Here is a 57,671-nt window from a genome sequence, read left to right on the forward strand (position 1 = left end):
TGCGCAAATAGGGATGACCGTAGCAGCCGAGGTGATCCCGGCGCAATTGGTCGCACATGATGAACAGAACGTTTCGCGTCGCTGCCATGGCAAGATCGTGAGAGGTTTTTCGGCACACGGCCAATGAACCGACATGCTAGGCATCGCGCCGACGTTTGACCTAATCAAACATGTGTGCGACTGCACAAATCGTAGCGCACGACGGCGCCTGCGGCCTGAGCACGCCGATATAATTGAAACCGCTCCCGTTCCTGCCCACCATCATGCCGCGTCGATCGCCGTCCCCGTCAGCGCCTGCCGCGCCGCTGCTGAAAAATCCCGAGCATATCGAAGACTTTCTGCTGTACCGGATGCATAACCTGACACGTCTGGCGGTGCGCGGCGTCGGGCTGATGTTCCAGCGCGAGGTCGGCATCAGCCGGCGCGACTGGCGGATACTGGCCTTCGTCGGCAAGACGCCGCAAGTGAGCCTGAGCGACCTCGCTGCGTTGGCCAAGCTCGACATGGTGGTGACCAGCCGCTGCGTGGCGACGCTGGTCGAAGCCGGGTTGATCGCCAAGGTCCGCCTGAGTGCCAACAAGCGCATCACGGCGCTGACCCTGACCGAAGCGGGGCGCGACGCCTACGAACGCGCACGCCTTGGGGGACAGCGATACAACCGGGAATTCACCGCATGCCTGAGCGACCAGGAGGCGGAGTTGTTCGAGCGACTGCTGGTAAAGCTCGAGCGGCAGGCCAGGACATTGACACAGCGCGAGATCGAAAAAAGCGGCGGTGCGCCGGGCGACGGCAGCAATTAGGAGACCCCGGACGAGACTCGTCGAGATTTTGCTTGAAACCGCCGGATCATTTATTTAATATGTTAAGTAAATAACCGGCGCGCTTCGATCCGTGCCGCAGCCATTTCTGGAGAGAGATATGCGACAAGCCCGGATAGCCGTGGGAGCGACTCCGCCGAGGCAAGTCGGCGTGGCGGCCGGCTCGCTGCTGCCGTTCGACGCGCACGGCACCTACGCCGAGGGCACCTTCACGTGGCTGCCGCCAGTGACCGGCACCGTGTACGCAACGCTGCTGAACTTTCGTGGCGCTCTCCACGCGCTGGGCGAGAGCGTGCACGCCGCGCCGTATCTGGCGCCGCCCAACGCCCCCATTCTTTATTTGAAGCCGGTCAATACGCACGCCGGGCATGGTGCCGCCGTCGCGCTGCCGCCCGGCGAAGATGCGCTGCGGGTCGGCGCGTCGCTGGCGATCGTGTTCGGGCGCCAGGCCACGCGTGTCGACGCGCGCGATGCGCTCGACTACGTTGCCGGGTACACCGTGGCGGCCGACATCAGCGTGCCGCACGACAGCTATTATCGTCCGGCGGTGCGGCAGCAATGCCGCGACGGCTATTGCCCGCTCGGGCCATGGATCGTCGCCGCGGCCGACGTGCCGAATCCGGATGCGCTGGCCATCACGGTAAGGGTCAACGGCCAGATACGCCAGCAAAACCACACATCGAACCTGATCCGGCCGGTGGCGCAACTGATCGCCGAGGTCACCGCCTTCATGTCGTTGCGGGCCGGCGACGTACTGCTGGTGGGCGCGCCCGAGGGTGCACCGCTGGCGCACGCGGGAGATCGCATCGAGATCGATATCGAAGGCGTCGGGGTGCTCGCGCACAGCGTCGTGGCTGCCGCACAAGGAGACGAGTAAGCGATGAAGACCGCACGCGTGGCCTATGACGGCCTGATCCATCTGGCCCATCCTGCGCAGGCCGGCTCGCTGCGCCTGGCGGACGGCCGCCAGGTCGCCGAGACCGAGGTGACCTGGTTGCCGCCGATCGAGCCGCGCACCACCTTCGCGCTCGGGCTGAACTATGCGGATCACGCAAAGGAGCTCGCCTTCAAGGCGCCAGAGGAGCCTCTGGTGTTCCTAAAGGGTCCCGGGACATTCATCGGACACCGCGCTCGCACCGTGCGCCCCGACGGCGTGAAGTACATGCATTACGAATGCGAACTGGCGGTGGTGATCGGAAAAACCGCGCGCGGCGTCAGGGCGCGCGACGCCTACGAGTACGTGCGCGGCTATACGGTGGCCAACGACTATGCGATTCGTGACTATCTAGAAAACTATTACCGGCCGAACCTGCGAGTGAAAAATCGCGACACCTGCACACCGCTCGGGCCCTGGCTGACCGATCGCGACGACATCGCCGACCCGATGAATCTGACGCTGCGCACCACGGTCAACGGCAAGCTCACGCAAGAGGGCTCGACACGCGACATGATTTTCAGCATTCCGTGGCTGATCGAATATTTCAGCGGCTTCATGACACTCGATGCCGGCGACATGATTCTGACCGGCACGCCCCAGGGCCTCGCGGACACCCGGCCCGGTGACGAAATCGTCACCGAAATCGAGGGCGTCGGGCGCCTGGTGAATACCATCGTCGCCGAACACGACTATTACGGCGCACGCTGAACGCGCCGCCGCATCTGGAGAAACGGACCATGATCAAGCATTGGATCAACGGCAAGCAGGTCGACAGCCGCGAGACGTTCATCACGCTCAACCCCGCGACCGGCGAGGAAATCGCCGCGGTCGCCGCGGGCGGCGAAGCCGAAGTCGAGGCGGCGGTGGCCGCGGCCAAGGCAGCGTTCCCCGGGTGGGCCAATACGCCGGCCAAGGAGCGAGCGCGCATCATGCGCCGGCTGGGCGAGCTGATCCAGGAGAATGTGCCGCGCCTGGCCGCGCTGGAGACCCAGGATACCGGTCTGCCGATCTCGCAGACCGCCAGGCAGCTGATTCCACGCGCCTCGGAAAATTTCAATTTCTTCGCCGAAGTTTGCGTGCAGATGAACGGCCGCACCTACCCGGTCGACGACGCCATGCTCAATTACACCCTCTATCAGCCGGTGGGCGTGTGTGCGCTGATCTCGCCCTGGAACGTGCCGTTCATGACAGCCACCTGGAAAGTCGCGCCGTGCCTGGCACTGGGCAATACCGCTGTATTGAAGATGTCGGAGCTCTCGCCGCTCACCGCCGATCAGCTCGGCCTGCTGGCGCTCGAGGCCGGCGTGCCGCCCGGTGTGCTGAACGTGGTACAGGGCTTTGGCGCCACCGCCGGCGACGCGCTGGTGCGGCATCCGGACGTGCGCGCGGTGTCGTTTACCGGGGGCACCGCCACCGGTCAGCGCATTATCGAACGGGCCGGCCTGAAGAAATTTTCGATGGAGCTCGGCGGCAAGTCGCCGGTGCTGATTTTCGACGATGCCGACCTCGAGCGGGCGCTCGATGCGGCCCTGTTCACGATCTTCTCGATCAACGGCGAGCGCTGCACCGCCGGGTCGCGCATCTTCGTGCAGGAAACCGTCTACGACGATTTCGTGCGCCGCTTCGCCGAGCGCGCCGACCGCCTGACGGTGGGCGATCCGACCGACGAGCGGACTCACGTAGGCGCCATGATCACACGCCAGCACTGGGACAAGGTCACCGGCTACATCCGCCTGGGCGAGCAGGAGGGCGCCTCGATCGTGGCCGGCGGCCCCGAGCGGCCGGCCGGCCTGCCCGCGCATCTGCAGAACGGCAATTTCGTGCGGCCCACGGTGCTTGCCAACGTCGAGAACCGCATGCGGGTGGCGCAGGAGGAAATCTTCGGCCCGGTCGCGTGCCTGATCCCGTTCAAGGACGAAGCCGACGGTCTGGCGCAAGCCAACGACGTCAAATATGGGTTGGCTTCGTACGTATGGACCCAGGACGTCGGCAAGGTCCATCGCCTGGCACGCGGCATCGAGGCCGGCATGGTGTTCGTCAACAGCCAGAATGTGCGCGACTTGCGCCAGCCGTTCGGCGGCGTCAAGGCATCGGGTACCGGCCGCGAAGGGGGAGAATACAGCTTCGAGGTATTCGCCGAAATCAAGAATGTGTGCATTTCGATGGGCAGCCATCCGATTCCCAAGTGGGGCGTTTGAGGCCGGCGAACCAGTCCGGCCAGGCAGGTGAAAGTCAAAGGAGAGAGACGCGAGATGGGTAAATTGTCGCTGGCGGCCAAAGTCACGCACGTGCCGTCGATGTATCTGTCCGAGCTGCCCGGCAAGCATCATGGCTGCCGCGAGGCAGCCATCGCCGGGCACCGCGAGATCGGCCGGCGTTGCCGTGAGCTTGGCGTCGACACGATCGTGGTGGCGGACGTGCACTGGCTGGTCAACGCGGGTTATCACGTCAATTGCAACAGCCGCTTCAAAGGCACATACACCAGCAACGAGCTGCCGCATTTCATCAAGGACATGGCCTACGAGTATCCGGGCAACCCGGCACTCGGTCGGCTCATCGCGCAGACCGCGAGCGCGCGGGGAGTATTCACGCGCGCGCATGAGATCGACAGCCTCGAGCTCGAATACGGCACGCTCGTGCCGATGCGCTATATGAACGGCGACCAGCATTTCAAGGTGGTGTCGATCGCCGGCTGGTGCGCATGGCACCAGCTCGACGAGAGCCGCCGGTTTGGCGCCGCGCTCAAGGAGGCGATCGAGCAAAGCGATGCCAACGTGGCGTTTCTCGCCAGCGGCTCGCTGTCGCACCGCTTCAACGACAACAACAGCCCGGAAGAGGCGATTCACGAGATCAGCCGCGAGTTCTTCCGCCAGGTCGACCTGCGCGTGGTCGAACTGTGGAAGCAGGGCGATTGGGCCACCTTCTGCAAAATGCTGCCCGAATACAACGAGCATTGCATCGGCGAAGGCGGCATGCACGACACGGCGATGCTGCTGGGGCTGCTCGGCTGGGACGCCTACGACAAGCCGGTGGAAATCGTCACCGATTACTTCGCCAGCTCGGGCACCGGACAGATCAATGCGATCTTCCCGGTGTCCTGATCCATTTCAATCCGCTGGAGGTTTGCGATGCCCCACGTCATCGTCGAATACACCGACAACATCCGCGGCGAGGCCCACGTGCCGGCGCTGCTCAAGACCATCAACGAGACCCTGATCGCGCAAGGCGACGTGTTTCCGATCGGCGGCATACGCTCGCGCGCGATCGAACTGCACGACTACCGCATGGCCGATGGCGACCCCGGGGCCGACTATGCGTTCGTGCACGTCACGCTCAAGATCGCCGGCGGGCGCGACGAAGCGGTCAAGAAACGGGCCTGCGACGCGCTGTTCGACGCCATCAAGCAGCATTTTGCGGCGCTGTATGCGCGGCGCTACCTGGCGTTGTCTCTCGAGCTGGTGGAGTTCAGCGAAGGCGGCAGCTATAAGCACAACAATGTGCATTCACGCTTCAGGAAGGATTGATACCGATGCTTAGCCGAGACACCATCGAGCAGATCGCCGCGCGCCTGCACGAGGCCGAGCAAAAGCGCGTGCAGATCCGTCAGATTTCGCTCGATTATCCCGAGATCACGATCGAGGACGCCTACGCGATTCAGCATGCGTGGGTATCGATGAAGCTGGCCGTGGGGCGCACCGTCAAGGGGCACAAGATCGGCCTGACCTCGCGCGCGATGCAGATGTCCTCGCAGATCGACGAGCCCGATTACGGCACCCTGCTCGACGATATGTTCTTTGCCGAAGGCGGCGACGTGCCGGCCGCGCGCTTCATCGTGCCGCGCGTCGAGGTGGAGCTGGCGTTCGTGCTGGGCAAGCCGCTCGCGGGCCCGAATTGCACGCTGTTCGATGTCTATGACGCGCTCGACTATGTGATTCCGGCGCTGGAGATCATCGATGCGCGCAGCCAATCGATCGATCCCGACACGCGGCGCCCACGCAAGGTCTTCGATACGATCTCGGACAATGCAGCCAATGCCGGCGTGGTGTTGGGCGGGCGGCCGATCAAGCCGTTCGATGTCGATCTGCGCTGGGTCTGCGCAATCCTGTCGCGCAACGGCGTGATCGAGGAAACCGGCGTGGCCGCGGGTGTCCTGAATCATCCTGCCAACGGGGTCGTGTGGTTGGCCAACCGGCTCGCGCGGTTCGACGTCTCACTTGCTGCCGGCGAGGTCGTCCTGAGCGGTTCGTTCACCCGGCCGGTGCTGGCGCGCGCCGGCGATACGTTCCACGCCGATTATGGTCCGATGGGCTCGATTGCCTGTCATTTCGCTTGAGGAGCAAGCCATGGAATTTCCGCGCAACACATTCAGGCAGGCGCTGTTGGCCGGCGAACAGCAGATCGGTCTATGGCTCGGCCTGGCCAGTGCCTACACGGCCGAGCTGCTGGCCGGCGCCGGCTTCGACTGGCTGCTGATCGACGGCGAGCATGCCCCCAACAACGTGCCGTCGATACTTGCCCAGTTGCAGGCGGTGGCACCATACCCGGTGCGCCCGGTGGTGCGCGCGGCGTGGAACGATGCGGTGCAGATCAAGCAGTTGCTCGACATCGGCGCCCAGAACCTGCTGGTGCCGATGGTGCAGGACGCCAACCAGGCCGCGGCGGCAGTGGCGGCCACCCGCTACCCGCCGCAGGGCATCCGCGGGGTCGCGAGCTCGATCGTTCGCGCTTCGCGCTGGAATCGGGTACCGGATTACATCCATCGGGCCAACGACGAAATGTGCGTGCTGGTGCAGGTCGAGACACGCGCGGCGCTGGCCAATATCGAGGCAATTGCCGCGGTGGATGGCGTCGACGGGATATTCATCGGGCCGGCCGATCTCGCGGCCGATTTCGGCCACCTCGGCAACCCGGGCCACCCCGACGTGCAGCGCGCGATCGACGACGGCCTGAGGCGCATTCGCGCGGCAGGCAAGGCGGCCGGCATACTGAGCAGCGACGAAAAACAGGCTCGCCACTATATGGCGCAGGGCAGCACCTTCACGGCGGTCGGCGTCGATGCGGCAGTGCTGGCACGCAGCGCGCAGGCGCTCGCGGCGCAATTCAAGGACGGCGCGAGCGCAGCGGCTGCCGACCGGCGCGATAAAGCGTATTAGTAGCTGGGCCCGGCGTTATCGCCCCGCCTGATCGAGCGCGCTGTTCAGGGTGGCGAGCGACTGCGCGCCGCTCATGCGCGCGCCGTTGGCGAAGATGATGGTCGGCGTGGCGCTGACATCGAGCCGGCCACCGAGCGCCAGATTGCTGTCGAGCGCGCCGGCGTTGCACGACGCCTGGGGTTGCGGCTTGCGCTGCTTGAGCATCCAGTCCGTCCAGGCGGCGTCGCGATTGGGCGAGCACCAGATGTCGCGCGACATCGGCTTCGAGTTGGGCGTCAGCACCGGGAACAGGAAGGTGTAGATCGTCACATTGTCGACGTGTTGCAGGGTCTGCTCGAGGCGCTTGCAAAAAGGGCAGTACGGATCGGCGAAGATCGCCATCTTGCGGCTGCCGTTACCCTTGACGGTCTTGATCGCGTCGGCCAGCGGCAGGCTCGCGAAGTCGGTCTTCCGGGCGGCCTGCAGGCTGGCCTCGGTCAGGTTCTTGCGTCCCTGGGTCTGAATGAGCTGGCCCACCAGCATGTATTTCCCGGCACGATCGGCGTAGATGATTTTGTGATCGACATAAACTTCGTAAATGCCGGGCAGCGGCGTCGCCGAGACCTTCGACACGCTCAGGCCGTCGCCCAGGTTCTGGTCCAGCGCGGCCTGCATGGCTGCCACCGTCGGCGGCGTCTCGGCCCAGGCCGGGGCAAGCGCGCCGAGCAGCGCGGCGCACAGCAAGGTGCGGCTTACGACAAATGATTTCATGGGGATTATCTGGCGTGCAGTGATTGATACAGCATGTAAAGGGCGACCAGGACGATCATCCCGGCAAAAATGCGGTTCAGCGCGCCGCGCTTGTTGGCGAGATGCCCGGCCGCACGAGCGCCGAGCCATCCGCCGATGACGCCGCCGGCGACGAACTCGATCGCGATCGTCCAGTCGACCTGGCTGGTCAGCGCGTAATTGATCGCCGTAGTCAGTCCGAACGACCCCACCGCGAACAGCGACGTACCGATCGCTTCGGCGATCGGCATCGGTCCGGCGAACATCAGGCCCGGGACGATCAGAAAGCCGCCACCGATGCCAAAGAACCCCGACAGGCCGCCCGCGCCGAGCCCGGTGCCCCACAGCCGCGGGTGAGCGCCGGGGCTGAGGGTCTGGCCGGGAGCATGCGCCGCCTTGGGCCGCAGCATCAGGAAGGCCACGAAGCACATCAACAGGGCGAAATAGATCAGCAGGCTATGACCGTCGACCAATTTGCCGATCGACGAACCGATGGCCGCGCCGATCACGCCGCTGGCCGCGAACGAAAACGCTGCACGCCAACGCACGCGGCCGGCACGGGCATGCGGAATCAGATTGATATAGGCGTTGGTCGCCACCGCCAGTGCCGACGTGCCGATCACCAGATGAGGGTCTTTCAACCCCACCACATAAAGAATGAGCGGCACTGCGAGAATCGAGCCGCCGCCGCCGACCAGGCCCAGCGAAAAACTGACGAAACCGCCGCACAACGCGGCCACCACGCCTTGGGTCAGCGAGGGCATTGCAAAAATATCCATGATTTCATTGCTCGAAAAGCGCTTGGCCCAATGCGTGCGGGAAACCCTGCGGCGGGGAACCAACGATAGTTGCGGTATTGAATCCGACGCTTGCCGGCGAGATTGCCGGCTGCGGGCTTCATATTACTAGATGAAATAAGCATATATCTATGAGTAATATGGTACGTAAAAGTGCCCGCCTTGTCAAAGCGAAGCACAGCCCTCGTACACGCTCATGCGTGGCGAAGCGGAGGTTGACAGGAGAGAGCGGCCGCACCGGGCCGAGCGAGCCATGAATTAAAGTCGAACTTTAATTCATGGCTTTAAATCTTTGTTTTATTTATATTTATGCAGCAGAACTCATTCGCTGCCCAGGACATGGCCGTTGACGGTGCGGCCGTACATCGAATACTTGGAGTCGTGATACTTGAGGCGCGTGGCCTCGACCGACCCAGTGAAACGCGGATCCTGCGGCCGTTCATGACTATCCATGAAAGTCGCCACGTCCCACGCTTGCTGATCGGTCAGCGAACCGCCCAGGCCCAGCGGCATATTGGCCTTGATGAAGTTCGCCGCGTTCTGGATCGAATGCATGCCAGCACCCCAGTTGAACGAGCGCGCGCCCCACAGCGGCGGGAACACCACCTTGCCGCCACTCGACTGTCCTTGCCCGTCCGGGCCGTGGCATAGCGCGCAGTGCTGCGCAAAAACCTCGCTGCCGCGCGCGTAGCTCGGGGTAAGCGCAGGCGCGGACAGTTTCGGATATCCACGTCCGGCCACCGGCCCGCCGACCGGTGCGCCAGTGGACAGCCAATACGCATAGCTCTCGAGGGCCACCAGCACCGGATCGCCCAGCGGCGGCGCCTTGCCGTTCATGCTGAAGCGGAAGCAGCCTTGCATGCGTTCGGCGAAAGTATTCACGTGGCCGTTTTTGCTGCGATAGGCCGGATAGGAGATATACGCGGCCCACAACGGGCTTGAATTCGGCCGCCGGCCGGCATCGAGGTGGCAACTGGCGCAATTGAGCGAATTGCCGACGAACTGGCCGGCCAAGGTGCCTGTATGGAGAAAAATCTGCTCGCCCAGCTTGACCGACTTGCCGAATTCGCCTTTGGGCATCGCGCTCTCGGGCGGCGGCGTGAACTGGACCGGCGCGGGGCCAGCGGCATTGGCGCCGGACAGACCACCGATGGCGAGCAGCAGGCCAAGCAGGGAGGCGCTGAGCAACGAGTGAGTACGCTTCATTGTCCACCTCCATGTACGTTCGCTTGCGTCGTCACCGGGTGGCCCAAGCCGCCGTAATAGGTCGACACGGCGGTGATATCGGCCTCGGACAGCTTGCCCGCGACCATATGCATCAAGCCCAGGGGCCCCGGCGGGCGGGTACCTGCCTGGAACGCATGCAGCTGGCCTGCGATGTAGGCCGTTGGCTGGCCTGACAGCGGCGGGAATGCCGCGCCCACGCCGATGCCGCCCGGACCGTGGCACTGCGCGCAGGCGGGCAGGCCGGCCAGCCAGCGTCCTCGATTGGCCAGCCAGGCACCGGCATCGGTCGGCTCGATGGCCGCATCATTAATCGGCGGCACGGCAACCGGTGCGGGCAATTGACTGAAATAAGCCGCCACCGCGATACGCTCGCGCGGCGTCAGCGCCTTGGCGAAGGGCTGCATGATCGGATTCTGGCGCTGCCCGCTGGCAAATGCGTCGAGCTGGCCCACCAGATACGCGACGCTGAGCCCCGCCAGACGAGGAAAGCCCGCCGCCGCGTTTCCTTGCCCCGCCGTGCCGTGGCAACTGACGCAAGCCGATACGCCCTGATTGGTGCCATGCGTGGCAATGGTCTGGCCCAGTGCCACCGGCGCTGCTGCCGCCGCGGACGTAGCGGACGTCGCGGCTGGCATCCCGGGTGTTTGTGCCCGTGCCTGATGCACAATGATGAAAGTACCCGTCAGTGCCGTGGCCAGCAGCCACCATGGGTGTTCGCCTCGGCGTCGTGCCGAGGCCCTTCGGACTCGCTCCATATTCGCCCCCTCTAATAATTGTCAGTGTCTGCTGCCGTGCCGGCCGCAGCGATTGATGGTGCGTGTTGATGCTGCCGGTCGGACGTCACGATTGCGATCATAGCGCGTGTCGGATCGCCCGCACAGCCCGTGCCGCGGTGCCCGCGGCCCTTGTATGTTTAGACCAGACCAGCGCGGTACAGTCTGATCACCGCTGAGGTGACCGGACCGGAGCGTGCAGCCTGGTAGGCCCTGGAGTCGGCGAGCGTGCTCGCCAGCTCGTGACTGAGTCGATTGCGCACGGACCCCGTGCTGGTCTTCCTGACGCCCGAACGGTTAGTCGAGCGGTTTGCTGCCTGCTCGCATGCACAAGGAAGGGATATGAAGACCATGTCTGGATCATCCGTGATGGTGGGCATCGACGTTGCAAGCGCCCATGTCGATGTGGCTTGCGTGGGAGCGGTCTTGCCGCCCGAACTGGCGCATCTCAGCAACGATGCCGAGGGGCATTCGGCCCTGGCTGACGCCTTGGCGAAGCTGCAGCCCGGGCTGGTGCTGATGGAGGCCACCGGAGGCTACGAGGCGGCGTTGGCCTGCGCGCTGCAAGCGGCGGGAATGCGCGTGGCGGTGATCAACCCGCGTATGGCGCGGGACTTCGCCCGCGCGATGCAGCGCCTGGCCAAGACCGACCGCATCGACGCGGCCACCCTGGCCGAGTTCGCCAGCGTGCTGGCCCAGCGCCCTGACTGCGAGCGCTTCGTGCGCCCGCTGAGCGAGCCCGAGCAACAGGATCTGGCGGCCCTGGTCACCCGCAGGCGCCAGCTCGTGGCCATGCAACTGTCCGAGCGCCAGCGCCTGCGGCTGGCTCGCCCGGTCACGCGCCCGAGCATCGATGCCATGTTGGAGGCCATCGGGCGCCAGCTCGACGACGTCGACGCCGAGATGGTGAGCCATGTCGAACAGCATCATGCCGTGATGGCCAAGCTGTTGCAAAGCGTGGCCGGCATCGGCCGCATCGCCGCAGCGACCCTGATCGCCGAGCTGCCCGAGCTGGGCAGGCTCAACCGGCGCCAGATCTGCGCGCTGGTCGGCGTGGCGCCCTACGCCAACGACTCGGGCTCCAGCCGAGGCCGACGACGCATCACGGGAGGGCGCTTCGAGGTGCGCCGCGCCCTGTACATGGCCACGCTCACTGCAACGCGGTTCAACCCCGCCATCCGTGCCTTCTACGAGCGCCTGGTGGCCGCGGGCAAGCTCAAGAAGGTGGCCTTGATCGCCTGCATGCGCAAGCTGATCACCCACCTCAATGCCATCACCCGGGACCACTTGAACGCTCAAAATCAACCCCTCACTGCTTGACTTTCAACACGGTTACTCAGCCCTGCGGGCGCGCGGCCGCCGCCGGCTGCCCGCAGGCCAGATTGGCGGGCACGGCGATATCCATCATCTTGGGCGTCGGCAAATTGAGGTTATTCATCAGTGCGATGTATTCGCTCTCGGTCTTGCCCGCCAGACGCGGATTGAAGCGTTTTTCCTCGCCGATGCTCGAGGCCGTCCAGCCTTTGTAATCGTGACCTGGGTAGAGGGTCGTGTCGTCGGGCAGGCGAAACAGCTTATTGGCGATCGAATCCCACGAACGGGCCGGGTCGCCGCCCTGAAAATCCGTGCGTCCGGTGCCGCGAATCAGCAGCGCATCACCGGTGAAGACCGCGCGCGGCGCAACCGGCCCTAGCACGAAACTGAACGACTCGTCGGTGTGCCCGGGCGTGTACAACGCGCACAGTTCGATGCCGTCCACGCACAGGATTTCCCCGTCGCCCACACGCCGCGACACGCATTCCGCTCGGGAGCGCTCGCCCATGATCGTGGTGCATTGGGTCGCGTCGCGCAGATCGCCGAGCGCGGTCACGTGATCGGCATGGGTGTGGGTGTCGATCGCATGCACCAGCCGCAGCTCGAGTTGTTCGATCAGCGTCGTGTAGTCGGCCAGGCGTTCCTTCACCGGGTCGATGAGCAGCGCTTCGCCGCCGGGCCTGGAGGCGAGCAGATAGGTATATGTGCTCGATGTCGCGTCGAAAAACTGGCGAAAAATCATGGGGATGTCGGCCTATGACGTCAATATTACTTATTGGAATAAACATATACCTATAAGTAATATGCTATAAGCCGGCAACTTTCCTGTCAATGCGGTCTTGCACTATGAATGCGGCGCCTGACCCAACATCACTAGTACACGATGGAGCTGGCCGTCGTCGACCAGCGCGACGCTGTGGGTATTCGAGGGCAGGGGCACGCCGTCCAGTTCGACCCGCGCGACGCCTTTGGACACGCCCTGGGGGTTATCGACTGTTATCAGGTAGTGCGTCGCGCCATGTCGGTAGTCGAGCCGGAAGCTGCGCCAGTCGCGAGGGATGCAAGGATCGACGGTCAAGTTCTCGCCATGCTTTTGCAGGCCCAGGACCGATTCGAGTCCGCCGCGATAAAGCCACCCGGCCGAACCGGTATACCAGGTCCAGCCACCGCGCCTGACGTGCGCCGGCGCGGCATAAATATCGCCCGCCACCACATACGGCTCGACCTTATAGGCGTGCACGCCGGCACGGGTCGAGGCATGATTGACGGGATTGAGCATCTTGAGCAAATCACCCGCCCGATCCCCGTCGCCCAGCATTGCATAGGCGATCATGCACCACGCCGCGGCATGCGTATATTGGCCGCCGTTCTCGCGCACGCCGGGCAGGTAGCCTTTGATGTATCCGGGATCATACGGCGTTTTATCGAACGGCGGCGCGAGCAGCAGCACCAGATCATCGCCCGGCCTAATCAAATACTGCTCGACCGACGCCATCGCGCGCCGTTGCCGCGCGAGCTCGGCCGCGCCCGATATCACGCTCCAGCTTTGCGCCAGCGAATCGATCCGGCACTCCGCATTGGCCGAACTGCCCAGCGGCGTGCCGTCGTCGAAATAGGCGCGCCGATACCAGGCGCCATCCCAGGCGTCTTTTTTCAACGCGGCGCGCAAGGCGGCGGCGTGCTTGTGCCAGCGCTCGACGCAGGCATGCTCGCCGCGCGCGGCGGCGAGCACGGAAAATTTCGCGATGGTCGAGTACAGGAACCAGCCAAGCCACACGCTTTCCCCCTTGCCCGCCTGGCCCACGCGGTTCATGCCGTCGTTCCAGTCGCCGCCGCCCATCAACGGCAGCCCATGCGCTCCATTGGCCAGGCTGCAATCGATCGCGCGCACGCAATGCTCGAACAGCGTCCCGGTCTGGGCCGAGACCTTCGGCGCGTAATAGGCGTCTTCGTGCTCGGCCGGCACCGCAGGGCCTTCGAGGAATGGCAGCCCTTCATCCAGGACAGCCGCGTCGGCAGTTACCGACACGTATTGCGCGACCACATACGGTAACCAGAGGCGGTCATCGGAGATATGGGTACGCACACCGCGCCCCTGCTGCGGATGCCACCAATGCTGCACGTCGCCCTCGACAAACTGCCGGGCAGCCGCATCCAGCAGATGAGCGCGCGCGAGATCCGGCCGCGCCATATTCAGCGCCATGCAGTCTTGCAGTTGATCCCGGAATCCATAAGCGCCGCTGGCTTGGTAAAAGGCTGCGCGCGCCCACATCCGGCACGCCAGCACCTGATAGAGCAGCCAGCCGTTGAGCATCAGATCGGTGGCGCGATCCGGGGTTTCGACCTGCACCTTGGTCAAGATGCGGTCCCACTGCGCATTTACTTCGGCGAGCACTTCCGTCGGGTCGAGCGCGCGGTAGCGGCCGATCAGTTGCCGGGCTGCCGGCCGGTCGGCGGTCTGGCCGAGCAGGAAAGTCAGCTGCACGCGTTGGCCGGGCGCGAGTTCAACCGCGGTCTGAAGCGCGCTGCATGGATCGAATCCGGCGCCGGTGCGGTTGCTCAGGCCGGCTGAGCCAGCCAATGCCGCCGGTTGCTCGAGCGTGCCGTTGCGGCCGATGAATTCGGTGCGATCACCCGTCCACGACGTTTTGCGGCCGACCCAGTCGACGAAGGCAATGCGCTTGCCGAACCCGGCATTCCAGGGGTTGGCGGCAAACATCGCGCCGGTCTGCGCATCCATTTCCGTCACGATGAACGGAGCGCTGGCGGCCCTGGATGTGCCCAACACCCACTCGGCATAACCCGTCACCGAGAGTTTGCGCGGGCGGGAAGACAGGCTCTCCAGCGTCAGGACCGAAATCTTGACCGGATCGCTCCAGCTCACGAATTGCAGCAATTCGCTCATCACGCCGTGCGAGCTGTGCTGAAAACGGCTATAGCCATGGCCGTGACGGGCGATGTAGCGGGTGTTTTCGATTCGTATCGGCAGTGCAGTGGGCGCCCAAAGCTCCCCCGTTTCGTCATCGCGCAAATAAAACACCTCGCCCGGCGTATCGCAAACCGGATCGTTGGACCAAGGCGTTAGCTGGTTCGCCTGGCTGTTCTCCGACCACGTGTAGCCGGCACCGGACTCGGAGACTTGAAAGCCGAAAGCCGGATTCGCAATTACGTTGATCCAGGGCGCCGGCGTACGCTGATCCGGCCCCAGCACGGTGACATACTCGCGGCCCTGGCTGGCGAAGCCGCCCAGGCCATTGAAAAACTCCAGCGTCGGCACGGCCGGCAGCGCCGTTTGCGCGAATGCCCGGGGCGTCAGCGGCGCCGGCAAGGGCGGTGGGGCGACCGGCTTGGATTCCGCGCGGCGCAGGCGCAACACCTGCTCCTCCAGGCTGCCTTGCTGGATGCCCAGCACCACCGCGCGCGCCGCGCACAACAGCAGATCCCGTTCGGAAGCCTCGATCAAGTCGGCGCGCAGCACGAAAATGCCGCCACCCCTGCCCCCCGGGGCGGGCGTCGCCTGGCAGCCGCTCACCATATTTTCCAGCGACGTTTGCAAATCCTGGACATAAGAGGCTTTTCTCTCGTTCAGGATAACCAGATCGACCGCCAGGCCCTTGCCATGCCAATATTCGTGCGCGCGCAGCAACTGCCGGACAATTTCACGATCTTCCTGATCGTCGGTGCGCACCAGCACAATCGGCAGATCTCCCGAAATGCTATAGCGCCACAGGGCCGTGGCATTGAGCGTATTACGCTTGAGTACCTCGCTGCTGGGTCGCATGACGGGGTCGGAATAGAGCACCCGATTGGCGAGGTACTGAAAGGTATGCGCTTCCTCCGCCGTGATCCCGAGATGGTGCAGGCGCACCTGGCCCTGCGTCCACGCCAGGGTCGAGATGCGCTCGAAACTCGCCGCATCGCGGTATTTGTCCGCCAGATCGATGATCTCACCGCGGGTTGGCGCGACCATGGTGGCGAACAGGATATCCGCCGTGGCGCCAGCCGCGACCTGCACGCGAGTGCGCAGGCTCAGCACCGGATCGAGCACCGATCCCACGGTATTGGAGAGCGGCCGGCCGTCCATGATCGCGACCGGATCGCGTATTGGGTGGCCGCGCCCGAGAAAGCGGGCACGATCGGTCTCATAGCCGACGTTTTCGCTGCGCGAGCCGCCGGCCAGGATGTGCGCGGCCCATACCGGGGCGTCGGTAGCGCTGTGCGGTCGTCGCATGGCCAGCAGACCGTGCACTTCCGGCAAGTATTCGGTATGGATGAAAAGATTCGAAAAGGCCGGGTGCGTCGCGTCGGCCGCCATGGGCGCGAGCACGACCTCCGCATAGGAAGTCAGTTCGATTTCCACGGCTTGCGCGCCCGAATTGGTAAGCGTGAGACGGCGGATCTCGGCGTTGTCTTCCGGCGAAACAATGATTTCCAGACAGGTCGAAAGGGTCCCGTCGTGGCGCACGAAGCGGGCTCGATCCTCCGAGAAAACCACCTCGTAGCGATCGGGTTCCAGGCCGAGCGGCTGATAGGTTGCAGACCACACGTCGCCGCTCGCGGTATCGCGCAGGAAAATATAGCTTCCCCAAGCGTCGCAAGTGACATCCTCGCGCCAGCGCGTCACGGCCAGACCATCCCAGACGCTATACCCCGAGCCCGCGGTGGTCACCATCACGGCATAGCGCCCGTTCGACAGCAGATGAGTCGACGGCACGGCTTGCCGGGCCGAGTGAAAGCGGCGGGAAACAGGCCTGATGATCTCTTTGGCCAGTACCGCATCGGCGATATCCGGGCGAACTTGAGCTTTTCCGACTTCACGTGGACGCGGTTCCTGCAGCAGCAGATCGGCGGCGCGAACGATCGGTTGACGATGAAAGCGGCGGCGCATGACATCGTCGAACAGCACGTTGCCAAGCGCCACCAGGGACATTCCCTGGTGGTGGGTCATATAGGTGCGCACGGGCGCCACGCTGCGGTTTTCGGGCAGGCGCGACGGCGTGAAATCGATCGCATCGTAGTAACCGAAGATGCCGCGCCCGCCGGCTGCATCGAGTTGCTTGAAGTTGGCGACGGCCGCGCGCGTATCGTACATGGCGGCGAGCAGGGTAGCGTACGGCGCAATCACCAGGTGCTGTGCCAAGCCGCGTTTCAATCCCAGTTCCGGGATGCCGAAGTCGGCATACTGATACGTCAAGGCGCGATCGCGGACGTTATAGGCCGACTCGGAAACGCCCCACGGCAGGTGTCGCTCGCGCCCGTATGCGATTTGCCGCTTGACGGCCAGATGACAGGTTTCATCCAGCAGGCTGTATGACGGCGTGAACATCACCAGCGAGGGCATCAGGTACTCGAACATCGAGCCTGACCAGGACATCAGGACCGCGCCGCTGCCCTGTGGCGTCATCGGACGTCCCAGGCGGAACCAATGGGTGGCCGCGACGTCGCCCTTGGCGATGGCGATAAAGCTGGCCAGGCGGGACTCCGAAGCGAGCAAATCGTAGTAGCTGTTGTCCAGCACTCCTTCCTTGATGCGATAACCCACCGAGAACAGGCGGCGTTCGGGATCGAAAAGAAAGCCGAATTCCATTTCCTCGCATAGACGCCTTGCAGTCGCAGCCAGGGCTTCGAGCCGACCGGCCAGCCCGGCGCAGGCATTTCCGATCGGATGCAAGGCGTCACGGGCGACAGCGGCGGCATCGCCAAAGCCGTGTCCGGTGGCGGGGCCGGCCGACAATGCCGTACTGAGCGAATGGCAAAAATCAGGAGTCGCGGCGATCGAGATGCCGGGCTGCAATGCGCCCTCGCGACGCGGCAAAGGCGTGGCGTATTCGATTGCCTGCACAAGCGAGGTCGGCACGCATAACGGCAGGTCGCGACGATGGCTGGCGACATCGGCGCGGATCGATTGCGCCCAGGCCAGCACCTCGCTGTGCTGCGCGTCGCCTCGCTCCGCGGCAAAAGTCTGCGCCAGATCGAGCAGCGTCGCCGCCCGCTCTTCGAGCCCATGCCATCGGCCGGACCAGTCGACGTCGTTCATTGGCGCCTCAAGCAGCCACTGTTCGAAATCATCGAGCCCTTCGTTGAGCTGACGCAAGTTGACCGTCAAGGTACGGCGGTCGTCTCGCTCGGCCTGGATCGCTTCGCGCAGCAGCCATACGGTATCCCGGACTCCCGCCAACTGTGCTGCGCAAAACACCGGCTGCTGCGCCATTTCGAGGCAGCCGCTGGCAAGCGCGAGCAAGTGGCCAGCCAGATTACCGCTGTCGACCGACGAAATATATTGCGGATTGAGCGGGCTTAGCGTGCAGGTGTCATACCAATTGAAAAAATGTCCGCGAAAACGCTGCAGGGCCTGCATCGTCCCCAGCGTCGTCTCGAGCCTTTCCACCATTTCCGTGATGCCCAGCCAGCCAAAATCGCGCGCTGAAAGCGTCGACAGCAGATAAAGCCCGAAATTGGTTGGGGAACTTCGGTGCGCGACAATCGGCGCCGGGTCTTCCTGGAAATTATCGGGCGGCAGTCCGTGATCCTGCTCGGTGACAAAAGTGGCAAAAAATCGCCAGATGCGGCGCCCGGCCATGCGCATCGCCACCACGTCGGCGGCCTTGCCGGGGTAGGGCGGGGCAGTCTTCGGCGGCGCGCTGATCCATTGAGAAAAAAATGGCGAGATCCCCCACAGCACGAGAAACGGCGCGGCCAATCGCAGGTTGTCGGGATTAAGGTAGGCCACCACGGCGGCACACAGCACGGCAATGAAGATGGCGCCGCGCAAAGACCAGGTGAAACTGCCCAGCGAAATGCCCGCGCGCAATTTCGCCTGCGCGGCGGTCACCCATTCGAGCAGCAGGCGGCGGCTGACCAGCAAACGGAACAGCGTGCGGCCGACGGCATCGAGCGCCAGCCAGGCGTGGTTCGCCAGCAACGTGACGGCAATCAGCAGGTGGCTGCCACCATAAGCCACGTCTTTGCCCACGGCACGCAGATGGCTGCGGATCGATATGCCACTGCGCGGCGGTATCAAGCCCTGGCACAGCGACAACAGCGCCGGCAGGGCAAGTGCGAGCAGCACGTAACCGCTCCACAGGCCGACGGGTACTCGCGGCAGCACCCAACTTGCCAGTAACGTGAAGATCATGGCTGGCGCGGATAGCGAGCGACGCAAGTTGTCGATCATTTTCCAGCGGCCGATGGCGGGAATCGATTCGCCGGTGAGGCCTGCAATCCATGGCAGCAACTGCCAATCGCCTCTTATCCATCGGTGCGAGCGGGTTGCCGCGACTTGAGAGTGGGAAGGAAAATCTTCGAATAATTCAATGTCCGTCACCAAGCCGCAGCGCACGAAGACACTTTCCAATAAATCGTGACTGAGCACGGTATTTTCGGGAATGCGGCCGGCCAACCCGCTCTCGAAAGCGTCGACGTCATAGATGCCTTTGCCGGTATAACTGCCTTCGCCGAATAGATCCTGGTAGACGTTCGAGACTGCGCCGGCGTAGGGATCGATACCGCACGGCCCGGAGAAAATGCATTGGAAAATGGACCTTTCCTGAGCCGTGGGGAGCGTCGGAGTGATGCGCGGCTGCAAAATGCCGTACCCTTCGACGACCCGGCGCGAGCGCGGATCGATCCTCGGCTGGTTCAAAGGATGCGCCGCGGTACCGACCAATTGGCGCACGGCGTCGATCGGCAGCCGCGTATCGCTATCGAGCGTCAGCACATAACGTACGCCGGCGGGTGCACGCGGCGGCGGGCCACCCACGGGCAGGAACGAGGTATCTGTCGCTCCGCGCAAAAGGCGGTTGAATTCGTGCAACTTGCCGCGCTTTCGCTCCCAGGCAATCCATTTGCGCTGGGCCTGGTTCCACAAGCGCCTGCGGTGGAACAGGAAGAAGCGCGGGGTGCCGTCGAGCGCGGCGCCATATTGTGCATTGAGCGTCGCGATTTTCTCCGCCGCGGCGTTCAACAGCGCCCAATCGCCGTCGCGATATTCGGTGTCTGCATCGGCCCAGTCCGACAGCAGCGCGAAAAGTATGTCGCCCTTGGCGTTGGCAAGGTAATGCACTTCCAGTTGTTCTATTTGCGCCTCGATTGCCGCTTGCGACGTGAGCAGCGTCGGCACCACGACAAAAGTCCGCAGTTCCGGCGGGATACCTTGCTTCAGCGCCAAACGCGCCAGATGATGCGGCGCGACCAGCCCGGTGATAGCTTTGTTGATCAGCGTAACCGCCATGTCCGAGGCCGGGAAAAACCCCAGCAAGCCCAGTAGAAGCGCCCCTGCCAGACCCACGCCGGCATTGATGCTGGGCCATAGCGGCAGGCACAACAGCACCGCGCTGAGCAGCAGGATCGTACCGATATACGCTGCCGTGGCGCGTGAGGTGTAGGCGCGCAGCAAATGCTGCTTCCACGTCGGGCGAAAACCGACTTCGCGCTCGAAGGCAGGGCGACCGCTGGAAATGAGGTAATAACCGGGGTCGGCGATGCGCCCGTCGGATAGGTTGCCCCGCTCGGCGTTGCCCGCCGCCTTGGCCACCGCCGCGCGGGCGATTTCGAGTTCGGTATGCCGCGATTGTTCGGCCAGCACCTCGATGGCGTGGCGATACCGGTCGCGGGTCGTGAAATCCATGCTCGGATAGACTGGATGGCGGCGCAGGCATTCGTCGACCAGGCTGACGTCCTCGACGAGCGGGCGCCAGTCGAACGCGTACATGTCGCGCATGCTGGTGATGAGGTTGCGCACGGTCATATTGGCGGCCGCTTGTTCAGCGTGCTCGGCCTGCACGACATCGTCAAACGATTGCGCCTGGCGCGCCAATTGCTGATTCAGTCTTTGCAGCGAGATATCCTGGTAGCGCAGGCGCTGAATCAATTGCACCACGAAAGCCGATCCGAACGGTTCGGCAATCAGCTTGTTCATCGCCGTATCGATGGCCTGCGGCGTTTGAGCGCGAAGCGCCAGCAAATGGTCGGCGATTTCGTCGGCTTTCTGACGCCCCGTTTGCGCGCCAATGACATGCACGCTTAACCGGCGCAGATTCTCGATCATCACGCACTGCAGGGTCAGCGGAATGGCCCACAATTCAGCAATGGTCAGCGGCTCGATGCGTTGATAGGCGCGCAGAAAGCGTCGCAGCAAGACAGCATCGAAGCGGCTATCGGTATGCGCGACGAACGCCCAGATCACGCCATAAATGCGAGGCTTGCCATGGAGCGGGCCATCCGAAAGCATCGGCAACACCCAATAGGAGCGCTGCGCCTGCCCCAAGCGAGTTTCCTTGAACAGCCCTTCGATCACGCGGAAATTGTCGAGCAGCCACTCGGCCGCCGGCGTGATCGAGCGGCGCTGCAGCGTTGCCTGAGATATCGCGCGATAGCATTTGAGCAAGACGCGTTCATTGTCGGCCGCGCGTGCGGCCAACGCTCGTCCGTTGCCGCGGCGGGCGGAGACGACCTGCGCCGCGGCCAAGCTGGCCGCGTGTTGCTCGAGCCGTTCCGTGCTGAAAAGTTCGGCGCGAATCGGCGGCTCGCGCGGGCCGAGATCGCCGACGGTACGCTTAGGGCCAACGAAGCCCGGAAAGCGCGGCAGGAGCCACATAGTGATACCTCTTAGGTCGCTGGATTGGGTCGGTGACGCCCGTCTTGCCGGCCGGTTGCGTTCGCGACCCATGCACGGGACCGGTCAGGCTATTCGACAAGAAGCGAACGAGGCCTACTGGCGGCTGGCGAGAGCGTGACGCGGCGGTACTTGATCCGCCGCTTGTCGCGGCACCGCAGGTACTCGCTTGAAACGAGGTGTCGCGGAGGCGTGCCGCCATGCTCATGCCGAGTGCCGACCGCAACCACAAGGTCGGTACGAAAGCGGCGTCACACATGAAAGTGTCACAGAATTGCGCCTTTCGGTATGTACGGCAGCGTACAGAGCGCTACCGCCTGGCCGTGGCAGTTTCGCGTCTATTAATCCGTGCCAGTTCGTGAGGCACTTGACTTGGCGTGGTTCTCGCTGGCCGCGTGAGCGCGGCGCGGCATACATCGCCAGAAAGCGCTGAGCTATGTTCGCCACCGAACCGACAACGGCCGGTCGCGTGGTTATGTTGACGGTGACGGCAAGCGAGCCGGGCATCTATGTAGACCATGATGGTCGTGCGCTTTGCTTGCCAAACCATTGGCGGAAAAAATGAACAGACGGAACGGCAAGGTGATTGTGGTATTGGCGACGAGCGTGTTGGTGCTGGCCTTATCTGCGTGCCAGAAACCGGAGGGTCCGGCGCAGCGCGCCGGTAAGGCCGTCGATAGCGCGGCATCAAATGCCGGACAGCAGATCGAGAACGCGGGCGACAACATCAAAAACGCGGCAAAAAAAGACAGCAAGTAGCGTGCCCACCGGCATATGCAACCAGCCCGTCTGGCGGCGCGGATCGCGATCTGCTGGTCACCCGGTAAAGGTTCGGGAAATCTAAAATCTTGGATACGGTCATGATCAGATTCGCCAAATTTCTGGATAGCCTGATGCTGCTCTACCTAGGTGTTGGAACAGCTCTGTCCGCACGCTCGATCGGCATGGACGCCGATCAGCACACACTGGTCAGTGTGCTGGGTATTTTATTGGGCGTCGCGGTTATGATGTTGTTCGTATTGCCTTATTATTTTTCACTTACATCTTTAAGCACCTGCACGGCGCGTCGGGTACGACTGGTTCGTTGGATGCACGGGGTGCTCGTCTTGTTAGCGTTTTTCGGTATGCTGATAGCCATCAGCCGTGATGTCGACTCGCGTCGAGTGTTCCTTCTACTGGCGACAGTCATCATCGTTTCTGTTGTCAATTTGTTGGCGCTCGCGGACCTGGCAGCGGTGGTCCGGCGCATTCGCTGGCCCTGAAAATTCCACTATATGATGCGGCATCCCCCGATCTGCCTGGCATTTTCGCAGGAAAATCGAAGACATGACAAAACCGAGTGGCAATAAAACCACGTGTGATCGGCTATGGTGGCCAAATAATAGGGCGCTTACGATTCGAAACGACGCGCACGGCGTCATTTCCTTCGGAGCAATCGTCAAGTCTGGTGTATGCGGGTCGGTCGACATGATCAGGCGGCCAGCGCTTGAGGAGCCGGCGTGCTTTCAATCACCGGTGTTCCGTCCTTGAAGGGGATGCCCTTCATGAGCGGGTCGATCTTGTCGGCGCCGCGAATTTTCTTCCACGACCTCTCAGCCGCTTCGATCCAGCTTGAACGCCATGCTAAGGAACGTCGCACCAGACAGACAGTTACGCGTGCGGCTCGTACGATGGCACACCGTCGCGAACGTCGATTCAATCGGATTCGTGGTCCGCAGTGCTGCCAATGTTCGGCAGGAAAGTCGTAGAACGCGAGCAGCGCGTCGCGGTCTTTCACGAGCTTCTCAACCGCCTTTGGATACCTGGCTGCGTTGGTGTCGACAAACTGGTTGAACGCGACGATCGCGTCAGCGCGTGTCGCTGCATTCCAGATTTCCCCGAGCGCCGCCTTGACCTTGCCATGCTGCGATTTGGGCATGACGTTGAGGATGTTTCCGATTCTATGAAACCAGCAGCGCTGGTGACGAACCTGCGGAAACACTTCCTCGAGCGCGGCCATAGCCCCATCGCGCCGTCACCGACAGCCAGCAACGGCGGCGCCTGCAGACCGCGTGCTTTCAGGTCAAGCAGCAGCTCGACCCACGACGCTTTCGAGTCGCGATAGCCGTCGCTGAGCGCCACGCGCTCCTTCTCGCCGTTCGGCTTTACACCGATGATCACCAGCAGGCACTGGCCGTCGGAATCCTCCGCGCGCGCCTGCGTGTAGATGCCGTCGGCCCACCAGTAGATCCAGTTCGCCTTCGACAAATCGCGCTTTTTCCACTGCTCATACTCGTCGAACCAGGCGACCTTCAGACGGCTCACGACGCTCGCCGACAGCCCTTTGGCCTGCTCGCCAAGGAGCTCGGACAGCGCGTCGCCCATGTCGCCCGTGGACACACTACGCAGGTACAGCCACGGCAGCGACGACGACACGCGCGGCGACTTGCGTACGTAGGCCGGCACGATCGACGAATTGAACTTGATGCCCGAGTCCGAGCGGTCGCGCACCCTCGGCACCTGGACCGCCACAGGGCCTACGGCTGTGACGATTTCGCGCTCAGGCAGATAGCCGTTGCGCACCACGGCACGTCGGCCATCGATCGTCTTCACATTCGAATATTGCTCGAGCATGGCTGCCAGTTCCGCCTCAATGGCCTTCTGGATGATGAGCCGTGCGCCTTGCTGGATCAGGTCGGCGAGACCGGTCGAGCCGGTCAATTCCGCTGCTTCTGCTGCTTGACTGCTGTTCGTTTCCTGCGTACGTTTCGCCATGGTGGTGGAGTTCGATTGGGGAAGTGTTACCTTGGAAAGCAACATTCTCCTTCAATCACCACCGCCTTCTCTGGCCTCCCTCCCGCGTACACCACTTTCGACGATAACTCTTTCCTTCGTCACTACGACCGGAATCATCGATGTCGGAATGCTCGTGTCCGCCCATAACGAAAATGTGGCCGTGATATGCCGCAGCGCAGGCAGACCGACATGACGCGCGATGCATGATTAAAAATGAACTCTGTCATTTGTTGGTCACCAAACATGACATGGGCGGTGGGACACAATCTAAGGCCGGCTGCGGCGAAGCGATTCAGGTTAGCGCGCGGAACATCCCGCTGGAGAAGACGATGCTCAAGATACCTGTTGGATTCGTGGTGTGTCCATGTTGCGGCATGGCATTTCCACTGACTGTCACCACTACGGACGAGGCGCATTTGCGAGCCCACTTGCGGTTGGACGCCCCGGTCAAATGCCCTACCTGCAATCATGCATTTGCCTGCGGCAGTGCAAAATCCTATGTGCAGGAAGAATTGATCCAGGATGGCACCACGCTTGATTCGTCCAGCAGGGGATGTCTGGACGGGTTGGATAATCACTGACTGCTTTTCGATGGATCGCGAGTTGCCTCGCCCTGTTGATGCATGCCCCGCTAACTCGCGATCTTGCTTGGAAGAAGCCGGTTGTACTCGTTCTTCACCACCGCATAACATTCACAGGTGCGCCTCTCCAGGCCAGGACGATCCAGCACGGCAATGTGACCTCGAACATAGCTGATCAGCCCGGCCCGTTGCAATTTCAGCGCCGCCTCCGTCACGCCCTCCCGACGAACGCCAAGCATGTTCGCGATCAATTCCTGGGTCATCGTGAGTTCATTTCCCGTGAGGCGGTCCAGACTCAAAAGCAACCACCGGCATAGCTGCTGATCCAGAGAATGATGGCGATTACACACCGCCGTTTGCGCCATTTGAGTGATGAGCGCCTGGGTGTAGCGCAGCATAAGACGCATAACCGGGCCAGATCGACTGAAATCGTCCTTTATTGTTTGCGCGCTCAGCCTGAAACCCGTTCCCGCACTCTGCACCACCGCGCGGCTGGGGGTGGACCCACCGCCCATGAACAGCGCAATGCCTATCACGCCTTCGCTACCGACAACGGCAATCTCGGCCGAAGCACTGTTTTCCATGACATACAGCAAGGAGACGATGGCGGTGGTCGGAAAATAAACGTGGCTCAGCGTGCCACCCGACTCATATATCACTTTTCCCAGCGGCAATTGAACCAGTTCGAGCTGCGGTAGCCAGCGTTGCCATGGCTCGTCGGGCAGGGCGGCAAGCAGATGATTCTGTCTCGGGTCCGGGGAAACAGTCATGGCAGGCTCTCAAGCTGGACGAAGTTCAGCGCCAAGAAAAGCCGCTCGAACGCATCGCGTCGGAGGCAGCCGTGCATGGCGCATGATCGCATTGTGCCGCGCTCCGTGGCATATGGCATACGCGGAATTACCCTATCGGGACATCTATCGGGAGCGTGTTTCGAGAACATGACTCTGATGCGCACTCAACATAGCGGTATGCGTAGAGGCCTCGGTGCCAATGTACGCTGCCGTACAGACAATGTGATGGCGGGCGTTTAGCCTCCACACCTTGCCACACCGCATGTCAAAAATATCAATTTCGGCATTATCGAATCGGATTCTCATGCAACTATTTAGGATATATAACTATAAAAAAAGTCAGCCAGATCATTTGGCGCCGGAGCGTAATCTATGGACCTTATGAAAATCCCGGATTATGTCCGACGAAAATTCCTGGTGTTACGCGGCTTTTCTCGTGTAGCCGTCACGCTTGGAGGCGTCAATATCATCCTGGTTCTCGCCGGAGTGCTTGGGTTGCCGGTGAATTCCTCCGCACTGAGTCATCAGATGTTCCTGTCCGCGTCATCGGAAGCACAGAGTTCGCGCTTGACGACCGGCGGTGAGGTTGCTGGGGTGGGCATTGGAGCTGCATCGCAGAAAGAGAGTCAGCCGACGCACAGTGCCGCCCAGGCGATATCGCCGGATAGCGGCAAGCCGCGCGAGCTCAGGCCCACCGCCGCCGGGCCATCGGAAAATGCGGGGATCAGCACGCACGCGGCGTCGGCAAGCGAGACCCGCAGGCAATCCAGAGGTTGGCTGGCTATTACGAGGCATTCCGTTGCCTCGGGCATGACGACGGCGCTGTTTGGGATTGTCTTGATCATGACAGCTTATGCCTTGCGGCACATGCTGTTCACGCTCAGCCGGCTGTTCGGCAAGCAACGGCATCCGTACATCGACATCGACGACGCGCCGTGGCCGATGATCACGGTGTTCATCGCCGCCCACAATGAAGAAAATGTCATTGCCGGATGTATGGACGCATTGCTCAACACGAGTTACCCGATCGACCGCCTGAAAATCGTTCCGGTCAACGATCGCTCCGTGGATGGCACGCGCGTCATTATCGACGATTATGTCGCGCGACATCCGGGCCGCATCATACCGTTTCATCGCGCGGATGGAAAAGCCGGCAAGGCTGCAGCGCTCAAGGATGCGTTGGCTTATGCCGAAGGCGATATCGCGATCATTTTCGATGCGGACTATGTGCCGGGACGCGGCTTGTTGCGGCAACTGGTGGCTCCTTTCTTCGATCCCGAAGTCGGCGCCGTGATGGGCCGCGTGGTGCCGATGAATGTCGGCACCAACCTGCTCACCCGGATGCTTGATCTCGAGCGATCGGGGGGGTATCAGGTCGACCAGCAAGCGCGCATGAACTTGAAACTGGTTCCCCAATATGGCGGCACTGTCGGTGGCGTGCGCCTGTCCGCGGTCAACGCCGTGGGCGGGTGGCATGACGATGTATTGGCCGAAGACACCGACATCACTTACCGACTCTTGCTCAACGGCTGGAAGACGATTTATACGAATCGCTCCGAATGCTATGAGGAAGTGCCGGAAGATTGGCGCGTGCGCATCAAACAGATCAAGCGTTGGGCCAAAGGGCACAACCAGGTACTGGCGCGATATTGGTATCAGTTTTTAACGAGCCCCTATCTGAGTTGGCGTGAACGCATCGACGGCATGTTGCTGCTGCTGGTCTTTGTCATGCCTCCGCTTCTTTTGCTCGGCTGGATACTCGCGCTCTGCCTGTATTTTCTCGATGCCGGAGATCTTTTGACAAAATTGATACCGATATTTGCCTTGATGGCTTATGGCACGATGGGAAATTTCGCTGCTTTCTTCCAGATTGTCATTGCCGTATTGCTTGACGGAAATCGACGCCGGCTGCGCCTGCTGCCTTTTAATCTGCTTGGATTTTTCGTTAATCTGTTTGCGATCTCTTCGTCCGTTTTCAGTTTGACGATCGATTACGTTTTCAAGCGAGACATGGTCTGGGAGAAAACCGTGCGGTACCGCAAGCCGGGGGTCGAATGAACCTCGCCTGGCTTTACTTCGTCGCATTCGGAACGACCTGCCTGGCGCTGATGTGGCTGGCATTTCATCCCGCGTGGCAAGAATGGCGAACACCGACTGACCGCACGCCGCTGGCGGTTTTCCCCAATTACACCAGCGACATCGATCACTTCGCGGAAAAATTTCGTGGTGTCGCGCTGTCCAATATCGCCGGAGAAATCCTGGCGGCCCATGAAACTTTCGAACACGTACCGGAAGATCTTAACGAAATGAATTGGGCGCTCGCGCGGCGTCCGTTGATCGCATACGACTCGATCAAGACGGCGGGGCCCGTCCGATGCAAGCCGCCGTTATTTGTCCAGGGTGGCATCGAGGCTTCGAGCGGCGACAGTTTTACCGCGCTGTTTGCCCAGGGCAGCATCAGATTGGGGCCAGATAGCGAGGTGCTTGAATGGGCTTATGCCGATGATGTCATTTATCTCGGCGAAGGAAGTTGCGCGTTGCGCCGCATATCCTCCGCGACTGCTGTCGAGTTGGACAAGCGGTGCTGCTTCGAGCGAATCAGCGCGCCCGTGGTGCGCTTCGGCGTTGCACCCGACGGTGTCCCAGGCACACGAAGACCGGCGCCGGTTGAGGCATCGTTCGACGATTTGCCCAATGTGATTCGCCGCGGCGACTCGGTTCATATGGTCAGGGGCAACTGTGAATTACCGGACGGAAAAATTTATCGGGGATCGCTGATTGTGACCGGGCGTCTTTTGATTGGTGCATGGGTGGAAATCGATGGAGACATCAAGGGCAGGAAGGACATCACGGTGGGCGCGCATGCGCGAATTCTGGGGTCTCTGATCAGCGAGAAACAAATTCAGGTGCGCCATGAAGCGTTCGTCGAAGGACCGGTCATCTCGGAGACCATTGTTTATCTTGGTGTACGGGCCAAGTTGGGGACATCGGCATCGCCAACCACGATTAGCGCGGGAAATATTTTTGCCGAAGCCGGCGCCATCGCGCATGGCACGGTATGGGCGAGGGATTTAGGAGTGGTATGGTCAATATGAGCGTTGCAAGACTTTGCGGTTATCTGGTATTGCCGATTGCGCTTGCCTTTTCAATGCCTTGCCATGCGCAGCCATCGAAGCTGCAACTGGCCGGTTACGCCGATCCGCAAGGGGCGATTTCGATTCAATATAACGGCGACACCATAGACCCGTATTTCGCGCTGCAAGCGCTTCTGCTGGCACGCGAAAACGGGCTCGACATTTCTCCCTATGCGAGACAATGGGCTGATTGGCTGGTTCAGCGGCAAAAGCCGGATGGCACCTTCGACCGCTACTGTCGTCGCGGTCCGGTATGGGCGCCCTGCAAGACCGCCGATGCCGACGACGCGCTGGTGGCCCTCTGGCTGAAGTTTCTGGACACCATGCCGGCAGAACTCAAAAAGAATCCGGTTTGGCAGCGAAGCTATCAAAAAAGCGTTGCCACGTTGAGTCACCTCATCGATCCGGTGCGAGGCATCTACTTGGTGTCCCCCGTCTATCAACACGGGCTGTTCATGGATAACCTGGAAGTTTTGTCCTATCGTCCGAAGCCGGGCGGCGGCACCGCATTGCTGGATACAAAAAAGCTTGCGCGCAATATTCACACGATATTCTGGGACAAGCAGGCGCGGCATTTCCTGGTGTCCACCCAGTCGGGACAGGATGCGATTGCCCGGACTTTTTATCCTGACGATATCGCGCAATTGTTTCCGCTGCTGTTCAAGTTCGACCACCTGCCCACAGATCCACATACCTATTATGAGCAATGGATGCATCAGTATCGTGCGGCATGGCTCATGCAATCCCATGCCGACTTTTCCTGGGGCCTGGTGGCGGTCGTCGCGCTGGATCACGGCGATCCCACCTCTGCAAGCTGCTGGCTCCGGGAGACGCGCGCGGCTCGGAATACCTCGCATTGGATCGTGACCGACGAAGTGGCGCGGCAGATCCTGGCCCACAAGGGTGTTACGGCAGCCGGGCCGGAGGTTAGCTGTCAATGACCCGTTCCCTGCGCGTCATGCTCGATGTCTCGCAAGCCGAATATGCTGGCGATAACAACCGTCGTTTGCCATCGCATACGCCGCCCTCATTCGATTTCAATAGGCCTGTCGTGTCCAAAAAAACTTATCTGGCTTGCATCGGGACCCGCCCGGAAATCATCAAAATGGCACCGGTGTATCGGGAATTCAAAGCGCGCGGCCATCAGGTACTGGTGGTTCATACGGGCCAGCATGGTGCTATCGCCGAGGCGCTGTATGCGTTTTTCGATATGCCGCCCGATATCACTATTGATCTGCAGCGCAAATCGTCATCACTGACGGATCTGACCGCGGCGCTGCTCCATGGCATTGATGACGCCGTCGAGCGGCTCCGGCCGGACGCGCTGATGGTGCAGGGCGATACCACCTCCGCACTGGTCGGCGCGCTGGTCGGTTATTACCATGACAAGTCCGTGATACACATCGAGGCCGGTTTGCGCACCCATGAGCGCGAGCCTTTTCCCGAGGAGAAAAATCGCGAATTGATCGGTCGTCTGGCCAGTTGGCATTTTCCGCCAACGCAGCAGGCCAGCCTCAATTTGCAGAATGAAGGAGTCGATCGCGCTGGCGTTTTCGAAGTGGGTAATACCGTCATTGACGCCGCGCTGTGGGCGCACGAGCGCATCAAACATTCGCCGCTCGAGCGCAATGCGGTGACGCCGGCCGACTTGCTTGAGTTCGAAGCCCGCTATCCGAGCCATCGATTGATCCTCGTCACCGCTCACCGGCGGGAAAACTGGGGCCAACCAATCCGCAATATCGCTCATGCCGTCGCGCGCGTCATTGAAGCGCACGGCAAAACGGTGGCGGTATGGCCGTTACATCCGAATCCGGCAGTGCGGGCCGACGTTGAATCGGTCATGCGGGATCTGCCGCCACAGGTTCGAGCGCGCATCTGCGTGACTGAACCGCTGAGCTACCAGGCGTTAATTGCGATGTTGGTCCGTTGCGAGTTCACGCTGACCGACTCCGGCGGTATCCAGGAAGAGGCATCCGCATTCCGTAAGCCCGTACTGATTGCCCGCAACAGCACCGAACGTCAGGAACTGGTCGACGCCGGCGGCGCGAAACTGGTGGGCACTGAGGTTGCCGAGATGGTCGAGCAGGCGGGTTTGCTGTTGACCGACCCGGCCGCCTATCGTCGCATGCAACTCGACAAGAGCCCGTTCGGCGACGGTAAGAGCGCGCAACGCATCGTTGACATTCTGATCGACGCCCATGCGACTTTGGAACGGTCTGCTCATTTCATCGTTCCGTCGCCAGAGATGCGGCAAGACAACCAGTCCGGCCGGACTTTGCCGTGATGCAAGCGGGCGCTGCCGACCGGCACGCCCCGATAACGGGATTTCCATGGGAGAGCAGGCGTGGCAACGGAATACTTTATTCTCACCGCAATATTGTCCCTATTCGTCGCATGCGCGCCTGCTTACGCACAGCAGCAGAATGTGGAGAACCCCAGCGTCGCCAACAAATACGTGCAACCGGTGCCAGTCGATGTCGTGGCACCGCCCATTCGGAGTCTCGAACTGAGCGCCGGCGCCGAGCACCTGAGCGCGGGTTATGGGAACTGGCTCGATACGACGTTGCGCGGCATCTATGGGATTGGCCCCAATGTGATTCAGGCAGAGCTCTCCTCCAAACGCGAATTCGGCCAATTTGGCAACTTTGTCGGCATCGGCGACACCTATACGATCAATCAGGATTGGTATGTCAGCGCCGCCGTTGGCTTTGGCGATGGCGCGTTCTATTTACCTCGCGAACGTCTTGACGTGTTCATCAACCGCAAGTGGCTGCCAAAGCGCAATCTCGTCAGCTCAATCGGTGTCGGCTATTACAACGCTCCGGATGGCCATATCGATCGCAGCCTAAGCCTTGGGGCGGCCTATTATTTCGATCAACCGTGGATCATCCAGGCGGGCGTGCGTTTCAACCATAGCGATCCGGGAAACATCCCAACGCATCAACAGTTCGTCGCCGTCACTTATGGTCGCGACAAGAAAAATCTGGTGACGGCACGCTATAGCTGGGGAGGCGAGGGGTATCAGGCAATTTCCCAAACGGCAACGCTGGTCAATTTCCAGAGCAAGGAGATTACTCTCGAATGGCGTCATTGGTTCAGCAAGAAGTCGGGCTTTCTGGTCAGCGTGGATCACTACCAAAACCCGATTTACGGACGTAACGGCGCATATGTCGGTCTGTTCCATCAATTCTAAAAATTTCACAATGAAAAAACAGACAGGTACCGCGCGGGCACGCGAACAGGCGTTCCGCGCGGCAGTGAAATCGCTCAGGCAGACCAAACTATTGCATCGGCATGCGCGCCAGCATCGAGCCATCAGCCGACTGCCCATCGGCCCCTATTTGCTGCTTCAGGCAATAGCGCTACCCACGCTATTCTGCGGAGGCTTGGTGTGGGCAAAGCCTTATATCCTAAGGATCTGGCGCGACTGTGTCGTATTTTGGGCGCAACGACTGAACATACCGCTTCAGGTTGATCGCGGCACTGGAAATTGGCGCAGCCTGGATCTGATCTGGGCACAATCCGCGCCAACCGCGGACCTGCCAAGCAACGCGATCATGTTAGCCACCGCCGCGGCAACCGCGCTTGCATTCCTGGCAACGGTTTGGATGAATGGCCGATTATTGCCGCTCAAGTATCTGATCCGCATTCTGTGCGTCGTGCAAGCGATGGCATTGCTGTTTTTTTGGCTTTGGCCCACGCAATTTCCCTATACGCCTCTGAGTCACCTGACTGCCGTGATCGATATGGGATACGAATTGCTGTTAGCGATACCGGTCATGCTCGCGATTGGCTACTACATTTTGAATGTGCGCATAGCAGTAAAGGCTTTTTATACGACAATGATTCTGGCTTACTTCTTCGTGATGATTCCAAATCAGGCGGTATTGCACATGCTGATACTTCAGCATTTATCAGTGCTCTTCATGCCGGTGTTGTATATCTGCTTCGGTGCGGTATTCGACGTATTGATTTTCGTCGCGTTGTACTCCTGGGTAGCCAGCATGGCGCCGGCGCAAGCAACCATCTAAGGCCGAGGAGCCGCAAACGCACCCGCTCTCGTGTCGCGACCGAGGCGGCCAAGGCGCCGGGCAGTGCCGCCGCTTGTTTGCCGGCACCGCGCAATTATTCAACTGTGACGGATTTTGCCAGATTGCGCGGCTTATCGATATCGGTGCCTCGCGCCAACGCCGTGTGGTAAGCCAGCAACTGCAGTGGAACCACGTGCAGGATCGGCGACAACAAGCCATGATGCTCCGGCAGCTGTATGACGTGCATACCGTCACTGGGCGCGACCATCGAGTCGGCATCGGCGAAGACATACAGTTGGCCGCCCCGCGCGCGCACCTCCTGCATGTTCGATTTCAGCTTGCCGAGCAATGAGTTGTTTGGTGCAATCGTGACCACCGGCATATCCTCGGTTACCAACGCCAATGGACCATGCTTGAGTTCGCCGGCGGGGTACGCCTCGGCATGGATATAGGAGGTTTCCTTCAGTTTCAATGCACCTTCCAGCGCGATCGGATAATGCAAGCCGCGCCCGAGAAATAGCGCATTTTCCTTTCTGGCAAATAGGCTTGCCCAAGCCATAATCTGGGGTTCCAATTCGAGTATCCGGCAAATGGCCGCCGGTAAGTGACGCAGTGCGTCGACATGCAATCGTTGCTGTTCGGGCGTCAGGTGCCCGCGTAGTTTCGCCAGCGTAAGCCCCAGGATGAGTAAAGCCGCCAGTTGGGTGGTGAACGCCTTGGTCGAGGCCACGCCGATCTCGATGCCGGCGCGCGTAAGGAACGACAACTCGGCTTCGCGCACCAGGGCCGACACACCCACGTTGCAGATGGCCAGCGAGTGCCTGTGACCCAATTGGTGCGCATATTTGAGTGCAGCAAGCGTATCGGCGGTCTCGCCAGACTGCGATATCGCCAGTACCAGCGCATGCGGATTGACGGCCGGCTCGCGGTAGCGATATTCACTGGCGACCTCGACACTGACCGGAATGCCCACCAGCGACTCGATCCAGTATTTGGCGGTCATGCCAGCGTAATAACTCGAGCCGCACGCGAGAATCCTAATGGCGTTTATCTGTTTGAAAATCTCACTGGCACCTGCTCCGAACATCCCGGCATCCAGGTTCTCGCTGCCAATCAACGTATCAGCCAGAACCCCCGGCTGCTCAAAGATCTCCTTTTGCATGTAATGCCGGAAGGGCGCGAGTTCAGCCGGACCGGCGGTGGCCGACACGGTGTCGATCTTGCGATTGACCGAGATGCCATTACGGTCGACGACTCGAATCGACGTCTGCCGCACATCGACCAAATCGCCTTCCTCCAGATAGATGATCTGATCGGTGGCGCCGGACAGTGCCATTGCGTCGGACGCCAGGAAGTTTTCTCCATGCCCCAGTCCGGCCACCAGCGGGCAGCCGAGACGGGCGCCCACCATGCGATGCGGCTCACTCTTGCAAATCACCGCGATGGCGAATGCGCCAGTCAGGCGCTTGACGGCCTTTTCAACCGCATGCAGCAAATCGCCGTCGTACAAATGATTAATCAGATGAGCAATTACTTCGGTATCCGTTTGCGATTCGAAAAGGTAACCAAGAGATTTCAACTCGGTTCTGATGAGTTCATAATTCTCGATAATTCCGTTGTGAACCAACGCTATGCGTCGATCGCCCTGGCGATCGAGTGAGAAATGCGGGTGTGCATTATCGATCACCGGCCCGCCATGCGTCGCCCAGCGAGTGTGGGCGATCCCCGAGTTGCCGGCAAACCCGCTGGCATCGATCTGCGCCTGAAGTTCGCTGACTCGAGCAATACTCCGCGCACGGAACAGACCCTGATCATGAACGGCGATACCGCATGAGTCATAGCCGCGATACTCGAGTCGCTGCAAACCCTGCATCAACACCGGAACGATATTCCGGCCAGTTACTGCCCCCACGATTCCACACATCGCATATTCCTATTTGAATTGATTCATCGCCAGTGATTATTGCTTCGGCGATTATTGAATGTGACCGATGATTATTCATCACGACGCGTAAAGTGGGAATGTAGATTTCCTCGGTCAACGTGGCACGCTTTTACTCAGATTCTTATTAGGGAACGTCAATGGCCCGCAGCGCTACGTAAAACGCAATTCGGGCATTCTTGGATGACACCATGCCAGGATCGTGCCGTCTGTTCGATAGCCAACAGTGGCGCATTTCTTTTTCGTTTCCGGACGGCACCGCTTGCTATCGCATGCTCTATTTTTTAAAGTTAATTGAGTTTAGTGACTATCGAACCTGGCACCGACATCGCCGGATTCTATGTACGTTTTCGTACAGACAAAGCGATCTCGAACTGTTTAAATTAAATCAGGGGTTATTAAACATCGGTCGCGAGGACGCCACGTCGAGGGTGGTTCTTCCAATCAAATAAAGTCCGTGGTCCACCCAGTCATGACTGGATTAATCCTTCCAATGCTTTTCCTCAAATCAACTGAACTGGGGAAGATTGTTTCTGGAGGTTCAAAAGATGCAAAAAAAACAAAATCTGGTATCTGAACTGCGTCACGGTGAACTGCGTCACGGATCAGAGGATGGCGCTGCCGCCCCCGACGACGCAATCTCGAAATCACAACCTTGCACCAATAACAACAACCGGTCGCTGGCTGCTTCGGCAATTGCGGAAGGGATCACGGACAGCGTCAATCTGCTTAGCGCGATTAAATCGCGGTTCGAGTCAGGCGTCGCTATCCCGCTGAGTACCGCACTCAGAGACGCGGCATGCGAATCGCGCAGGGCGGCCAAGGAGAATATGCTGTTGTGCGCGGCGATGTTGGAGCAACTGCATGACCTGCTATTGCAGGAGAAGGCGCGGCTCAGACAACTCGAATCGGAAGTATGCAACGCTCGCGCCGCACTTGTTGCGGCGCGAGCCGATTTGGTCGGGACGCTGTCGGAGGGAAGACGTGTGCGCCACCTGGCCTTGCACGACGACCTCACCACATTACCGAATCGTGTTTTCTTTCGGGAATGGCTCAATAATGCGCTGCTCGCTCATCAGAAGCAGCGTCAGACCTTGGCCGTGCTTTACCTGGATCTGGACCATTTCAAGAGGATCAACGATGCGCATGGGCACCATGTGGGTGATGAACTCATCAAGATTGTCGCCGCTCGACTGGCGCGCACAGTGCGTATCGAGGACATCGTCAGCCGCTTGGGCGGCGATGAATTTGCCTGCTTGTTCTCAAATGTGCCTGATCGCGCTCATCTGAGCAATCTCGCCGGCAAGTTGTTCGAGGCCATATCGGCGCCTTTGGTAATCGACGGCGTCGCGTTCAGCATGCGCCCCAGCATTGGCATTGCGATATACCCGTCAGATGGCATGACGTCAACGGCGTTGCTCAAAAACGCCGATGCAGCCATGTATTGCGCCAAGCGACGCCAGACTGGTCACGCATTTTTTGATCAAATGGCAACTACGCAAACTCGTGGCGGCGCATAGCCAGCGAGGCTGCATAGAGGCGGTTGCAGAACCCTTGCCCGCAGCCCGGGCCTTCGACACGCAACATCGCAAGCTACAAATCGGCGACCGACTCGTCCTTCACATCGCCATCGATGATCTCGCGGCCATGCTTCTCGCCGGCGCGTCTGGCTTCACCGATCGCATCGTATGAGAGCGCTTCCGAAAGCTTGAACATGCGGCTGGTCAGATCCGTCGGTACGATCCCCGCGCGAAAAATCCGCACCGACACCTGGTACCCTTGATCTCGTTTGGGCACCCGCTTGATTTGGATGCCGTGCATATCATGGTTTGGATATATCAAGGTCTGAATTTCGAATCCCTTATGAACCGGAAGAACGGCAGTAAACATATTGTGCCTCTGTGTATATGACGAAATTCGCTAGACACGACCGAAGTGAGCGTGCCGGGATGAAATGAGGGGCGGCAACATTGTTGCGAGATCGCGAAGCGCGGCGTGCAGGACGGGGCATCACCAGCCAGCCAGGTTGCGAATCGAATAGCGCATCCAAATCAACGGCAAGTGAAGATACGCGGGCGCATTACAGCATCACGGCGTCATACATCTGAGCCCAGTGTGAGCACATTCCCATCAGTTTGCAACATATCTTGACGCCTGTTGGCGCCGCGCCGACGAAATAGAGTTGCTGCGTGCGCTGGCGTACAGACAGCCGGCTCCCGCATCGCTAGCGTTGCTACTATGAAGTGGGTTTCGCCGAGATGGCGTCGCGTCTTATCTCGGTACTCGATGAGGTACTGACGTTGGCTATCGACAATGAATTACCGCAGTCCCGAATTGACCTCTGCAGGTGGGAGGACGAAGGAGGGCGAGGCAGGCCGCTGCGAGGCTGGTCAAAAATCAGCTTGGTCCAGCCGCCCAGGTTTTTTTCTGATCCGTTATTCGTTTTGACGCGTTCGAAAAAATTCGCTACCGAGAAATCGAACCCTACCACCATCGAAAAATTCAGCGCGGCAAATCGGATGCTGTAGTGGGCACCATCCTCCGAGAAATGGCGTTTCCTGGCAAAGCCGCACCCGGTATGGCCGTAACGACAGACAAGCCGATGCCGCGATGATATCGGCGATATTCGCGCTTGCCAGGCAGCGACGGCGCACAGTTGACAGTATTGCGATGAAGAAAACAAAGATCAAATGGCTCAAAGCGCCTCAGCCGCACGATTATCCGGCAGCGGAAGCCTATTTGCGCTTGATTTTATTGCCACAGGCGGCGAGGCTCGCGGCTGTTGAATTGACGAGTGCAGCAATGACAACACTCGCCGCAAAGGACATCTTTCGGGCTTCCGGTGTTTCGCTGCTTGGGGTCAGCAACAGTCATGTTGAAAAGGATCGGGCTCGTATCACCCGGGGAAAGAAGTTGTCGCCGCTTTTGCTATTCAGAAACCCGGATCAAGGCCGGCTGGTCATTGCCGACGGCTATCATCGACTCTGTGCAGTCTATATGTTCGATGAAGATGCGATGATTCCCTGCAAAATCGTCTGAAGAAGAGAGCGCGGCTCGTTTGATGGAGGCCATTATGACGAAGGCTCAATCGGGTAAATTGACTTCAGAGCAGCTTATGCTGCGCGGCTCGCCGCCGCCCGATTTTCTGGAGTTTGCCCACGAGTGGCGGCGTCTATTCTCCGAAGCCTGGGGGACCTTCCTCCTGGTGGTTGTTGCTGCGGGCGCTGCCGTGGTCGGTGCCCGGAGCGGCGGTGAGATAACCCCGGGTATGAAGGTCGCGGCGCCGGGCCTGATGGTCATGGCTATCATTTATTTCATGGGGACTGTCAGCGGCGCCCATTTAAATCCGGCTGTCACATTGGCGTTTGCCGCGCGGCGCAATTTCCCGTGGCGCCGTGTGCCGGGTTACATCGGCGCTCAACTGGTCGGGGGAATCGCCGCGGCATCTTTTCTCCGAGCGATGTTCGGTACCGCCGCGTTGCTCGGTGCCACCACGCCCGGCTCCGGTGTGAGCGATGTTAAAGCGTTGGCGATGGAAATTCTGTTGACGACAGGGTTGGTCAGCACAATTCTCGGCACCGCATCGGGCGCTCGAAATATCGGTTCGAACGGCGCGCTGGCGATCGGTGGATATATCGCTCTGGCAGGTTTTTGGGCATCGCCCATCAGCGGAGCGTCGATGAATCCTGTTCGCTCGTTCGCCCCCGACCTGATGCGCGGCGACTTGAGCACCACCTGGATCTACGTTGCCGGTCCGCTACTGGGCGCGCTCATTGCGGTAGGCTTCGAGTGGGTTCTGAAAGGCAACGCAACCGCTGCTGGCACAATTGCCGCACAAGGAGACCACCAGGAAACGGGCTAAGCAAGGGCGATCTCATTCAACGATCATAACGTGGTTGTTTTTCGGCGATCGGCAAGGAATCTGCTACCATCAATAAAGAGTTTCAAGACGACACTTGCCTTGACAGGGCTGAGTAAGCCGTAACACAGAGTTGCAACGGGTTGATTAGAGGGAAACACTGATGAACACTGCTGATCTCCATAATCAGTTGCAATTGCGCTCTCGAGCGATGGCATACCTCGAAGACGGCACGGCGCTGCCGACAAACGGTGGAGCGGTCAGTGCCGGAACCCTGGCTTTGCTGCACCAGCTTGCCAACGATCCGGCCTACGCCGGCGATGTGCTCAAAATCCTCCATGAGCTGCAGGTCTTTCAGGTGGAACTGGATATCCAGCATGAACAGATGGAGCAAGACGCGCGCGAGTTGACGCTCGCGCTCAACCGATACGTTGAGCTCTATGCCCATGCCCCGGTTGGCTATTTAATCCTGGACTCGGATTACGTCATTCTTGAAGCCAACTTCATGGCAGGCGAGATTCTCGGTGTCGCGCATGACGCCCTGTTGGGGCAGAGAATCGATATTTTTTTTGCGCCGGGAAGTCGGCTGCCATTACTGACGCTGCTCTCGTCACTTCTCGCGGATCAGGAGCCGGGACATTTCCGCAAGGCAAGTCGCGCGGTGCAATCCGGCACGTCCATTCTTCAGGCCGTCGCGAGCGTCGCGCCGCAAAGCGGCGCTCTTTTACTCACAATGACCGATTCCGTGACCTGAGTCCGGGTATTGCGGCGCCTGCCCGCCGTGACCGCGGTGCGCTTCGGCCTGCGAGGCAGGTAGCCAACAAGGTCAATCGAATCATGCGCAAATCGCCTGGCCAACATCCCGTCGATGACGATCAGGTAACGCCGCGGATTGTCGGCATCGGCGCGTCGGCCGGCGGTCTGGCCGCGCTCGAGCAATGCCTGGCTCGAGTCCCGCCGAACAGCGGTCTTGCCTACGTGGTGGTGCAACACCTGGATCCGACCCACAAGGCGTTTCTGGCGGAACTGCTGCAGCGCTTCACCATGATGCCGGTGTGCCAGGCTCAGGACGCGATGCATATCGCGCCTGACAGCGTTTATGTCATTCCCCCGAACACCGAGCTGAGCGTCGCCGGCGGCCTGCTGCACTTGCAGCCCCCGCCAGCGCCACGTGGCATGCGCCTGCCGATCAATGCGTTGTTTTCGTCGCTGGCACGCGATCAGAGCGAACACGCCATCGTTGTGATTTTGTCCGGGATGGGCTCCGACGGCACGCAAGGGGTCCGGGCCGTCAAGGCGCTTGGCGGCCTGACCATCGCGCAATTGCCGGAATCCGCCCAGTTCGACGCCATGCCCAAAAGCGCGATCGAGACCGGATGCGTGGACATCATTGTGCCACCGGAAGAAATTGTGGCGCGCATTCTGGCCTACATCGGTAAAAGCCCAGGGCCGCAAAGGCCAAAGAAAACGGACGACGCGCCGGTCGATCACATGGCCGAAGGAACGTGCTCCGATCCGCTTGCCGCAGTCGTGGCACTGCTGCTCGCGCGTGGCCGGCACGATTTCTCAAGCTACAAACCCAGTACGCTGCGGCGCCGCATCGAGCGCCGCATGGCGATTCATTCGATAAGTTCGTTGGCGCGGTATGCAGATTTCCTGGAGAAGAATCCCCAAGAGATCGACCTGCTGTTCAAGGAACTGCTGATCGGCGTCACGAGTTTCTTTCGCGATGCCGCGGTCTGGCAGCATCTGGCGGAAACCACCTTGCCGGCGCTGCTGGCGAGCAGTGCTCGGGAAAAAAAGCTGCGCGCCTGGGTGGTGGGATGTTCGACCGGCGAGGAGGCCTATTCGCTGGCGATCGTCTTTGAGGAAGCGATGCAGCGCTTGCAACTGCGGGACAGAACATTGCAAATCTTTGCCACCGACTTGAGCCCGGATGCTATCGCCACGGCGCGGCGCGGCGTCTATCCGGCCTCCATCGATACCAGCGTATCCGCCGAACGGCTGGCACTTTTTTTCACCTGTCATGAAGGACGCTACGGGGTCAGCCAGAGAATTCGCGATATGGTGCTGTTTGCCCAGCAAGACGTTGTGCTCGACCCGCCCTTCACCAAGCTCGACATACTGTCTTGCCGCAACCTGATGATCTACTTCGATGCGGCGCTGCAGCGCCGGCTGCTGCCGCTGTTCCACTACAGCCTGCGCGCGGGCGGCATCCTGCTGCTGGGAAACTCAGAAACAACAGGGCAATTCGACCGTTTATTCACCCCGATCGAATCGAAGCTGCGACTCTATGCACGGCGTGAGAATACCCATTTCGATGGCGTCAACTTCCTGGCGCAATCATTCCCCCCACTGTCGACAATGAAAATGGAGCAAACCGTGCCTACCTCAAGACTTCCGGCGCAGCTCCATGAGAACTTGCAGAAGGCGGCGGACAATCTGTTGCTGCAGGTTTATGCCCCGCCCGCTGTGGTGGTCAACAGCTCGGGCGATATCGTATACATCAGCGGCCGCACCGGAAAATATCTCGAACCTGCCGCGGGCAAGGTCAATTGGAATTTTCATGCGATGGCGCGCGATGGCATCCGCCTGCCGATTGCGACCGGGTTACAGCGGGCCGCGGAGCAAAGCGAGCCGGTGCAGTTGACCGGTCTGCAGGCGCAGAGCACCCAGGGCAGCCAGCTGGTCGATGTGACGATACAGGCGCTCAAGGAGCCGATAGCTCTGCGGGGCATGTTCATCATCGTGTTCCGTGATGTTCCCGCCGCAGCGGGGCGCCGGCGCAAGACGCCCAGTGCGCTTGAGGCATCCCATGCGGCAGCATTGCAGCGATGCCACGAGGAGATACTGGCGCTGCGAGAGGAGGCGCGCATCTCCCGGGAAGAGCTGCAATCGACCAATGAAGAGCTGCAATCCACCAACGAGGAGCTGCAGTCGGCCAACGAGGAATTGACGACGTCGAAGGAGGAAATGCAGTCGATGAACGAGGAGCTGCAAACGATCAACGCCGAGATGCAGCGCAAGCTCGACGATCTATCGCTCGCTCAGAGCGATATGAAGAACCTGCTCAATAGCACCGACATCGCCATGCTGTTCCTGGATCAAGAGCTCAATGTCAGCCGCTATACCGAGCGCACCTCCAAAATCATCAACCTGCGGGAAAGCGATGTCGGCCGGCCCCTGAGCGATCTCACCACCTCATTGCAATATCCGGCGCTGCAAGACGATGCGTGCGAGACACTGCGCACGCTGGTCCCGTCGGAAAAGCAGATTCTCAGCAATGACGGCCGGTGGTTCGCGGTACGCATCATGCCATATCGCCGACTCGACAACGTCATCGACGGCGCTGTCATTACCTTTGTCGATATCACTGCGGCAAAGGAACTGGAATTGAGGCTTCGTCGAGAAGCCCGCGACTGACGTCACCGACCCAGCCACTGGCGCCTTGCTGCGCGTATGTTCGCTGACGCACCGACGATGAAGCGAGCGCAGGGGTAAGCTGACAATTGATGGTGATGCGGCCGCCTCGGCGGCGCGTGACAAATGGAGTTGGTCTTCTTGCTCGCAGGCGCAGGCTTGGTCCGCAAATGCTGATGATTTCCGCCAGACGCTGATCCATTCCGGAAGAACACTCACAATCATGTCAGTGTTTTACGCAGGACAAAGGAAGAAATCATCATGAAAAATATCAACTTGATTGCGGCTGCGCTGTTTGTAATCGCGCTGAGCGCTTGTACCGGCCCGGCCGGGCCGCAAGGGGAAACCGGCAGCACAGGCAATACCGGCTACACGGGCGACACAGGGGCTACGGGCGCCACTGGCTATACCGGAGCGACCGGCAGCACCGGGGCCACGGGTGATACCGGTGCAACGGGCTACACGGGTGCGACCGGCGCAAAAGGCAATACAGTGATTGTCGTCCCGCACTAGCAAACCCATGCGGCGTCCCGCGGATCGTCCAAACACCGGAACCTGTTGAGTCGGCACGGGGCTTTGTCACAGCTTTATGTGCCCAGTGATCACCGTCCACGCGGTGATGAAAATGGAGAGCGTCATGCAAAAGAAAAGAAATCTTATGGTCAAATTGGCGATATCGCTGTACGTCGTCGGAACGGTGCTCGGCGGTTGTACCACCACGGGCATGACCGGCGTCGCCTCGACGGATAAAGTGCAACAGATAGACGCGAGCATGCAAACCACGCTCAACCGGCTCTACAGCACAATGCCGAGTTCCCGTGAGCTGGTCGGCAAAGCGCGCGGCGTACTGGTATTCCCGTCCGTGCTGGCAGCCGGTTTCATTATCGGCGGCGAATATGGCGAAGGCGCATTGCGCGTCGGGAATAGGACGGTCGGTTACTACAATACGGTAACCGGTTCGTACGGCTTGCAAATCGGCGCACAATCCAAGGCCATCATTTTCCTGTTCATGACGCAGGATGCCCTGCAGAAATTCCGCGACAGCCAAGGCTGGACCGTGGGGGCCGATGCCTCGGTGGCGGTCATCAAGGCCGGCGCAAACGGTGACATCGACGTGAACACAGCGACCGAACCGGTTGACGTCATCGTCATGACCAATCAGGGATTGATGGCAAATCTCAGCATTGAAGGCACGAAGATCACCAAGTTGAAGGTCCAGTAAGGCCGGCCGCATAACGGCGTGCGCGACAAGGGCGGCGGAGGTTGGGACTGGTAGCGGCCCCGACTGCTTGTCGTGCCGCATTTTGAAAAAAACCCACCAAAACGGTGGGCGAAATATTCCGCAAGGGGGTACGATAGAGCGGAACCGCGCTAGATTATCGCCCAATGAGTCCATGTGTATGTTCGGCAGCGTACATACGCGGGGGCAATGCGGATGACTTCAGCTCAATTCGGAGCCAGCCGGCAACGTTCGTCAATCGGCATGCGTGCTGGGGAGCAGGCGGTCGAACTCTCTCTTCACGACGCTATAGCATTCGCAAGCGCGCGCTTCGAGCCCCGGCCGATCCGTGATCGTAATGCAGCCCCGGCTGTAGTGAATTAGTCCAGCACGCTGCAATTTCCCCGCTGCTTCCGTGACGCCCTCGCGGCGCACGCCCAGCATATTGGCAATCAACTCCTGGGTCATGCGCAACTCGTTGGAAGGCAAGCGATCGAGGCTGAGCAGCAGCCACCGGCACAGTTGCTGGTCTAGCGAATGGTGGCGGTTGCACACGGCGGTTTGCGCCATTTGCGTGAGCAACGCCTGGGTATAGCGCAGCAGCAGATGCTGCAAGGCGATGGCACGGTTGAATTCCTGTTTCAACACCTGCCCAGGCAACCGGTAGGCATGCCCCGCGCTTTGCACCACCGCGCGATTTGGCATCGTCTCTCCGCCCATGAATAGGGCGACGCCAATAATGCCTTCGTTGCCCACCACCGCGATTTCGGCGGATGCGCCGTCGGCCATTACGTAGAGCAGCGAGACGATGGATGTGGTGGGAAAATAGACTTGATGCAGTTGACTGCCGGATTCGTAAAGCACCTCGCCAAGCGGCATGGCTACCAGTTCCAGGTGAGGTGCCAGACTTTCCAGCTCTTCGGTCGGCAAGACAGCCAGCAGATGGTTCTGATGGAAAGTGTGAGGGGCGGGCATGGGTAACTCCAAATGACCAGCTATTTCGTGACAGAAAGACCGTAGTATGTACGCCACCGTACCGACGGTGGCCAAGCCTGCCGCTAGGCTGATATCGGAAAAGCAGTGCCAGTCGAGCGGGCTCCGACGGCAATCGGATTCCTGTCCGATACATAGTGAGCTCGCGATACCTCCGCTAGTCGTGATTTACCGCTGCACTGCACTGCACTGAACATACCACACACGACGATCGACGTCGGCTAACTCTGGCCGGTTCCGCAGGCCGGCGGCTCACACCGGTTCGCGGCGTATTTTCCCTGGCCGAGCGCTTGCAAGGCTTTCCCCGCTTAAGGAGTACCCGCAATGCTTTACTACGCCGTTATATTTTTCGTCATTGCCCTGGTCGCCGGCCTGTTTGGATTTACCGGCATCGCCGCCGGCGCGGTAGGAATCGCCAAGATCCTGTTTTTCATCTTTCTGCTGATATTTGTGGTGACGCTTCTATTGGGCGTGGTCAGACGTTAGCAACACACACGATGAGGCAATTCGATCTCACATCAGGGCAGCCCATCAATAGCGAGGCAACAACATGCGTTCCAAGAGCAGAAAACAACATTCAGCCGACAATTTCGCCATGGATGTCAAAGCAATTCGCGCCAAGGCACGGCAACACCTGAACGCCGGTGCAGTGACCCAAGGTTATGCGGCCGACCGCGAGGTCGTCCTCAGACTATTGAACGATGCGCTGGCGACCGAACTGGTTTGCGTACTGCGTTATAAACGCCATCAATTCATGGCCAGCGGCATTCACGCCGAACCGGTGGCTGCGGAGTTTGCCGCCCATGCGGGCGAAGAACAGCAACATGCGGATCGGATTGCTGGTCGGATCATTCAATTGGGCGGTGCACCTAATTTTTCTCCCGATGGACTTGCGCAACGCAGTCATTCCGAGTACGTGGAAGGAACGGATTTGCGAGACATGATCACGGAAAACCTTGTAGCCGAACGCATAGCAATCGACAGCTATCGTGAGATGGTGACTTATCTCGGCGATCGAGATCCGACTACGCGTCGCATGATTGAAGAAATACTGGCTGTAGAAGAAGAACATGCTCACGATATGTCAGACCTTCTTGAAAAAGAATGAGCAATACATTTCAAATTCATTGTCTATGTGCCCCGGCGAACAGACTTCGCCGTGCTTCGGGTCCATGATGAATAAACTGATCGAATGACATCAAGTCAAGCGTTCCGTAGTTTTTGGACATTAAATGTCTTGAGGTTGTGATGAACAAAGATCAAGTGAAAGGCCGCGTAAAGGAAGTAACGGGCAACGTCAAGGAAACGACAGGGAAGGTGACCGGTGACGTGAGACTCGAAGAAAAAGGCAAGCTGCAAAAAACTCTTGGCAAGGTTCAAACGAAATACGGCGACATCAAAAACGATCTTAAGAAGGATCGTTTGAGATAGCCCCTTGATTCACCGGACACGGTCTGTACGGTATCCTTTCGGATAGGAGTAAGACTGTGAATATGACTAGAAACACGCAAGCCATCGAAGTAGTGACGGTTTCCCAAGAGCGGCGGCGCCGGTGGTCAGCGCAAGAAAAGGCTTCGCTGGTCAAGGAAACGTACGAGCCTGGTATGAGCGTCTCGTTAGTCGCTCGTCGGCACGGTATTAGTGCCAGCCAGCTGTTCAACTGGCGAAAGCTCGAGCGCGAAGGCGCACTGGTTGCGGTGCATGCGGGGGAATCAGTGGTGCCTGCGAGCGAATTAGCGGCGGCCCGCGCCCAGATCGCCCAGTTGCAACGCATGCTGGGCAAAAAGACGATGGAAGCGGAAATTCTGCGCGAGGCGGTCGAGATAGCGCGCGAAAAAAAGTGGATTGCGCGCTCACCCTTATCGGACAAGGACGGCCAGTGAAGCCGGTTTGCGTTGTCCTCGGTGTAGCGCGCTCGCATGTTGTTGATCTTCTGAAACGCCCCGCAGATTGGGTCGATGCCCGCGTTCTGGCCAAGGCCGACCCGATTGGCGACGCGATGATTGCCGATGCCGTGCGCGCCGAAATTACGGCATTGCCAACATACGGCTATCGCCGCGCCGGTGCTTTGGTGAACCGCACGCGCAGCCTGATAGGCCTGCGCCCCGTGAACCATAAGCGCATGTACCGGGTGATGAAGGAGCAAGGGTTGCTGCTACCGAAATCGCCAAAGCGGCGTGACAGCGGTCGTCCTCACGCGGGCAAGGTAGCGGTCGAGGAATCGAACCGGCGCTGGTGCTCGGACGGCTTCGAGATTGCTTGTGAGAACGGCGAGGTGGTGACCGGCGTGTTCATGAAGGACTGCTGCGATCGCGAGATCATCTCCTGGCGTGCCTGGACCGGCCGCGGCCTTCCGGGCGAGCCGGTCCGTGACATGATGATTGAGGCGGTCGAGGCGCGCTTCGGCACAGCTGACGAGCGCGTTGTGATGGTTGAGTTTTTGAGCGATAACGGCGGCGCCTTCCGCGCGAACGAAACGCACGCGTTGGCGCGCGCGCTGGGCATCAAGCCCGTGCACACGCCGGTGAACAGCCCACAATCGAATGGAATGGCGGAGAGCTTTGTGAACACGTTCAAGCGCGACTACGTCGGCAGCATGGACCGCAGCAGCGGGGCCGCCGTGTTGGCTCAACTGCCCGGCGCATTCAGGCATTTCAATGAGGTTCATCCTCATTCAGCGCTGGGCTATAAATCGCCGCGCATGTTTAGGAAAGAGCGAAGGCGCCAGGCTCTGGAAAATGGCGCTAATTAGGCTGTCGGACTGTGTCCGGTAAAAGCGGGGCAAGATCACGTTGAGCCACGGCGGATAAGAGGTAATGAAAATGAATTATGAAGATCGCGATACCTATGGCATGTACAAGGGGCGTACCGGCATGGCGCCCGGGCCCGACGCACGGCGCGGCCCCGGCCCCGAACTGATGGGCGCAGATACACTCATCGGAAACGATGTTTACAACCACAAAGGCGAAGACCTTGGACAGATCAAGGACATCATGCTCGACATGCGCAACGGAAAAGTGGGTTATGCCGTTCTTTCCTTTGGCGGCTTCCTGAGCATGGGGGAAAAGCTGTTCGCGGTGCCATGGAGTGCCTTGACGCTGGACCTTAACAACAAGCGCTTCGTGCTCCATGTTGAGAAAGACCGTCTAAAACAGGCTCCCGGATTCGACAAGGAAAAGTGGCCGGATATGGTGGATCAGGCGTGGGCAAAGGAAATCCACTCTTACTACGGCACCAGACCTTATTACGACGAACCCCTGCTCTAGAGCGCATCGACTTTCGAAAAGGGTTCGCGTTGCCGACGGTTTGCGCAGGAGGTTATCGTGAAATTTGCCCGCAATCTGATTTTGACGATCGTGACAGTTGTCCTCGCGGGGTGCTATTGGGGCCCCGGGTACGGAGGAGGGCCCTACGAGCACGATGGTGGTTATGACCACGGTGACCAGCACATGAGGCGAGACGAATCTTCCCATCGACAAAACCACGATCAAGGCATGCCCGATAAAGACCGTCCCGCGTACTAGGCAGGTCGATATCAATGTGGCTGATTGCGTTGCAGCCGGAATAACGGAGATAAATCATGACAATCGGACTGGGAACCATATTGCTGTTTATTGTGGTTCTCCTGCTTATCGGCGCATTCCCCACCTGGCCGCACAGCCGCGGATGGGGTTATAGGCCGAGCGGACTGCTCGGGCTGGTGCTGATCATGCTCGTTGTCTTGCTAGTGATGGGACGCTTATGAGCTTTATTGGCTGACTTGCCAACTTTCCCGGCCAGTCAATCGCCGTAGTGCCCAACGAAATGGGGCCCGGGAGGGTGAACGAGCCCTCAGGAGCATGGCCGCATGACATCTCGACACCCCGCGGGGGCCCAACCGATCACCGACGCTGCGGCGCTGGGGGCCGACGAACTTGGCAGGATTGACGCTTATTGGCGCGCTTGCAATTACCTGTGCGCCGGAATGATCTACCTGCGCGACAACCCGCTTCTAAGGGCGCCGCTTCGCCCCGAGCACTTCAAACGGCGGTTGCTTGGACATTGGGGGTCCGACCCTGGCCAGACCTTCACGTGGGTGCACCTGAACCGCGCCATACGCAAATACGATCTTGACATGATTTACCTGAGCGGCCCCGGCCATGGGGCACCGGCCGTCATTGCCAACTGCTATCTCGAAGGCACCTACTCGGAAGTCTATACGGACAAGAGCCAGGACGAAGCCGGCTTGCTCAAACTCTTTCGCGCCTTTTCATTTCCGGGGCAGCTCGGCAGCCACTGCACGCCGGAGGTGCCCGGATCGATTCATGAAGGTGGCGAACTGGGCTACAGCGTATCGCATGCCTTCGGCGCCGCCTTCGACAACCCCGATTTGATCGTCAGTGTGGTCGTCGGCGACGGCGAAGCAGAGACCGGGCCGCTGGCTACCTCGTGGCACTCCAACAAATTTCTCAATCCGATTCGCGATGGCGCCGTGCTGCCGATCCTGCATTTGAACGGTTACAAAATCGCCAATCCCACACTACTGTCTCGCATCACGCCGCAGGAACTCGAGGACCTCTTCAAGGGTTACGGCTGGACGCCATACTTGGTCGAAGGCGACGCCCCCTCATTGATGCATCAGCGGATGGCAGCCACGGTCGATGCCTGCGTGCGGCAGATTCGCGCCATCCGGGCCGAGGCCCGACGTACCGGAGAACCCAAGAGGCCTCGCTGGCCAATGATTATCCTGAGATCACCCAAAGGGTGGACTGGGCCAAAGGAAGTGGACGGACACCGGGTGGAGGGCTCCTGGCGTGCCCACCAGGTACCTGTGCCGGATGTCCAATCGAACCCCGAACACTTGCGGATCGTCGAGCAATGGATGCGCAGCTATCGACCCGAGGAATTGTTTGATGAGCATGGCACGCTGGTAGCTGAGCTGCGGGATTTGCCACCCAAGGGGGCGCGCCGCATGAGCGCCAACCCACACGCTAATGGGGGAAAGTTGTACAAGCGATTGGATCTCCCGGGCTTTCGCGACTATGCGGTGCCTTCGAGCAGTCCCGGCACCAAGTCGGCGTCACCCACCGCGACCCTGGGCAAATTCCTGCGCGACGTGATGCGACGCAACATGAATAACTTTCGTCTTTTCAGTCCAGATGAGAACGCCTCCAATCGCCTTCAGGGTGTCTATGAAGTCAGTTCGAAGACTTGGCTTGCGGAGATTCGGCCGGAAGACGCCGACGGCACGGACATCTCTCCCGACGGTCGCGTGATGGAAATGCTCAGCGAACATACCCTCGAGGGCTGGCTGGAAGGCTATCTGCTGACGGGACGCCATGGCATATTCAACACCTATGAGGCCTTCGTCCATATCATCGATTCAATGTACAACCAGCATGCGAAATGGCTCGAAAAGGCAAAGCTGCAATCCGCGTGGCGCCCGCCCATCGCCTCGCTCAATCTTCTGATTTCATCATTGGTATGGCGCCAGGATCACAATGGCTTCACACATCAGGACCCTGGCTTTCTGGATTTGGTGAGCAACAAAAGCGCGGAAATCACGCGCATTTACCTTCCACCCGATGCGAATTGCCTGCTCAGCGTGGTCGATCATTGCCTGCGCAGCATGGATTATGTGAATGTGATCGTCGCCGACAAACAGCTTCATCTCGTCTACCTCGACATAGAGGCCGCGATCGACCATTGCACCAAGGGTATCGGCATCTGGAAATGGGCCAGTAACGACGGCGGCGAGGACCCCGATGTGGTGATAGCGAGTGCCGGTGACATTTTGACTCGCGAGGCGCTGGCCGCCGTCGCTATCTTAAGACAGCATTTCCCCGACATGAAAATTCGCTTCGTCAATGTCGTTGACCTGTATCGCCTCCAACCCGACACCGAGCATCCCCATGGCCTTTCCGATAAGGATTTCGATTCGCTATTTACCAAAAACAAGCCTGTGATTTTCAATTTTCACGGCTATCCGTGGCTGATTCACAAATTCACTTACCGCAGAGCCAACCATGCCAATATTCATGTGCGCGGATACAAGGAAAAGGGCAACATCAATACACCGCTCGAGTTAGCCATCAAGAATCAGGTAGACCGCTTCAATCTGGCGATCGACGTCATCGACCGGGTGCCGGGGCTGCAAGGCCACGGCGCACACCTGAAAGAATGGTTGAAAGACCAGATCGTCGCCAACCTTCTTTATGCGGACACCGAGGGCATCGACAAACCCGAAATCCGGAATTGGCAGTGGCCGGCCACTTGAATCTGCCGGTGATCCGTCCAGGTGCCCTCGAGACTCGGGCTTGACCGCCTTGTGCTATGTTGCTGACGGGACCGGCGACGCGCGATGAGATCTCGGCCGCAGACGGCACCCATAATCCGGCGCGCCGTGTTACCGGCGCTCGCAGACGGTATTTTTGAGCAGCGTCACGCCATCCGTATAGCCCAACTCGAGATCAAGAATCTCAGGTCAATCGCCATCTTCAACTATGTGTGCTGCCGTACAGACCCGATATGATGATGGGTCTAAAATTGCTTGGATGGGAAGAAAATAAATTATTCAACTTCCTTCAATCAATTATCCGAACTATATAAAAAAATATTTAATATTTTGAAGCGGATATTCAGCGTCGAATTTGGCGCGATCTCGTGCCATGGGGCAATACAAGGAGTATCGAAATGAATAACTCCCGTGCATTTTCAATCAACGCGGCTGTATTTTTCATCGCAATCGGTCTCGCCGGTTGCGCGGGCATGTCTCGACAAGGCCAGGATACCGTGGCCGGTGCCGGGGTCGGCGCGGTGGCCGGCGCCGTGCTCACCGGCGGCAGCGCCTTGGGCACCGTCGGCGGCGCGGCCGTGGGCGGCCTGGTCGGCAATCAGGTCGGCAAATAATCATTGAGCTGGCCGGCGGATTGATTCCGTGCGGTATGCCGTGTCCGGTCATCCGGGTTCGGCAAGCGATATCGGACCCTACTGGAACAAGCCAATGCTGCACAACGTGAAGGAATTGCTCGGCTGTCATATTCATGCCAATGACGGCGAAATCGGCACGGTCAAGGACCTGTATTTCGACGACGAGCGCTGGGTGATACGCTACCTCGTGGTAGAGACCGGCACATGGTTGGCCAGCCGCCGTGTGCTTATCTCGCCGATCTCGGTGCGCGACACGACCTGGGTCGATAACGTGATGCGTGTGAGCCTGACACAGCGGCAAGTAAAGGACAGCCCGGACATCGACACCGACAAGCCGGTGTGTCGTCAGCATGAAGTTGATTACCACAATTATTACGGCTATCCGAACTATTGGGAGGGCGCGAATCTGTGGGGCGCAAGTATGTATCCGGTGATTCCCTGGGTTGACTCGTCAGCTGGCGTGGAGACGCTACGGGAGTCCCGTGAGGCCGCGGTTGCCCACGAAATGCAAGCGCGGCTGACACTCAAAGGAGAGCCGGCCGACCCGCACCTGCGCAGTTGCGATGAAGTGGCCGGCTATGAGGTGCTGGCAACCGATGGGCTGATCGGCAGAGTGGCTGATTTCATTTTCGACGACAAACACTGGGCGGTACGCTATATCGACGTCGATACTCATCGCCGGATGCCGGGCAAACATGTCCTGATCTCTCGGGCCTGGGTCGATCAAGTCAGTTGGACCGAACATCAGGTGTTGGTGGACGTCACTCGCAAAGCGGTTGAAACCGGTCCGGCATATGAAGCCGGGCATCCGCTCACGCGCCAGCAGGAGGCCAATCTTCACGAACATCACGAACGCGCTCCATACTGGCCCTTGACCGACGTTCAGGAGTGTGCGAGGCTCGAACCATAAGCGATGAAACTCTCCACGGACGCCGAACTGCACTTGCTGCAGCAGGAAGCGTTCTCCTATTTTTTGCAGGAAGCCAGTGTCGTTAACGGCTTAATGCGCGACAAAACCGCTCCCGCTTGGCCGGCCAGCATTGCGGCGACCGGGTTGGCGTTGTCGGCCTATCCGGTGGGTGTGGAGCGCGCAATGATGGCGCGCGACGCTGCGGTCGAGCGCACGCTCAAAACGCTTAGATTCTTCTGGAACAGCCCGCAGGGTCCCGAACCGGATGCCACCGGCTATCACGGTTTTTTTTACCATTTTCTCGATATGCAAACCGGGCGGCGCGCCTGGCAATGTGAGCTATCCACAGTGGATACCGCATTGCTGCTGGCCGGCGCGCTCACCGCCGGCGTGTACTTCGACGCGAACACGGCCGACGAGCAGGAGATCCGCGCGCTGGCCGATGCGCTCTATCGGCGTGCCGACTGGGCTTGGGCGCAAAACGGCGGCGATACCGTAACGCATGGCTGGCGCCCCGAAAGCGGTTTCATCGAATACCGCTGGGAAGGTTATGACGAGGCATTGCTGCTCTATATCTTCGGAATGGGCTCGCCTACCCATCCGCTACCCGAGCGCTGCTATGCCGCGTGGACGTCGACTTACGCATGGCAAAACTGCTACGGTATCGACCATCTCTACGCGGGGCCGCTGTTCACGCATCAGCTCTCGCATCTTTGGATCGATTTTCGCGCTATCCAGGATGCCTTTATGCGCGATAAAGGTATCGACTACTTCGAGAATAGCCGCCGCGCGACCCAGGTGCAGCGTCGGTATGCGCTCGACAATCCGCTCAAATTCAGCGGCTATGGCGATTGTTGCTGGGGCATCACCGCCAGTGACGGGCCGGGTCCCGAGACGCTTGAGGTTGGCGGCATCGAGCGCCAGTTTTTCGGCTACCTCGGCCGCGGTGCGCCCCAGGGGCCGGACGACGGCACGCTCTCGCCGTGGGCTGTGGTCGCATCCCTGCCGTTTGCCCCGGAGATCGTCTTTCCTGTGATCGACCATTTCATTTATCACGCGAAATTGAAGCGCACGAATCGCTATGGCTTCACAGCCTCCTTCAATCCAACGCACCCCGGAAAACCCGCCAATCCCAATGGCTGGGTGTCGCCATGGCACTACGGCTTGAATCAGGGGCCGATCGTGCTGATGATCGAAAATTATCGAACCGGCCTGCCGTGGGAATGGATGCGGCAGTGCGGCTACGTCGCGAACGGCCTGCGGCGCGCGGGTTTCACGGGCGGATGGCTCCGAGCGCAGCTTAGAGGCACACGCCTCCCGCGGGTTCCATGCGACACACGGCTATGACGGACTATGTCTCGCCGACCGCGCCAAGCGCCTGATCCACGATGTGCTGGGCTTCGGTCAGAATGTCGCGCAAATGCGCTTCGCCCCGCGAACTCTCGCCATAGATCTTGTAGATATTTTCGGTGCCGGACGGACGCGCGGCGAACCAGCCATGCTCGGCAATCACCTTGAGACCGCCGATCGCCGCATCGTTGCCCGGCGCGCGCGTGAGCACCGCCTGAATGGGTTCTCCGGCCAAGGATTTCGAATTCACTTGCCGGGGCTCCAGTTGCGCCAGCCTGATTTTTTGCGCCGGCGTCGCGGCGGCTTGGACCCGGTCGGCGGCCAGCTCGCCGAACTGGGCCGTCAAGTCACGGTAGATCTCGCCTGGATCGCGCTCCATGCGCGCCGTCATTTCCGCCGACAGCAGGGCCGGTATCAGCCCATCCTTGTCGGTCGTCCAGGCCGTACCGTCGCGCCGCAAGAAACTTGCTCCCGCGCTTTCTTCACCGCCGAAGCCGAGCGTGCCATCCAGCAAGCCCGCGGAAAACCATTTAAAACCGACCGGAACTTCATGGAGCTTGCGCGCGAGCTTGGCGCACACTCGGTCGATCATCCGCGTGCTCACTACGGTTTTGCCGATGGCGGCGTCCTTGGGCCAGTCGGGACGATGCTGGAACAGGTAGTAGATGGCCGCCGACAAATAGTGATTCGGCGGCAGCAGTCCGGCCTCGCGCGTAACGATGCCGTGCCGGTCATGGTCGGTGTCGCAGGCGAACGCGATATCGAAACGATCCTTCAGGCCAATCAAGCCCTGCATCGCATAGGTGGAGGACGGATCCATGCGGATCCGCCCATCCCAATCGACCGTCATGAAGCGAAAAGTCGCATCGACGGCGGGATTGACGACGCTCAGATCCAGCCGATAGCGATCGGCGATCGCCGGCCAGTAATGGACCCCCGCGCCGCCCAGTGGATCGACGCCCATGCGGATATGCGCGCCGCGGATCGCATCGAGGTCGATCACGTTGCCCAGGTCGCCCACGTAGGCATCCAGAAAATCGTACTGATGCGTGGTCGGCGCCTTTTCCGCTTGCGCCAACGTCATTCGCTTGACCTCACGCAGGCCGCCCTCGAGAATGTTATTGGCCTGCTTTTCGATCCAGCCGGTGACATCGGTGCCCGCCGGGCCGCCATGCGGCGGGTTGTATTTGAAACCGCCATTGTCGGGTGGATTGTGCGATGGCGTAACGACGATACCGTCGGCCAGACCCGTGCTGCGTCCTCGATTGTGATTGACAATGGCCAGAGAAACCGCGGGGGTCGGCGTGTATTCACCGCCGGCCGAGACCATGACGTCCACGCCATTGGCAGCCAGCACCTGCAGCGCGCTGGCAAAAGCCGGTCCGGAGAGCGCATGCGTGTCGATGCCAATGAATAGCGGGCCGCCGATGCCTTGCTGGCGGCGATATCGGCAAATGGCCTGGCTGATGGCCAGCACATGGGCTTCATTGAATGAGCGCTCGAACGCGCAGCCGCGATGCCCGGAGGTGCCGAACGCGACGCGTTGCGCCGGGATACTCGGATCGGGCAGGTCGCTGTAGTATGCCGTGACGAGCTTGGCAATGTCGACCAGCAGCGTCGGCGGGGCTGGCTTACCGGCCAGGGGGCTGATTTTCATGGATTGCGGTTCACTCCCATCGGCTAGCCCATTACCCGATTGTCAAGGGCTGGTCGGATCCAGCGTGTCGCGCCTGCTCGAAAATTCGCACCCATTCAAGATAGCGCTTGGCAATGCTTGCGGCTGCCTCCTGGCGCGTCGTTTTCTGCGCCAGATAATCGGCGAGCGCTTGCCAAAAACTGGTGCGCCCCACCGCGAACCCGATGAATCCGCGCACGCTCGCCGCCGTGCTCAGCCAGTGCGTTACCCTGACCTCATCCGCGCCGCGCCCAAGCACGATGCAACTCACGTCGTCGCGCCCGTTGCGCTGCACGGTTTGGACAATCTGCTCGCAATGCTGGCGCCGATCGAGCCCTTCGATCTTCCACACATCGGGCTCGACGCCTTCGTTCTGGAAAATTCGAATCGCCCGGGACATCAGCTCGGGCCGCAGCTGTTTGTCATATGCGTCCTTATCCTGTTCGACGCGTTTCATCTGCGCGGCGGTTGCCGGCACCAGCAATTCGAACATGAACAGTTGCTGCGCGGTGCCGCAATACACGGAGAGTTGCTTGATGCGTGCGATCTGCCGACGATTGAGCGCGGCATCACCCTCCGGGTTGTAGCGCACGAGAATTTTCGCGAAGGTCGGGCTGAACGTTTCGATGTGCGCGGCATAATTCTCGCCGTATTCGAATTCGAACTCGTCGACACCGCTTTTCTCGACCGAGAGCGCGGTGGTGTAGCCACGTTTCGCGGCATCGCGCAAAATGGCGGCGCCGAACTCCTCGTCGACCAGCACCGCGGCGCACGCGGCCGGCAGGCCTTTCGCCAAGGCTTGCTGGAAGCCCTCGTAAATCAACTGCTTGCTGTCGATCACCGCGTCGCGCTGCGGTAGCGTGAGCGGCGCGCTGAATTGGAACAGACCGCTCAAGTACGATTGGCGATGATCGAACGGCAGCAGATAAAGCGGTTTGCGATAGCCTCGTTGCATGATCGTTTCCCCTTGAAGGGCGAGTCGCGTCTTACGTCATTGCTAGCGCCTCTTCAACTGGCGGTAGCGCCGAATTAGCGCATTGGTCGAACTGTCGTGCCGCAGCATCGGCTCTTGCGGGCTTTCCAGCTCCGGAATGGTTCGCTCGGCCAATGCCTTGCCAAGCTCCACGCCCCACTGGTCGAACGAATCGATTTGCCAGACGGCGCCTTGCGTGAAAACACTATGTTCGTAGAGCGCCACCAGGCGGCCCAGCGTTTCCGGCGTCAGGCGTTCCGCGAGCAGCGTGTTGCTGGGGCGATTGCCCTCGAAAAGACGATGCGGCACCAGCCAGTCGGGCGTGCCCTCGGCCTCGACTTCGGCCTGCGTCTTGCCGAACGCGAGCGCTTCGCTCTGGGCGAACAGATTGGCCATCAATAGATCGTGATGACGCGCCAGCGCATTCAGGGGCTGGCAAAAGCCGATGAAATCGCACGGAATGAGCCGGGTGCCCTGATGAATCAACTGGTAGAAGGAATGTTGGCCGTTGGTGCCCGGCTCGCCCCAGTAGATCGGTCCGGTCTGATAATCGACTGGCGCGCCGTGCAGCGTCACGTGCTTACCGTTACTCTCCATCGTCAGTTGCTGAAGATAGGCCGGAAAGCGCTTCAAGTACTGCTCGTAGGGCAGCACGGCAACTGTCTCGGCGCCGAGAAAATTGTTGTTCCATAGCGCGATCAGACCCATCAGCACAGGCAGGTTCCGTTCGAAGGGCGCCGTGCGGAAATGCTCGTCCATCGCGCGAAAACCCGCCAGCATGGCGCGAAAATGCTCGTCGCCGACGGCCAGCATGGTCGACAGGCCGATCGCCGAATCCATCGAGTAGCGCCCGCCGGCCCAGTCCCACATCGCGAACATGTGGTCGGTGTCGATGCCGAATTCGGCGACGCCCTTCGCATTGGTCGATACCGCCACGAAGTGCTTGGCGACCGCGCGCTCGTCCACGAGCTTGTTGAGCAGCCAGGCGCGCGCCGACCGCGCATTGGTCAGGGTCTCGAGCGTTTTGAAGCTCTTCGAGCAGACCACGAACAGCGTCTGCTCGGGCTTCAGGTCGCGCGTGGCCTCCGCGAAATCCGTGCCGTCGATGTTCGAAATGAAGCGAACAGTCATGTCGCGCCGGCTGTAGTGGCGCAGCGCCTCGAAGGCCATCACCGGGCCCAGATCCGAGCCGCCGATACCGATATTGACCACGTTGCGGATCGGCTCGCCGGTGTAGCCGCGCCATTGCCCGTCATGAATCCTGCGCGTGAAGGCCTCCATCTTCTCGAGCACCGCATGCACTTGCGGCACTACGTCCTCGCCATCGAGCATCACGCTTGCATCGCTGGGCGCGCGCAGCGCCGTGTGGAGCACCGCGCGCTGCTCCGTAGCGTTGATCTTCTGCCCGGAGAACATCGCGTCGATGCGTTCGCGCAGACCGCGGCTGTCGGCCAGTGCAATCAGCAGCGCCAACGTCTGCGCCGTAACACGGTTCTTCGAATAATCGAAATAGAACCCGCAGGCCTCGAGCGCCAGGCGCTCGCCTCGCTTGGGGTCGTCGGCGAACAGCTGCCGCAGATGCTGGCCGCGCAGCGTCTGGCAGTGCGCCTGCAGCGCCTGCCAGGCCGGGCTTTGCGTTAACGTCGGCGAGTGTGTCTGCACAGCGTCGCTCATGGTTGACCGTTCTCCTTGGTGTCGGTTGAGGCGCC

At 60.3% G+C, this 57,671-nt stretch carries 50 protein-coding genes and 2 pseudogenes (2 of these 52 cut by a window edge); 36 read left to right on the forward strand and 16 right to left on the reverse strand.

Annotated elements, in window-relative coordinates:
- Nucleotides 1-88, reverse strand: the 5' portion of a protein-coding gene (locus PATSB16_RS08655; RefSeq protein ID WP_047213783.1) for a sulfatase-like hydrolase/transferase. It extends 1,478 nt beyond the left edge of the window; the window shows 88 of its 1,566 coding nt (coding positions 1-88); the start codon lies at nt 86-88; the stop codon falls past the left edge of the window.
- A 145-nt stretch (nt 89-233) separates the two neighbouring features.
- Here PATSB16_RS08655 and PATSB16_RS08660 point away from each other — a divergent pair, with 145 nt between their 5' ends.
- The 8 genes from PATSB16_RS08660 (at nt 234) to hpaI (ending at nt 6,908) form a co-directional block, all read left to right on the forward strand.
- Nucleotides 234-800 carry a MarR family winged helix-turn-helix transcriptional regulator gene (locus PATSB16_RS08660; protein ID WP_237170321.1) on the forward strand — a complete coding sequence of 189 codons (567 nt, stop codon included), beginning with the start codon at nt 234-236 and terminating at the stop codon, nt 798-800.
- Nucleotides 801-918: 118 nt separating this feature from the next.
- Nucleotides 919-1,695, forward strand: coding sequence for a fumarylacetoacetate hydrolase family protein (locus tag PATSB16_RS08665; RefSeq protein ID WP_047213785.1), 777 nt, complete (start codon nt 919-921; stop codon nt 1,693-1,695).
- A gap of 3 nt (nt 1,696-1,698) precedes the next feature.
- Nucleotides 1,699-2,463: a fumarylacetoacetate hydrolase family protein gene (locus PATSB16_RS08670; RefSeq protein ID WP_047213786.1), complete on the forward strand. Its 765-nt coding sequence runs from the start codon at nt 1,699-1,701 to the stop codon at nt 2,461-2,463.
- A gap of 29 nt (nt 2,464-2,492) precedes the next feature.
- Nucleotides 2,493-3,953: a 5-carboxymethyl-2-hydroxymuconate semialdehyde dehydrogenase gene (hpaE, locus tag PATSB16_RS08675; protein WP_047213787.1), complete on the forward strand. Its 1,461-nt coding sequence runs from the start codon at nt 2,493-2,495 to the stop codon at nt 3,951-3,953.
- A gap of 54 nt (nt 3,954-4,007) precedes the next feature.
- A complete protein-coding gene (hpaD, locus tag PATSB16_RS08680; protein ID WP_047213788.1) occupies nt 4,008-4,856 on the forward strand; it encodes a 3,4-dihydroxyphenylacetate 2,3-dioxygenase in 849 nt (282 codons plus the stop codon).
- A 27-nt stretch (nt 4,857-4,883) separates the two neighbouring features.
- Nucleotides 4,884-5,279 (forward strand): 5-carboxymethyl-2-hydroxymuconate Delta-isomerase, encoded by a 396-nt coding sequence (locus PATSB16_RS08685; protein WP_047213789.1) that lies wholly within the window; start codon nt 4,884-4,886, stop codon nt 5,277-5,279.
- A 5-nt stretch (nt 5,280-5,284) separates the two neighbouring features.
- Nucleotides 5,285-6,088: a 2-oxo-hept-4-ene-1,7-dioate hydratase gene (hpaH, locus tag PATSB16_RS08690; protein WP_047213790.1), complete on the forward strand. Its 804-nt coding sequence runs from the start codon at nt 5,285-5,287 to the stop codon at nt 6,086-6,088.
- Between the two features lie 10 nt (nt 6,089-6,098).
- Nucleotides 6,099-6,908 (forward strand): 4-hydroxy-2-oxoheptanedioate aldolase, encoded by an 810-nt coding sequence (hpaI, locus tag PATSB16_RS08695; protein ID WP_047213791.1) that lies wholly within the window; start codon nt 6,099-6,101, stop codon nt 6,906-6,908.
- A 15-nt stretch (nt 6,909-6,923) separates the two neighbouring features.
- Here the strand turns inward: hpaI and PATSB16_RS08700 are convergent, their stop codons facing one another.
- The 4 genes from PATSB16_RS08700 to PATSB16_RS08715 all read right to left on the reverse strand — a co-directional run bounded on the left by PATSB16_RS08700 (nt 6,924) and on the right by PATSB16_RS08715 (nt 10,335).
- Nucleotides 6,924-7,658 (reverse strand): DsbC family protein, encoded by a 735-nt coding sequence (locus PATSB16_RS08700; RefSeq protein WP_072628626.1) that lies wholly within the window; start codon nt 7,656-7,658, stop codon nt 6,924-6,926.
- Nucleotides 7,659-7,663: 5 nt separating this feature from the next.
- Nucleotides 7,664-8,455, reverse strand: coding sequence for a sulfite exporter TauE/SafE family protein (locus PATSB16_RS08705; protein ID WP_237170322.1), 792 nt, complete (start codon nt 8,453-8,455; stop codon nt 7,664-7,666).
- Between the two features lie 339 nt (nt 8,456-8,794).
- On the reverse strand, nt 8,795-9,679 hold the full coding sequence (locus tag PATSB16_RS08710) for a c-type cytochrome (RefSeq protein ID WP_047213792.1): 885 nt from the start codon (nt 9,677-9,679) through the stop codon (nt 8,795-8,797).
- Nucleotides 9,676-10,335: a c-type cytochrome gene (locus PATSB16_RS08715; RefSeq protein WP_047213793.1), complete on the reverse strand. Its 660-nt coding sequence runs from the start codon at nt 10,333-10,335 to the stop codon at nt 9,676-9,678. The genes PATSB16_RS08710 and PATSB16_RS08715 overlap by 4 nt, the downstream gene beginning before the upstream one ends.
- Nucleotides 10,336-10,842: 507 nt before the next feature.
- Between PATSB16_RS08715 and PATSB16_RS08720 the strand changes: the two genes are divergently transcribed.
- Nucleotides 10,843-11,793, forward strand: coding sequence for an IS110 family transposase (locus PATSB16_RS08720; protein ID WP_418303894.1), 951 nt, complete (start codon nt 10,843-10,845; stop codon nt 11,791-11,793).
- A 16-nt stretch (nt 11,794-11,809) separates the two neighbouring features.
- Here the strand turns inward: PATSB16_RS08720 and PATSB16_RS08725 are convergent, their stop codons facing one another.
- Both PATSB16_RS08725 and PATSB16_RS08730 read right to left on the reverse strand, forming a co-directional pair.
- Nucleotides 11,810-12,529 carry an MBL fold metallo-hydrolase gene (locus PATSB16_RS08725; protein WP_047213794.1) on the reverse strand — a complete coding sequence of 240 codons (720 nt, stop codon included), beginning with the start codon at nt 12,527-12,529 and terminating at the stop codon, nt 11,810-11,812.
- A gap of 102 nt (nt 12,530-12,631) precedes the next feature.
- Complete coding sequence (locus PATSB16_RS08730) at nt 12,632-21,382, reverse strand: glycoside hydrolase family 94 protein (protein WP_083566737.1); 8,751 nt, start codon at nt 21,380-21,382, stop codon at nt 12,632-12,634.
- Between the two features lie 579 nt (nt 21,383-21,961).
- Here PATSB16_RS08730 and PATSB16_RS08735 point away from each other — a divergent pair.
- Together PATSB16_RS08735 and PATSB16_RS08740 are read left to right on the forward strand one after the other, a co-directional pair.
- Entirely contained in the window at nt 21,962-22,159 is a 198-nt protein-coding gene (locus PATSB16_RS08735) for a hypothetical protein (protein WP_047213795.1), read from the forward strand.
- Nucleotides 22,160-22,260: 101 nt separating this feature from the next.
- Nucleotides 22,261-22,662 (forward strand): hypothetical protein, encoded by a 402-nt coding sequence (locus PATSB16_RS08740; protein ID WP_047213796.1) that lies wholly within the window; start codon nt 22,261-22,263, stop codon nt 22,660-22,662.
- 209 nt (nt 22,663-22,871) lie between these two features.
- Here PATSB16_RS08740 and PATSB16_RS08745 read toward each other — a convergent pair.
- Nucleotides 22,872-24,154 (reverse strand): annotated as a pseudogene (locus tag PATSB16_RS08745) (IS256 family transposase).
- A 224-nt stretch (nt 24,155-24,378) separates the two neighbouring features.
- Here PATSB16_RS08745 and PATSB16_RS20850 point away from each other — a divergent pair.
- Nucleotides 24,379-24,756 (forward strand): hypothetical protein, encoded by a 378-nt coding sequence (locus PATSB16_RS20850; protein ID WP_156884688.1) that lies wholly within the window; start codon nt 24,379-24,381, stop codon nt 24,754-24,756.
- A gap of 50 nt (nt 24,757-24,806) precedes the next feature.
- Here the strand turns inward: PATSB16_RS20850 and PATSB16_RS08750 are convergent, their stop codons facing one another.
- On the reverse strand, nt 24,807-25,526 hold the full coding sequence (locus PATSB16_RS08750) for a Crp/Fnr family transcriptional regulator (protein ID WP_047213797.1): 720 nt from the start codon (nt 25,524-25,526) through the stop codon (nt 24,807-24,809).
- Between the two features lie 831 nt (nt 25,527-26,357).
- On the opposite strand from PATSB16_RS08750, the gene PATSB16_RS08760 reads away from it, so the two are divergent.
- From PATSB16_RS08760 to PATSB16_RS08785, 6 genes are all read left to right on the forward strand, one after another.
- On the forward strand, nt 26,358-27,605 hold the full coding sequence (locus PATSB16_RS08760) for a glycosyltransferase family 2 protein (RefSeq protein ID WP_047213799.1): 1,248 nt from the start codon (nt 26,358-26,360) through the stop codon (nt 27,603-27,605).
- A complete protein-coding gene (locus PATSB16_RS08765; RefSeq protein ID WP_047213800.1) occupies nt 27,602-28,642 on the forward strand; it encodes a bactofilin family protein in 1,041 nt (346 codons plus the stop codon). Before PATSB16_RS08760 ends, PATSB16_RS08765 begins: the two co-directional genes overlap by 4 nt.
- The gene (locus tag PATSB16_RS08770; protein WP_237170323.1) at nt 28,630-29,622 is read left to right on the forward strand and encodes a hypothetical protein; all 993 of its coding nucleotides are present in this window, start codon (nt 28,630-28,632) and stop codon (nt 29,620-29,622) included. The genes PATSB16_RS08765 and PATSB16_RS08770 overlap by 13 nt, the downstream gene beginning before the upstream one ends.
- A gap of 110 nt (nt 29,623-29,732) precedes the next feature.
- On the forward strand, nt 29,733-30,965 hold the full coding sequence (wecB, locus tag PATSB16_RS08775) for a non-hydrolyzing UDP-N-acetylglucosamine 2-epimerase (RefSeq protein ID WP_257786664.1): 1,233 nt from the start codon (nt 29,733-29,735) through the stop codon (nt 30,963-30,965).
- A gap of 60 nt (nt 30,966-31,025) precedes the next feature.
- Complete coding sequence (locus PATSB16_RS08780) at nt 31,026-31,874, forward strand: YaiO family outer membrane beta-barrel protein (RefSeq protein ID WP_052892630.1); 849 nt, start codon at nt 31,026-31,028, stop codon at nt 31,872-31,874.
- A gap of 10 nt (nt 31,875-31,884) precedes the next feature.
- Complete coding sequence (locus tag PATSB16_RS08785; RefSeq protein ID WP_047213801.1) at nt 31,885-32,712, forward strand: hypothetical protein; 828 nt, start codon at nt 31,885-31,887, stop codon at nt 32,710-32,712.
- Between the two features lie 94 nt (nt 32,713-32,806).
- On the opposite strand, the gene glmS is transcribed toward PATSB16_RS08785, so the two are convergent.
- Nucleotides 32,807-34,636 (reverse strand): glutamine--fructose-6-phosphate transaminase (isomerizing), encoded by a 1,830-nt coding sequence (gene glmS / locus PATSB16_RS08790; RefSeq protein WP_047213802.1) that lies wholly within the window; start codon nt 34,634-34,636, stop codon nt 32,807-32,809.
- Between the two features lie 566 nt (nt 34,637-35,202).
- Between glmS and PATSB16_RS08795 the strand changes: the two genes are divergently transcribed.
- The gene (locus tag PATSB16_RS08795; protein WP_072628628.1) at nt 35,203-36,174 is read left to right on the forward strand and encodes a GGDEF domain-containing protein; all 972 of its coding nucleotides are present in this window, start codon (nt 35,203-35,205) and stop codon (nt 36,172-36,174) included.
- Between the two features lie 73 nt (nt 36,175-36,247).
- On the opposite strand, the gene PATSB16_RS08800 is transcribed toward PATSB16_RS08795, so the two are convergent.
- Entirely contained in the window at nt 36,248-36,544 is a 297-nt protein-coding gene (locus PATSB16_RS08800; RefSeq protein WP_052892632.1) for a hypothetical protein, read from the reverse strand.
- Nucleotides 36,545-37,324: 780 nt separating this feature from the next.
- Here PATSB16_RS08800 and PATSB16_RS08810 point away from each other — a divergent pair.
- The 7 genes and pseudogenes from PATSB16_RS08810 to PATSB16_RS08835 all read left to right on the forward strand — a co-directional run bounded on the left by PATSB16_RS08810 (nt 37,325) and on the right by PATSB16_RS08835 (nt 43,155).
- The gene (locus PATSB16_RS08810; protein WP_156884690.1) at nt 37,325-37,693 is read left to right on the forward strand and encodes a hypothetical protein; all 369 of its coding nucleotides are present in this window, start codon (nt 37,325-37,327) and stop codon (nt 37,691-37,693) included.
- A gap of 34 nt (nt 37,694-37,727) precedes the next feature.
- The gene (locus PATSB16_RS08815) at nt 37,728-38,516 is read left to right on the forward strand and encodes an MIP/aquaporin family protein (RefSeq protein WP_052892808.1); all 789 of its coding nucleotides are present in this window, start codon (nt 37,728-37,730) and stop codon (nt 38,514-38,516) included.
- A 160-nt stretch (nt 38,517-38,676) separates the two neighbouring features.
- Nucleotides 38,677-39,267: a PAS domain-containing protein gene (locus tag PATSB16_RS08820; protein WP_047213804.1), complete on the forward strand. Its 591-nt coding sequence runs from the start codon at nt 38,677-38,679 to the stop codon at nt 39,265-39,267.
- A gap of 83 nt (nt 39,268-39,350) precedes the next feature.
- A pseudogene (locus PATSB16_RS21105) lies at nt 39,351-39,875 on the forward strand (chemotaxis protein CheB); the annotation flags it as partial.
- 168 nt (nt 39,876-40,043) lie between these two features.
- Complete coding sequence (locus PATSB16_RS08825) at nt 40,044-41,936, forward strand: CheR family methyltransferase (protein WP_237170360.1); 1,893 nt, start codon at nt 40,044-40,046, stop codon at nt 41,934-41,936.
- Between the two features lie 258 nt (nt 41,937-42,194).
- Nucleotides 42,195-42,446, forward strand: a complete 252-nt coding sequence (locus tag PATSB16_RS08830) for a collagen-like protein (RefSeq protein WP_047213806.1) — start codon at nt 42,195-42,197, stop codon at nt 42,444-42,446.
- Between the two features lie 112 nt (nt 42,447-42,558).
- Nucleotides 42,559-43,155, forward strand: coding sequence for a BPSL1445 family SYLF domain-containing lipoprotein (locus PATSB16_RS08835; RefSeq protein ID WP_272481997.1), 597 nt, complete (start codon nt 42,559-42,561; stop codon nt 43,153-43,155).
- A gap of 252 nt (nt 43,156-43,407) precedes the next feature.
- Here the strand turns inward: PATSB16_RS08835 and PATSB16_RS08840 are convergent, their stop codons facing one another.
- Complete coding sequence (locus tag PATSB16_RS08840) at nt 43,408-44,127, reverse strand: Crp/Fnr family transcriptional regulator (protein WP_047213808.1); 720 nt, start codon at nt 44,125-44,127, stop codon at nt 43,408-43,410.
- Nucleotides 44,128-44,469: 342 nt separating this feature from the next.
- Between PATSB16_RS08840 and PATSB16_RS08845 the strand changes: the two genes are divergently transcribed.
- The 10 genes from PATSB16_RS08845 (at nt 44,470) to PATSB16_RS08890 (ending at nt 53,311) form a co-directional block, all read left to right on the forward strand.
- Complete coding sequence (locus tag PATSB16_RS08845) at nt 44,470-44,631, forward strand: DUF1328 domain-containing protein (protein ID WP_047213809.1); 162 nt, start codon at nt 44,470-44,472, stop codon at nt 44,629-44,631.
- A gap of 64 nt (nt 44,632-44,695) precedes the next feature.
- Entirely contained in the window at nt 44,696-45,253 is a 558-nt protein-coding gene (locus PATSB16_RS08850) for a ferritin-like domain-containing protein (protein WP_047213810.1), read from the forward strand.
- 140 nt (nt 45,254-45,393) lie between these two features.
- The gene (locus PATSB16_RS08855) at nt 45,394-45,576 is read left to right on the forward strand and encodes a CsbD family protein (protein ID WP_047213811.1); all 183 of its coding nucleotides are present in this window, start codon (nt 45,394-45,396) and stop codon (nt 45,574-45,576) included.
- Between the two features lie 62 nt (nt 45,577-45,638).
- Nucleotides 45,639-46,897 (forward strand): IS3 family transposase gene (locus tag PATSB16_RS08860; RefSeq protein WP_237170324.1). Its coding sequence is split into 2 segments (ribosomal slippage): nt 45,639-45,978 and nt 45,978-46,897, totalling 1,260 coding nucleotides; the frame shifts between segments, so codons are not numbered across the junction.
- A 64-nt stretch (nt 46,898-46,961) separates the two neighbouring features.
- A complete protein-coding gene (locus PATSB16_RS08865) occupies nt 46,962-47,411 on the forward strand; it encodes a PRC-barrel domain-containing protein (RefSeq protein ID WP_335645849.1) in 450 nt (149 codons plus the stop codon).
- A gap of 314 nt (nt 47,412-47,725) precedes the next feature.
- On the forward strand, nt 47,726-47,890 hold the full coding sequence (locus tag PATSB16_RS08870) for a DUF3309 family protein (RefSeq protein ID WP_047213814.1): 165 nt from the start codon (nt 47,726-47,728) through the stop codon (nt 47,888-47,890).
- Between the two features lie 102 nt (nt 47,891-47,992).
- Nucleotides 47,993-50,401 carry a phosphoketolase family protein gene (locus PATSB16_RS08875; protein WP_047213815.1) on the forward strand — a complete coding sequence of 803 codons (2,409 nt, stop codon included), beginning with the start codon at nt 47,993-47,995 and terminating at the stop codon, nt 50,399-50,401.
- Between the two features lie 416 nt (nt 50,402-50,817).
- Nucleotides 50,818-51,033, forward strand: coding sequence for a glycine zipper 2TM domain-containing protein (locus PATSB16_RS08880; protein WP_047213816.1), 216 nt, complete (start codon nt 50,818-50,820; stop codon nt 51,031-51,033).
- A gap of 94 nt (nt 51,034-51,127) precedes the next feature.
- Nucleotides 51,128-51,964, forward strand: coding sequence for a PRC-barrel domain containing protein (locus PATSB16_RS08885; protein ID WP_047213817.1), 837 nt, complete (start codon nt 51,128-51,130; stop codon nt 51,962-51,964).
- Nucleotides 51,965-51,967: 3 nt separating this feature from the next.
- Nucleotides 51,968-53,311 (forward strand): glucoamylase family protein, encoded by a 1,344-nt coding sequence (locus PATSB16_RS08890; protein WP_047213818.1) that lies wholly within the window; start codon nt 51,968-51,970, stop codon nt 53,309-53,311.
- Nucleotides 53,312-53,315: 4 nt separating this feature from the next.
- On the opposite strand, the gene pgm is transcribed toward PATSB16_RS08890, so the two are convergent.
- The 4 genes in view from pgm to tal are tightly spaced (at most 42 nt apart) and all read right to left on the reverse strand, a layout consistent with a single transcriptional unit that may run on beyond the window.
- Nucleotides 53,316-54,971 (reverse strand): phosphoglucomutase (alpha-D-glucose-1,6-bisphosphate-dependent), encoded by a 1,656-nt coding sequence (pgm, locus tag PATSB16_RS08895; RefSeq protein ID WP_047213819.1) that lies wholly within the window; start codon nt 54,969-54,971, stop codon nt 53,316-53,318.
- A gap of 31 nt (nt 54,972-55,002) precedes the next feature.
- On the reverse strand, nt 55,003-55,944 hold the full coding sequence (locus PATSB16_RS08900; RefSeq protein ID WP_047213820.1) for a 2-deoxy-5-keto-D-gluconate 6-phosphate aldolase domain-containing protein: 942 nt from the start codon (nt 55,942-55,944) through the stop codon (nt 55,003-55,005).
- A 42-nt stretch (nt 55,945-55,986) separates the two neighbouring features.
- A complete protein-coding gene (pgi, locus tag PATSB16_RS08905; RefSeq protein ID WP_047213821.1) occupies nt 55,987-57,636 on the reverse strand; it encodes a glucose-6-phosphate isomerase in 1,650 nt (549 codons plus the stop codon).
- Nucleotides 57,633-57,671, reverse strand: the 3' end of a protein-coding gene (gene tal / locus PATSB16_RS08910) for a transaldolase (RefSeq protein WP_047213822.1). 1,071 nt of this gene lie beyond the right edge of the window; the window shows 39 of its 1,110 coding nt (coding positions 1,072-1,110); the start codon falls outside the window, past its right edge; it ends in the stop codon at nt 57,633-57,635. Before tal ends, pgi begins: the two co-directional genes overlap by 4 nt.

This window comes from Pandoraea thiooxydans, from assembly GCF_001931675.1.
Classification (GTDB): domain Bacteria; phylum Pseudomonadota; class Gammaproteobacteria; order Burkholderiales; family Burkholderiaceae; genus Pandoraea; species Pandoraea thiooxydans.

What these genes read in the sequence shown, in the direction of transcription:
- PATSB16_RS08665 (WP_047213785.1), top strand. Translation starts at nt 919, where the DNA reads ATGCGACAAGCCCGGATAGCCGTGGGAGCGACTCCGCCGAGGCAAGTC.
- PATSB16_RS08670 (WP_047213786.1), top strand. Translation starts at nt 1,699, where the DNA reads ATGAAGACCGCACGCGTGGCCTATGACGGCCTGATCCATCTGGCCCAT.
- hpaE (WP_047213787.1), top strand. Translation starts at nt 2,493, where the DNA reads ATGATCAAGCATTGGATCAACGGCAAGCAGGTCGACAGCCGCGAGACG.
- hpaD (WP_047213788.1), top strand. Translation starts at nt 4,008, where the DNA reads ATGGGTAAATTGTCGCTGGCGGCCAAAGTCACGCACGTGCCGTCGATG.
- PATSB16_RS08685 (WP_047213789.1), top strand. Translation starts at nt 4,884, where the DNA reads ATGCCCCACGTCATCGTCGAATACACCGACAACATCCGCGGCGAGGCC.
- hpaH (WP_047213790.1), top strand. Translation starts at nt 5,285, where the DNA reads ATGCTTAGCCGAGACACCATCGAGCAGATCGCCGCGCGCCTGCACGAG.
- hpaI (WP_047213791.1), top strand. Translation starts at nt 6,099, where the DNA reads ATGGAATTTCCGCGCAACACATTCAGGCAGGCGCTGTTGGCCGGCGAA.
- PATSB16_RS08700 (WP_072628626.1), bottom strand. Translation starts at nt 7,658, where the DNA reads ATGAAATCATTTGTCGTAAGCCGCACCTTGCTGTGCGCCGCGCTGCTC.
- PATSB16_RS08705 (WP_237170322.1), bottom strand. Translation starts at nt 8,455, where the DNA reads ATGGATATTTTTGCAATGCCCTCGCTGACCCAAGGCGTGGTGGCCGCG.
- PATSB16_RS08710 (WP_047213792.1), bottom strand. Translation starts at nt 9,679, where the DNA reads ATGAAGCGTACTCACTCGTTGCTCAGCGCCTCCCTGCTTGGCCTGCTG.
- PATSB16_RS08715 (WP_047213793.1), bottom strand. Translation starts at nt 10,335, where the DNA reads ATGCCAGCCGCGACGTCCGCTACGTCCGCGGCGGCAGCAGCGCCGGTG.
- PATSB16_RS08720 (WP_418303894.1), top strand. Translation starts at nt 10,843, where the DNA reads ATGGTGGGCATCGACGTTGCAAGCGCCCATGTCGATGTGGCTTGCGTG.
- PATSB16_RS08725 (WP_047213794.1), bottom strand. Translation starts at nt 12,529, where the DNA reads ATGATTTTTCGCCAGTTTTTCGACGCGACATCGAGCACATATACCTAT.
- PATSB16_RS08730 (WP_083566737.1), bottom strand. Translation starts at nt 21,382, where the DNA reads ATGTGGCTCCTGCCGCGCTTTCCGGGCTTCGTTGGCCCTAAGCGTACC.
- PATSB16_RS08735 (WP_047213795.1), top strand. Translation starts at nt 21,962, where the DNA reads ATGAACAGACGGAACGGCAAGGTGATTGTGGTATTGGCGACGAGCGTG.
- PATSB16_RS08740 (WP_047213796.1), top strand. Translation starts at nt 22,261, where the DNA reads ATGATCAGATTCGCCAAATTTCTGGATAGCCTGATGCTGCTCTACCTA.
- PATSB16_RS20850 (WP_156884688.1), top strand. Translation starts at nt 24,379, where the DNA reads ATGATTAAAAATGAACTCTGTCATTTGTTGGTCACCAAACATGACATG.
- PATSB16_RS08750 (WP_047213797.1), bottom strand. Translation starts at nt 25,526, where the DNA reads ATGACTGTTTCCCCGGACCCGAGACAGAATCATCTGCTTGCCGCCCTG.
- PATSB16_RS08760 (WP_047213799.1), top strand. Translation starts at nt 26,358, where the DNA reads ATGACGACGGCGCTGTTTGGGATTGTCTTGATCATGACAGCTTATGCC.
- PATSB16_RS08765 (WP_047213800.1), top strand. Translation starts at nt 27,602, where the DNA reads ATGAACCTCGCCTGGCTTTACTTCGTCGCATTCGGAACGACCTGCCTG.
- PATSB16_RS08770 (WP_237170323.1), top strand. Translation starts at nt 28,630, where the DNA reads ATGGTCAATATGAGCGTTGCAAGACTTTGCGGTTATCTGGTATTGCCG.
- PATSB16_RS08785 (WP_047213801.1), top strand. Translation starts at nt 31,885, where the DNA reads ATGAAAAAACAGACAGGTACCGCGCGGGCACGCGAACAGGCGTTCCGC.
- glmS (WP_047213802.1), bottom strand. Translation starts at nt 34,636, where the DNA reads ATGTGTGGAATCGTGGGGGCAGTAACTGGCCGGAATATCGTTCCGGTG.
- PATSB16_RS08795 (WP_072628628.1), top strand. Translation starts at nt 35,203, where the DNA reads ATGCAAAAAAAACAAAATCTGGTATCTGAACTGCGTCACGGTGAACTG.
- PATSB16_RS08800 (WP_052892632.1), bottom strand. Translation starts at nt 36,544, where the DNA reads ATGTTTACTGCCGTTCTTCCGGTTCATAAGGGATTCGAAATTCAGACC.
- PATSB16_RS08810 (WP_156884690.1), top strand. Translation starts at nt 37,325, where the DNA reads ATGAAGAAAACAAAGATCAAATGGCTCAAAGCGCCTCAGCCGCACGAT.
- PATSB16_RS08815 (WP_052892808.1), top strand. Translation starts at nt 37,728, where the DNA reads ATGACGAAGGCTCAATCGGGTAAATTGACTTCAGAGCAGCTTATGCTG.
- PATSB16_RS08820 (WP_047213804.1), top strand. Translation starts at nt 38,677, where the DNA reads ATGAACACTGCTGATCTCCATAATCAGTTGCAATTGCGCTCTCGAGCG.
- PATSB16_RS08830 (WP_047213806.1), top strand. Translation starts at nt 42,195, where the DNA reads ATGAAAAATATCAACTTGATTGCGGCTGCGCTGTTTGTAATCGCGCTG.
- PATSB16_RS08835 (WP_272481997.1), top strand. Translation starts at nt 42,559, where the DNA reads ATGGAGAGCGTCATGCAAAAGAAAAGAAATCTTATGGTCAAATTGGCG.
- PATSB16_RS08840 (WP_047213808.1), bottom strand. Translation starts at nt 44,127, where the DNA reads ATGCCCGCCCCTCACACTTTCCATCAGAACCATCTGCTGGCTGTCTTG.
- PATSB16_RS08845 (WP_047213809.1), top strand. Translation starts at nt 44,470, where the DNA reads ATGCTTTACTACGCCGTTATATTTTTCGTCATTGCCCTGGTCGCCGGC.
- PATSB16_RS08850 (WP_047213810.1), top strand. Translation starts at nt 44,696, where the DNA reads ATGCGTTCCAAGAGCAGAAAACAACATTCAGCCGACAATTTCGCCATG.
- PATSB16_RS08855 (WP_047213811.1), top strand. Translation starts at nt 45,394, where the DNA reads ATGAACAAAGATCAAGTGAAAGGCCGCGTAAAGGAAGTAACGGGCAAC.
- PATSB16_RS08865 (WP_335645849.1), top strand. Translation starts at nt 46,962, where the DNA reads ATGAAAATGAATTATGAAGATCGCGATACCTATGGCATGTACAAGGGG.
- PATSB16_RS08870 (WP_047213814.1), top strand. Translation starts at nt 47,726, where the DNA reads ATGACAATCGGACTGGGAACCATATTGCTGTTTATTGTGGTTCTCCTG.
- PATSB16_RS08875 (WP_047213815.1), top strand. Translation starts at nt 47,993, where the DNA reads ATGACATCTCGACACCCCGCGGGGGCCCAACCGATCACCGACGCTGCG.
- PATSB16_RS08880 (WP_047213816.1), top strand. Translation starts at nt 50,818, where the DNA reads ATGAATAACTCCCGTGCATTTTCAATCAACGCGGCTGTATTTTTCATC.
- PATSB16_RS08885 (WP_047213817.1), top strand. Translation starts at nt 51,128, where the DNA reads ATGCTGCACAACGTGAAGGAATTGCTCGGCTGTCATATTCATGCCAAT.
- PATSB16_RS08890 (WP_047213818.1), top strand. Translation starts at nt 51,968, where the DNA reads ATGAAACTCTCCACGGACGCCGAACTGCACTTGCTGCAGCAGGAAGCG.
- pgm (WP_047213819.1), bottom strand. Translation starts at nt 54,971, where the DNA reads ATGAAAATCAGCCCCCTGGCCGGTAAGCCAGCCCCGCCGACGCTGCTG.
- PATSB16_RS08900 (WP_047213820.1), bottom strand. Translation starts at nt 55,944, where the DNA reads ATGCAACGAGGCTATCGCAAACCGCTTTATCTGCTGCCGTTCGATCAT.
- pgi (WP_047213821.1), bottom strand. Translation starts at nt 57,636, where the DNA reads ATGAGCGACGCTGTGCAGACACACTCGCCGACGTTAACGCAAAGCCCG.